Below are 43,611 nucleotides of genomic sequence, written 5' to 3' on the forward strand. Positions count from 1 at the left end.
TATCTGTGCAAGCCTTTTGCCCTGGCGGAGGTGGCGGCGCGGCTGCAGGCGTTGATCCGCCGTCGCCATGGCCAACTGATGCCACAATTGGTGCATGGCAATGTGGTGTTTGATACCGCCACCCGCAGCGTGAGCTGCAACGGCGAGCCGGTCACGCTGACGCCACGCGAACTGGCGGTGCTGGAACTGTTCCTGCATAACAAGGGGCGGGTGCTGGCGCGGCCGCTGATCCAGGAAAAACTGTACAACTGGGACGATGACGTCAGCAGCAACGCCGTGGAGGTCCATATCCATCATCTGCGGCGCAAGCTGGGTAACGGGTTCATCCGCACTCTTCACGGCGTGGGTTACACGTTGGGGGATGACGCGTGAAACATCTTAGTCTGCGGCTACGGCTGATCCTGATTTTCAGCCTGCTGGCGCTGTTGACCTGGTGCTCTGCCAGCCTGGTGGCGTGGATGATGACGCGTAACACCATCAACGAAGTGTTTGATACTCAACAGATGCTGTTTGCCAAACGGCTGGCGACCGTCAACCTGGGCGATCTGCTGGCTGATGAGAGCGTACGCAGCCTGCCGAAAACCAAAAAGCTGGTGCATCACGGCAAGCGTGGCGAGCAGGATGATGACGCGCTGGCGTTCGCCATCTTCGATCGCGATGGCAAGATGCTGCTCAACGACGGGGAAAATGGCGCGGATTTCCGCTTTGACGGCGATCGTGAAGGTTTCACCGATGGTGAACGCAAAGGCGATGACGACAGTTGGCGCTTACTGTGGCTGACCAGCCCGGATGGCCGCTATCGTATCGTGGTAGGGCAAGAGTGGGACTATCGCCGGGATATGGCATTGGGCATGGTGACCGGGCAACTGGTGCCGTGGTTGGTGACGCTGCCGATCCTGATGCTGCTGATTGCGCTGATGGTGGGGCGTGAGCTGCGGCCACTGCGAAGTGTTGCAGCAGGATTGCGCCAGCGCGCACCGGACGATGCCACGCCATTGGACGCGCGTCAGGTACCGACCGAAGTCCGGCCGCTGGTCGATGCGCTTAACGCACTGTTTACTCGTATCAATGCGTTGCTGGTGCGTGAACGGCGCTTTACGTCTGATGCAGCCCATGAGCTGCGCAGTCCGTTGGCGGCGCTGCGGGTACAGACAGAGGTGGTACAGTTGGCCGGTGATGACGAGCCGATGCGTGAGCATGCGTTGGGCAATCTGACGGTGGGTATTGATCGTGCCACCCGGCTGGTGGATCAACTGCTGACGCTATCGCGGCTGGACTCCCTGTCTGACCGGGCTGAGCTGGAAGCGGTCGACTGGGGCCAACTGGTGCCGATGACGCTGGCAGAGCAGGATCGCCATGCTCATGCTGCCGGCGTCACCCTGCGTTACGAACAACAGGGCTCGCCACCGCCCCTACAGGGGCAAACGCTCCTGCTGTCGCTGCTGGTGCGCAATCTGCTGGATAATGCGGTGCGGTATACTCCAGCGGGCGGCATCGTCACTGTGAGGCTGACAGAGCGCCTGCTGACGGTCGAGGATAATGGTCCTGGGGTAACGGTGGAACATCTGGCGCGGTTGGGGGAACGTTTTTATCGTCCGCCAGGCCAGGAACAAACCGGCAGCGGGTTGGGGTTGTCGATTGTGCAGCGTATTGCTGGCTTACACGGATTACGCGTTAGCTTTGCCAACCGGTCAGAAGGGGGATTTGTTGCTCAGGTGATGCTGTAGGGGCGCTGCATATTGCGCCCGACTCAGGTTTTGTGCTTGGGTTTGTGCCAGAGTTCCATGCCATTTTGTGGCACGCGTTTCAGGCAACTGGCCAGTGATTCGCCATCGGGGAAGATTAACTCGGGGGCGATTTCTGCCAACGGGTAGAGCATGAACTCACGCTCTTTCAGGCCGTAGTGCGGCACCGTCAGGCGGTCGGTATGAATGACCTGCTCACCATACAGCATGATATCCAGATCCAGAGTCCGTGGGCCCCAGCGCTCATCTTTGCGCACGCGGCCCTGATTGCGTTCTATCGCTTGGGTGTGATCGAGCAACTGTTCTGCGGGTAGCAATGTATCCAGTGCCACCACCGCATTGAGATAGTCCGGCTGGTTCTGTGGGCCCAGCGGCTTGGTACGGTAAAACGAAGAACAAACGATCAACCGGCTGCGTGGGAGATGCTCCAACGCTTCCAGTGCGGCTTTCATCTGTTGTAGCGGGTGCGCCAGGTTGCTACCCAGCGCGATATAAACGCGGATCATTATTCCCCTTCTTTACGCGGCGTCCGGCGGCGAGGGCGGCGTTGACGCGCGCGGCGCGGTGCCGGATCGTCACCCAAAGTACTCAACATGGTTTTCTGGCGTGCCGGTGTGGCTTCCTGGAACTCGCCCCACCATTCGGCCAGACGCAGCATTTCCTGGTTTTCTTCCACTTCGGCACGCAGCGCCAGCAGATCGTAAGCGGCGCGGAATTTCGGGTGTTCCATCAGCTTGTGCGCGCGCTTGCCCTGACGACGGGACAGGCGAAGCTGCAACTGCCAGATATCGCGAACCAGCGTGGTGATGCGTTTCGGGATGGCCAGCGAACGACACTGCTCGTCCAACACGTCATTCATCGCCAGCGCGAAGGCGTCGTAGTACGCCAGTCCGCTCTCCTGCGCCAGTTTTTGCGCATGTTCCAGCAGCGGGTACCAAAGCATAGCAGCAAACAGGAACGCCGGGTTGACGCGCATGTCGTTCTGCAGGCGGTAGTCGGTGTTCTTCAGCACCTGCGCCAGAATACGCTCCATCGGCGTGTCCTGGGTCGGCGTGAAGTGACGTGAAATCTGTGGGAACAGCGGCTGGAACAACTGATATTCACATAGCTTCAGATAGGTCGGATAACCGTAGCCTGCCTGCAGCAGCTTGAGAGACTCTTCAAACAGACGTGCCGGCGGGATCTCATGCAGCAAGGATGCCAGGCGCGGGATCGGCTCGGCAGTTTCGTCACTGATGGTCATGTCCAGCTTGGCGGCAAAGCGCACTGCGCGCAGCATGCGCACCGGATCTTCACGATAACGGGTTTCCGGATCGCCAATCAGGCGGATCACGCCCTGTTTAAGATCGCGCAGGCCGTTGACGTAATCACGCAGAGTGAAGTCCGCCACGCCGTAATACAGGCTGTTGATGGTGAAGTCGCGGCGCTGGGCATCTTCTTCGATCGAACCGAAGATGTTGTCGCGCAGCAGCATGCCGTTTTGGGCCTGCTGGGAAGAATTTTTGTCAGATTCCGGCGTTTGCTGCTCGTGGTGACCACGGAAGGTGGCAACCTCGATAATTTCCGGCCCGAACATCACGTGTGCCAGGCGGAAGCGGCGGCCAACCAAACGGCAGTTGCGGAACAGCTTGCGTACTTGCTCCGGTGTTGCGTTGGTGGTGATGTCGAAATCTTTCGGTTTTTTGCCCAGCAACAGGTCACGTACGCCGCCACCGACCAGATAGGCCTCGAAGCCGGATTTATTCAGGCGATACAGTACCTTCAGCGCATTCTCACTGATGTCTTTACGTGAGATGGAATGCTGGTCGCGTGGGATCACGGTCATTGAACCGTTGCTCTCTGCGGCGGGAAAAGGTGAGCGTTTACGCGGTGCAGGCCGGCGGGCAGGGCTTTCTCTGCCGCGATCGGCGGAACGTTGCTGCGGCGCGGCCGGCGGAGCCGCCACCACGCTTTCTTCGCGGACTACGTTTTTATCGCTGACCGGCGCATCATCGCGCGGCTGCTTGTCATCGCGGATTAGCACCTTACGGCAGAAATTGGCTACTCGGGTAAAAATGGTACACCTCGATAGTGTCTGATAAAAATGGCGCTAACAAAAAATAGCGGCTAATCATAGCTCACCATGGCTCTTTTGAGAATGCCGATGTGTTTTCGTCCAGGGAAATAGCCTCCCGGCGCGGTACATCATCCAGCTTCCAGTGTGCGATTGCCCAGCTCAATAATAACGACAGGTCAAGATCTTGCCAGCTTTCCGGCAGCGGTTGGCGCAGAAATTTTAGCGCGGCCACCAGTATTGGGCGTGGATCGCCGTCGGGCAGAGCGGGTGCATGGTTTTGCTTCGACAGTTTGATACCGTTGGCGCCCAGCGCCAGCGGCAGATGCACATAGGCGGGCACCGGCGCCTGTAACTGATGGTACAGCGCTATCTGGCGCACCGTCGGTTCGATCAGGTCGGCACCACGAACGATTTCGGTAATGCCCTGGAAATGGTCGTCCACCACCACCGCCAGGTTATAGGCGAACAGCCCATCACGTCGGCGAATGATAAAGTCTTCCTGTGCCAGCGCCCGGTCGGCCTGCAACTCGCCCTGCAGGCGGTCATGAAAGGCGTAAACCGGGGAGGACTGGCGCAAGCGAATGGCGGCACCTTGCGGGTCAAGATTCAAAGGGCGACAGTGGCCGTCATACAGGCCGCCTATCTGCTGAATACGGCTGCGGGTACAGTTGCAGAAATAGCTGAGCCCCTGCTGATGCAGCAGATCCAGAGCGGCGCGGTAGGCTTCATGACGTTGGGATTGATAGATGACCTGGCCGTCCCAGAGGAGACCATAGTGTTCCAGAGCGGATAAGATACGAGCGGCCGCACCGGCGACTTCGCGCGGGGGATCGATATCTTCAATGCGAACCAGCCATTGCCCGCGTTGAGCACGAGCCTGGAGGTAGCTTCCCAGAGCGGCAATCAGCGAGCCGAAATGCAGATCCCCGGAAGGCGATGGGGCAAAGCGCCCCACATAATGTCTTTCTTGCATATCAGAGGGGAAACTTTCCCTTTTCTCTGTGCGGCGCACGCAGAACGCACGCCGCAGCGGTAACAACTGTATTAGCCGGCCATCTGCTTTTCGCGGATTTCGGCCAGAGTCTTGCAGTCGATGCACAAATCGGCAGTCGGACGCGCTTCAAGGCGACGAATGCCAATCTCCACGCCACAAGAGTCGCAGTAGCCGAAATCTTCGTCTTCTACTTTCTTCAGCGTTTTCTCGATCTTTTTGATCAGTTTGCGTTCACGATCGCGGTTACGCAGTTCAAGACTGAACTCTTCTTCCTGAGTGGCACGGTCGGCCGGATCAGGGAAGTTAGCAGCCTCTTCCTGCATATGAGTTACCGTACGATCAACTTCATCCCTGAGCTGGTTACGCCATGCTTCAAGAATGCGCTTGAAATGCGACAACTGGGCGTCGTTCATGTACTCTTCGCCCGGCTTCTCTTGGTACGGCTCCACCCCAGCGATGGCGAGAATGCTCAAGGACGAGGTTTTACGGGTTTGCCCTTCTTGCATGTTGCTTCTCCTACATACACACGCACTATCGAATCCCCAATGTGGGGGAAAAACAGGCCGCTATAAATAACAGATGGGAGGTAGGTTGGCAATTATTCCTGTCGCCTGCTTGACAATGGTGTGAAGGAAGGCGTATTTGGCGACGCGTTAACCGGTTGTCGAATTATTTGTACCCGGTCAGCGCTAATCGATAAAAAACGGTAACTTATCGCAGAGATATATACCGTCAGGTGATAATTTAGCCCCATAACAAACCACTTCTACACCCAACTGCTGAACCTGTGCCAACAGTGTCGCATAACGCTCATCTATATGATGTGCCGGTGCGACCTGCTCAATACCGCTATGTAACACAGCAAAGAACAATACCGCCCGTTGCCCGCTTTCAACCACGCTTAGCAACTCACGTAAGTGCTTCTGTCCTCTGAGCGTTACTGCATCAGGGAAGTAACCACGTTGTTGTTGCAATAATGTGACTGACTTAACTTCAATATAGCAGTTAGCTCGGTTTTCTGCCTGTAATAACAAATCGATACGACTGTTCTCACTGCCGTATTTTACTTCGCTGCTGATTTTACTGTAACCGGATAATTCATTGATTAGATTCTGTTCGATTGCCTCGCGTACCAACCCATTGGCGCGCAGGGTGTTCACGCAGATCCAGTCCCCCTGTTGGGTATGGGTCAGTTCCCAACTGTGGGCGTATTTGCGCTTGGAATTATCCGAAGTGGAGTACCAAAGGGTATCGCCGGGCGTGGCACAGCCGGTCATGGCACCGGTATTGGCGCAGTGCAGGGTGAAGGTTTCCCCTTCCGGGGTGACGACGTCCGCCAGAAAGCGTTTGTAACGTTTAATCAGCGTGGCGTGGCGCAGCGGTGGCGTAAAAATCATCGGGTGTCCTGATGGGTTAAAGACCATTGATCAAGCATTTGATAACGCGTACGGCCGTTTTCAAACACTGACTGGTACAGGGCGAATTCGTCGGCGCTGAAATTCCAGCCCGGGGTGGCGGGCGGCACGGCGACCGGTTGCGTCGCCGATCGCAGCAGAGTGATATGCGGATGAAACGGCATCGGGCTCTGATAACAGCCGCTGCGAGCCGCCTGCGATCGTAACAGCTCCGCCAACTGCAACAGCCCACGCGGGGCACGTCGGGTGCCGAGCCAAACCACGCCGGGACGCGGCCAGTGCCCCAGGTCATCCAGCACCATGCTGAAACCGGGCTGGCTAATACGGCCCGCCAACTTTTTCTTCAGCGCGCTCTCTTTTTGCGCCGAGACGTCGCCGAGAAAGGCCAGCGTCAGGTGCAAATTGGCTGCCGCGACCGGCCGACCGACTTCCGGCGCAAAGGCTTCGGCACGCCAGCGGATCACCTGTTGCTGCAGTGCATCAGGCAAGGTCAGGGCGAAAAACAGGCGGCGCGAACTGGACATGGGGCCCCGGCAAGTGGCAAGTGAAGGAAACGCAGACTCTAATGCTACAATGTGCGCCGTCCAATGTTAACCACTACGGAGAGTTCTGTGTCTTCACTGCCCGTCAGCGCGGTTCTTGATGAATTGCTCACTGCGCTGCAATCCGCCCCGCAGGTGCTGCTGCATGCGCCGACCGGTGCCGGTAAATCGACCTGGCTGCCGCTGCAGATCCTGGCTAAAGCCGGGCTGCCGGGCCGCATCATTATGCTCGAACCGCGGCGGCTGGCGGCGAAAAACGTGGCGTACCGGCTGGCGCAGCAGTTAGGCGAAGAACCTGGCCAGACCGTGGGTTACCGCATGCGCGCCGAAAGCAAAACGGGGCCAAATACCCGGCTGGAAGTGGTGACCGAAGGCATTCTCACCCGCATGCTGCAGCAGGACGCCGAGTTACAGGGCGTCTCGTTGGTGATCCTCGATGAATTCCATGAGCGTAGCCTGCAGGCAGATCTGGCATTGGCGCTGCTGCTGGATGTGCAGCAGGGGCTGCGTGACGATCTAAAACTGTTGATCATGTCGGCGACGCTGGATAACGCCCGCCTGTCGCAGTTGCTGCCACAGGCACCGGCGGTGGTGTCCGCCGGGCGCAGCTTCCCTGTCGATCGCCAGTATCAACCCCTGGCCAGCCATCAGCGGCTGGAGGACGGCGTGGCCGCGGCGGTTAAGCGCCTGCTGTCGGAACAGACGGGATCGCTGCTGCTGTTCCTGCCGGGCGTTGCAGAAATCAATCGGGTGCTGGAGCGCTTGAACGGCGAAGTGGCTGCCGATACCGAGCTGTGCCCGCTGTACGGAGCCTTGCCGTTGGTGCAGCAGCAGAAAGCGATTCAACCGGCTCCGGCCGGGCGGCGTAAAGTAGTGCTGGCGACCAACATCGCCGAAACCAGTTTGACCATCGAAGGCATCCGGCTGGTGGTCGACAGCGGCCTGGAGCGGGTGGCGCGTTATGACGTGCGTAATGGCCTGACGCGGCTGGTAACACAACGTATCAGCCAGGCGTCAATGATCCAGCGCGCCGGTCGTGCCGGACGTCTGGAGCCGGGTATCTGCTGGCATCTGTTTGCCAAAGAGCAGGCAGAGCGGGCGGCAGATCACGCCGAACCGGAAATTCTGCAAAGCGATCTCGCCGGTTTCTGGCTGGAGTTGCTGCAATGGGGCTGCCATGATGTCGGGCAACTGACCTGGATCGATCGGCCACCGGAAACGGCGTTGGCGGCAGCCCGGCGGCTGTTGCAACGGCTGGGTGCCACCGATGACGGCGATAAACTCACCTCGCGCGGTCGGCAGATGGCCAAATTGGGCTGTGAGCCACGGCTGGCAGCGATGCTGACCCACGGCGCAGAGCACGGGGCTGATGGGCTGGCGACGGCCGCCGCATTGGCGGCGTTACTGGAAGAGCCACCGCGCAGCGGACAAATGGATATCGGCTACTGGCTGAGCCGCCCACAGCCGAACTGGCAACGCCGGGCGACTCAGCTTGCCCGCCGCCTGCAGGTGAAAAGCGGGCAGGTTGATGTTGAGATGGCACCGCACCTGCTGGCGTTGGCATTTACTGACCGTATCGCCCAACGGCGTGGGCAGGATGGCCGTTACCTGCTGGCTAACGGCATGGGGGCGGCGATGAATCAGGATGAGGCGTTATCGCGAGCGCCCTGGCTGATTGTCCCCAGCCTGCTGCAGGGGCATAACAGCCCCGATGCCCGTATTCTGCTGGCACTGCCGGTGGAGATTGAAGCGCTGGCAGCGCAGTTACCGGCGATCGTTTCCCAGCAAACCGCCGTGGAATGGGATGAAGAAAAAGGCACGCTGCGCGCCTGGAAGCGCCAGCAGATTGGTCGTTTGACGCTGCGTGCCCAGCCGCTGGCCAAGCCGGGGGCCGAAGAGCTGCAACAGGCGCTGCTTAACTGGGTGCGTACCCAGGGTGTGGCGGTGCTTAACTGGGATACCGCCGCCGAACAGTTGCGCCTGCGTTTGCAGTGCGCGCAGAACTGGTTGCCGGAGGCTGACTGGCCACCGGTCGACGATGACTCGTTACTGGTATCGCTGGAGCAATGGCTGTTGCCGTCGCTGAGTGGCGTGCGTGACATGCGTGGGCTGAAACAGGTGAATATCGCCGATGCCCTGGCGCGGTTGTTGAACTGGCAGCAAAAGCAGCGGCTGGATAATGCGCTACCCACTCATTACACTGTGCCGACCGGCAGCCGATTGCCGATTCGCTATGATGCCGGCAAACCGCCGGCGCTGGCGGTGCGTTTACAGGAAGTGTTCGGTGAACAGCGCAGCCCGATGCTGGCCGAGGGTCGCATCCCGGTGGTGCTTGAGTTACTCTCACCGGCGCACCGGCCGTTGCAAATCACTGGCGATCTGGCAGCGTTCTGGCAGGGCGCTTATCGGGAAGTGCAAAAAGAGATGAAAGGGCGTTACCCGAAGCACGTGTGGCCGGACGACCCGGCGAATACTGCCCCCACGCGGCGCACGAAAAAATATCAGTAAACGAATTCAGATGTTTCTTCTGTTCAGCGGCCTGACGGCGCGACAGATTAAGCGACTTATAATGGCCGGCAGTGCCGCCAAGTCTGGAGAGCAACAGCAATGGCTGGGGATGACCGCGAGCCCATAGGGCGCAAAGGGAAACAACCAAAACGCACCGCGTCGCGCAAGCCGCCGCGCCGTCGTCGAGATGACGATTATGATGATTACGAAGAAGACGAGTACCAGGATGACGATGATGATTATGAAGACGAGGAAGAACGCATGCCACGTAAGGTAAAAGCGACTCCGCCGCGTAAAAAACGCCGCTGGCTCGGCCTGCTGATCAAATTGATTCTGGTGGTTGCCGTCCTGTTGGCGATCTACGGCGTGTACCTGGATTCGCAGATCCGCAGCCGCATTGACGGCAAGGTCTGGCAGTTGCCGGCGGCGGTTTATGGCCGTATGGTCAATCTGGAACCGGGCATGCCGTACAGCAAAAAGGAAATGGTCGATCTGCTGGAGGGCATGCAATATCGCCAGGTCAGCCGCATGACGCGCCCGGGCGAATTTACCGTGCAGGCCAACAGCATTGAGATGCTGCGCCGTCCGTTTGATTTCCCGGACGGTAAAGAAGGGCAGATCCACGCCCGTCTGGATTTCCAGAACAACCGTCTGGCGAAAATCGAGAACATGGAGAACCAGCGCAGTTTCGGCTTCTTCCGCCTCGATCCGCGCCTGATCACCATGTTGCAGTCACCGAATGGCGAACAGCGTCTGTTCGTACCGCGTGCCGGCTTCCCGGATCTGCTGGTGGATACACTGATCGCCACCGAAGACCGTCACTTCTATGAACATGATGGTATCAGCCCCTATTCCATCGGCCGTGCAGTACTGGCTAACCTGACCGCCGGCCGTGCGGTACAGGGCGGCAGTACCCTGACGCAGCAGTTGGTGAAAAACCTGTTCCTGACCAATGAACGCTCGCTGTGGCGTAAGGCCAACGAAGCTTACATGGCGTTGCTGGTAGATTACCGTTACAGCAAGGATCGCATCCTTGAGCTGTACCTGAACGAGGTGTATCTCGGCCAGAGCGGCAACGATCAGATCCGTGGTTTCCCGCTGGCCAGCCTGTATTACTTCGGCCGCCCGGTGGATGAACTGAGTCTGGATCAGCAGGCGCTGCTGGTAGGCATGGTCAAAGGGGCGTCGCTGTATAACCCTTGGCGTAACCCGAAACTGGCGCTGGAGCGCCGTAACCTGGTGCTCAAACTGTTGCAGAACCAGGGTGTTATCGATGCCGAACTGTATAACATGCTCAGCGCACGACCGCTGGGTGTACAGCCGAAAGGCGGGGTGATCACCCCGCAGCCGGCGTTTATGCAGATGGTGCGTCAGGAGCTGCAAGCCAAGCTGGGCGACAAGGTTAACGATCTGTCCGGGGTGAAAATCTTCACCACGCTGGATCCGGTTTCGCAAGACGCAGCGGAAAAAGCGGTTGAAGACGGTATTCCGGCACTGAAGGCGGCTCGCCACGTTCAGGATCTGGAAGCGGCGATGGTGATTGTCGATCGCTTCAGTGGTGAAGTCCGCGCCATGGTTGGCGGTGCCAACCCACAATTCGCCGGGTTTAACCGCGCGATGCAGGCGCGCCGTTTGGTCGGTTCATTGGCCAAGCCACCAACCTATCTGACTGCACTGTCCGAACCGGATAAATACCGCCTGAATACCTGGCTGGCAGACCAACCATTAACGCTGAAACTGCAAAACGGCACTGTCTGGCAGCCAAACAACTATGACCGTAAGTTCCGTGGGCAGGTGATGTTGGTGGACGGGCTGGCCTTCTCGCTCAACGTTCCTACGGTGAACCTGGGCATGGCGGTGGGGCTGGACCAAATCAGCGCCACACTGCAACGCCTGGGCATTCCGAAAGCGGAAATCAATCCGGTACCTTCTATGCTGCTCGGCGCAATTGGCCTGACGCCGATGGAAGTGGCGCAGGAATACCAGACTATCGCCGGTGGCGGTAACCGTGCGACGTTGTCAGCGGTGCGCTCAGTGATCGCCGAAGACGGTTCGGTGCTGTACCAGAGCTTCCCACAGGCGGAGCGCGTGGTGCCGGCACAGGCCGCCTACCTGACGCTGTACGCCATGCAGCAGGGCGTAGCACGCGGGACCTCCCGTTCGCTGTCGGTGAAATTCCCCAACTACAACCTGGCGGCGAAAACCGGGACCACCAACGATCTGCGCGACAGCTGGTTTGCCGGCATCGATGGTAAAGAAGTGGCTATCGCCTGGGTTGGCCGTGACAACAACGGCCCGGCCAAGCTGACCGGTGCCAACGGTGCGCTGACCCTGTATCGCCGCTATCTGGAAAACCAGACGCCGCTGCCGCTGATGTTGCAGCCGCCGGAAGGGATCAACCAGATAGCTATCGATTCTGGCGGTAACTTTGTCTGTGGCGGTGGTGGGCGCACCATCCCGGTGTGGACCGACAATCCGCAAGGTCTGTGTCAGGCAAGCCAGGCAGCTCAGCAACAGCAACAACAGCAGGCTGAGGGTGAGCAGAAAGATGCTGACGGCGTCGCCGGTTGGATCAAGGACATGTTCGGCAAGTAAGCGGCTAATCATGTAAAGCGCTTAGGTGAAAAGTTTTTCTTTGTTATTAAGCCCGTAACTTTCTGTTGCGGGCTTTTTTGTTTCTCTGCGCAGTTTATTTCCATCTGGTTAATGGGCCTAACCGATTAATCGCACACCAATTTACCTGCTGAATTCGACTTGCAGTTTAATTTAGCTTCTGCATAAAATGCCGCGATTATAATAATTATTATCGTTTACATTCGTTATCAAATAATTCATCAGAGAAACCACCTATGTCGACCAAGCGTCTTTCATCTTCTGCGGCCAAGCAGGGCCGCATTCACGTCAGTGGGGTGGCGATGACTATCGCTGCCGCACTTGGCACGCTGGCAACGCCGGCATTCTCCGCCGACGTCAAGGAAGACACGATTACCGTGGTGGGTAGCAGCCAATCACAGCAGGAAAGCGCCTGGGGGCCGGTCGGCACCTATGTGGCCAAGCACAGCGCCACCGGTACCAAAACAGATACGCCTTTGGTAAAAACGCCGCAGTCGGTGTCCGTGGTTACTCGCGAAGAAATGGATATGCGCCAGTCGGAGACGGTGAAAAGTGCGCTGGCTTATACACCGGGCGTGATGGTGGGTAACCGTGGGGCCTCTACCGCTTACGATGCCGTGAACATTCGCGGATTCAGTTCGGTCGGTACCAATATGTACCTCGACGGCCTGAAGCTGCAGGACGACAACTACTCCATTTACCAGATTGACCCTTACTTCCTGGAGCGCGCCGAAGTGCTGCGCGGTCCTTCTTCGGTGCTCTATGGCAAGAGCAACCCGGGGGGAGTTGTCGCCCTGGTCAGCAAACGTCCCACGACCGAAAGCCTGCGTGAAGTTCAGTTCAAAATGGGCACCGACAATCTATTCCAGACTGGCTTCGACTTTGGCGGCGCTCTGGATGATGACGGTGTTTATTCTTACCGTTTGACCGGCCTGGCGCGTGATGAAGACCAGCAGCAGGTGGGCGAAAAGAGCAAGCGTTACGCTATCGCACCCTCTTTCAGTTGGCGGCCGGATGATCGTACCTCCCTGACTTTCCTCAGCAGTTTCCAGGATGACCCAAGCGTGGGCTTCTATGGCTGGCTACCGAAAGAGGGCACGGTGCAAAATGGCATCAACGGCAAGCTACCGACCAGTTTTAACGACGGTGAGCCGGGCTATAACAACATCTCGCGCAAGCAACAGATGGTCGGTTATGCCTTCGAGCATGGTTTTGACGACGTGTGGACGGTGCGCCAAAACCTGCGTTACTCCAAGATGGATGTCGATTACCGCTCGATCTATGGTCAGGGCATCAGTCCGACGAATCCCGCTGAGTTAACGCGTGGGGTGATGAACTCGAAAGAGCATTTGTCGAGCTTTGCGGTGGACACCCAGGCCCAGGCAAAATTTGCCACCGGGCTGGTTGATCACACCTTGCTGATGGGCGTGGACTACATGCGCATGCGTAATGACGTGGTTTATCAGTATGGCACTGCTTCCCCGCTGAATGTGGTGGCACCGGAGTACGGCAATCAAAGCTATACCATTACCGGCGGCGCCAGCCAGGTTAATCGTCAGGAGCAAACCGGGCTTTACGTACAGGATCAGGCCGAGTGGAATCAATGGGTGCTGACCATGGGGGGACGCTATGACTGGAGCGATACCAACAGCACCAATCGCTTGACCGAGAACTCGGTATCCCGGCAGAAGGACAATGAATTCACCGGCCGGGCTGGCTTGAATTATGTCTTTGAAAACGGTATTGCGCCTTATGTCAGCTACAGTGAGTCCTTTGAGCCAACGTCAGGCACGGATGTCAGCGGCAACACCTTCGCTGCCTCTAAAGGGAAGCAGTATGAAGCCGGCGTGAAGTATGCACCGAAGGATCGCCCTATTACTGCCAGCATGGCGATCTACCAGTTGACCAAAACCAACAACAAGGTGGCGGACCCGAATAATAAATTCGCCAGCATCCAGGGGGGCGAGATCCGTTCCCGTGGTGTTGAATTTGAAGCCAAAGCTGCGCTGTCGGCCAACCTTAACCTGCTGGGCTCTTATACCTACACGGATGCCGAGTACTCCAAGGACACCACACAGCAGGGCAATACCCCGGCCGCCATTCCAAAACACATGGCCTCACTGTGGGCGGATTACACCTTCCATGAAACCGCCATCAGCGGTTTGACTCTGGGGTCTGGCGTTCGCTATGTCGGCTCCAGCTATGGGGATGAGGCCAATACCTTTAAAGTGAAGGATTACACGGTGGTTGATGCCGCGATAAAATATGATCTGGCGCGTTTCAATCTGCCGGGCTCCTCGATTGGCATCAATGTGAACAACCTGTTTGATAAAGAATACGTCTCCAGCTGCTTTGCCACCTATGGCTGCTATTGGGGCGCAGAACGTCAGGTGGTCGCCACCGCAACCTTCCGCTTCTAATCGGATAACCGGGGCGGCGTCATGTCGCCCCGGACAAAGTAGGACCTATGCCGGATAAACATCTCAATCACGACGCCACCTTTACCCTGAATAACGCCAGCTTTGCCGTTCCCGGCCGTGTCCTGCTGCAGCCCTTGTCGCTGACCTTTCCTGTCGGCAAAGTTTGTGGGCTGATCGGCCATAACGGCTCCGGCAAATCCACGCTGCTAAAGATCCTTGGCCGTCATCAAAGCCCTACCAGCGGCAGTGTATTGCTCAACCAGCAACCGCTGAGCCAGTGGGACAGCAAAGCCTTTGCGCGTCAGGTTGCCTATCTGCCGCAGCAACTGCCGGCCGCAGAAGGCATGACGGTGCGTGAACTGGTGGCGATTGGCCGCTACCCGTGGCACGGTGCGCTGGGCCGTTTTGGCGTTAACGATCGCCAGCAGGTGGAAGAGGCGATTGCGCTGGTGGGCCTGAAGCCCTTCGCCAACCGCCTGGTGGACAGTTTGTCCGGTGGTGAACGTCAACGCGCCTGGCTGGCGATGATGGTGGCGCAGGACAGCCGCTGTCTGCTGTTGGACGAACCCACTTCGGCGCTGGATATCGCCCATCAGGTTGAGGTGCTGGCGTTGATCCAGCAACTTAGCCATCAACGCGGCCTGACGGTGATTGCCGTGCTGCACGACATCAATATGGCGGCGCGCTACTGCGATCATCTGGTGGCGTTGCGCGGCGGTGAGATGATTTCACAGGGCACGCCACTGGATCTGATGCAGGGCGAAGTACTGGAACAAATTTACGGTATTCCTATGGGAACGCTGCCACATCCAAGCGGCGGTGCGCCGGTGAGTTTTGTCTACTGATGTCTGACTCCTCTGATCTTCATCATGATGCCGTACGCCGTCGCCTGTTAGCGGCCATGGCACTTTCGCCCTTGCTGTTTTCCCTGCCGGGACAAGCCGCCGCAACGCCTCCGGACCTTTCGCGCATCGTGGCGTTGGAATGGTTGCCGATTGAGCTGCTGCTGGCGCTGGGAGTTACGCCGTTAGCGGTTGCTGATACCCATAATTACAACCTGTGGGTGGAAGAGCCGAAACTGCCTGCTTCAGTGATTGATGTCGGCCAGCGTACCGAACCTAACCTTGAGCTGTTGCAACAGCTTCAGCCCTCGCTGATGCTGCTGTCGAAGGGTTATGGCCCGACGCCGCAAAAGCTGGCACCGATTGCTCCCAGCATGAGTTTTAGCTTCAACGACGGCAGTGGCAAGCCGCTGACGGTCGCCAGGCAGTCACTGCAGGCATTGGCGCAGCGGCTGGGGCTGGAAACCCGAGCGGTACAACATCTGGCGCAGTTTGATCGCTTTATTCAGGATGCGCGTCAGCGTCTGCATTCCTATACCCGGCAACCGCTACTGATGTTTTCGCTGATGGATACCCGCCATGCGCTGATCATTGGTCAGAACAGCCTGTTCCAGGAAGTGATGGATCAGCTTGGAATAAAAAATGCCTGGGAAGGGGAAACCAACTTCTGGGGCACGGCGGTAGTCGGCATAGAGCGTCTGACGGCGGTGAAAAGCGCACGGGCGATTTATCTCGACCACGGTAATCAAGAGATGTTGAAAAAAGTCAGCTCCACCCCGCTATGGCAGGCATTGCCGTTCGTCCGGCAGGATCAATTGCGCCAGGTACCGGCGGTGTGGTTCTACGGGGCGACGCTGTCTTCGATGCGATTTTGTCATCTGCTGGAGCAGGCGCAGGAGAGTTATTCATGAGCGCGCGCATCCGTGCATTCCCGCTGACTCTGGTACTGCTGCTGTTGACGGCGGCGGGTGGCCTGACGAGCTACAACCTGCTGCAACAGCTGCCGTGGGCAGGGTGGGGGCAGGCGTTGACTACGCCGAATATCGACGATGTACGCCAAATGCTGTTCCATTACAGCCTGTTGCCAAGGCTGTCGGTCTCCCTGTTGGCCGGAGCCGGGTTAGGGCTGGTCGGCGTGCTGTTCCAGCAGGTCTTGCGCAATCCGCTGGCGGAACCGGCGACGCTCGGGGTTTCTGCCGGGGCACAGCTTGGGCTGACGATCGCCACGTTGTGGATGCTGCCGGGCGGTGAGCTGACCCGCCAGTTGGCCGCCATGGTGGGGGCGGTGGTGGTCGGCGGGCTGGTGTTCGGCGTGGCCTGGGGCAAACGTATGTCGCCGGTGACGCTGATCCTGGCCGGATTGGTGCTGGGGCTATACTGCGGTGCGGTCAACAGCCTGCTGGCGTTGTTCAATTACGATCAACTGCAGGGCGTGTTCCTGTGGAGTACCGGCGCACTGAATCAGCAAGACTGGAGCACGGTGCAGTTTATCCTGCCGCGCCTGCTGGTGGCCGGGGTGTTGGCGGTGTTGCTGCTTCGCCCACTGACGCTGCTGGGGTTGGATGACGGCGTAGCACGTAATTTGGGGCTGGGCCTGTCGATGGCGCGTTTCTGCGCATTGGCGCTGGCGATTATCTTCAGTGCCATGCTGGTGAATGCCGTTGGCGTAATTGGTTTTATCGGCCTGTTTGCCCCCCTGATGGCGAAAATGCTGGGCGCACGCCGATTGGCGCACCGCATGATGTTAGCCCCGTTGCTGGGGGCGCTGCTGTTGTGGTTAACCGATCAGGTGATGATCTGGCTGACGCAGGTATGGCGCGAAGTCCCGACCGGTGCGGCCACCGCGCTGTTTGGTGCACCGCTGCTGCTATGGCTGTTGCCGCGGCTGCGCAGTGCCTCTACGCCACCGCCGATGAATTTGGGCGATAGGGTGCCGGCTGAACGTGGTCATCTGTTGGTGTGGGTGGCGTTGGCGGGTGCCGTGTTATTCGCTGGTCTGACTGTGGCGCTGATGTTGGGGCAAAACGCTGTCGGTTGGCACTGGAGTCATGGTGCCGAGCTGGAGTCGCTGATGCCGTGGCGCTGGCCACGGGTGTTGTCGGCGCTGGCTGCGGGGATGATGCTGGCGGTGGCAGGCACCTTAATCCAGAAGCTGACCGGTAACCCGATGGCCAGCCCGGAAGTACTGGGTATCAGCTCCGGGGCCGCCTTCGGTGTGGTGATGATGCTGTTGATAGTCCCGGGCGATGCTTTTGTCTGGCTACTGCCGGCCGGGAGCCTGGGGGCTGCCGGTACCCTGCTGGTGATTATGGTTGCCGCCGGGCGCGGGGGGTTCTCTACCGAGCGCATGCTGTTGGCTGGTATTGCGCTCAGCACGGCGTTTACCACCACCATTTTCTTGTTGTTAGCCAGTGGCGACCCGCGCACCGGTGGGCTGCTGACCTGGATTTCCGGCTCTACCTATGCAGTGACGCCGGAGCAGGCGGTGCGAACGGCGATCATTGCGTTAGCGCTAATTGTGCTGGCTCCGCTGTGTCGCCGTTGGCTCAGTATCCTGCCGCTCGGCAGTGCCACTGCCCGTTCGGTGGGCATCGCCCTGACGCCGGTGCGCTTGAGCATTCTGTTGCTGGCCGCCACGCTGACCGCCATGGCAACGCTGACCGTGGGGCCGCTGAGCTTTATTGGTCTGATGGCACCGCACATGGCGCGTATGTTGGGCTTCCGCCGCGCGTTACCGCAGATGGTGATAGCCGCGCTGTTGGGCGGGTTGCTGATGGTGTTTGCCGACTGGTGTGGACGAATGGTGATGTTCCCGTACCAAATCCCCGCAGGGCTGCTGGCGACCTTTATCGGCGCGCCGTATTTCGTTTACCTGCTGCGTAAGCAAACCTCGTAAACGACCTGGCGACTCCGGTTTTTGCTCTCAAAGGCTCAGCATTGCTGGGCCTTATTTTTTTGTATTTACAGACTGTTGCAGCGCTTTGCGCAACGCTGCGCAGAAACGGAATTTAGTGCGGAAAGGGACGCCGAAACCAAGGTAGGGGTGAATATACTGCGTGCGGGTGCTCTGGATCTTTCGTCCTGAGCATACGCAAGGGATAGAAAGAGAAAAGCCCCGTGTCGATATACATCAACCCGAGGCCAACTCTAACGCCACACAACGTTAGGTTAGCTTCTTACCTGCCGAGAGGCAAGGAAAAGGAGGTCAAAAATGCAGCAGGGACGGATCGTTCCAAGGCTGATGATTATCTGCATGACGCTTATTGCGCTTATGTGGATCACCCGCGGTTCGCTGTGCGACACGGAAGTTGCAGCCATTCTGGCTTACGGATCCAAAGGGTAAGGCAACCCAACGGCGGGGGCGTTGCTCCCGCCTGTTGGTTGTTTGTGCGTTGATCCATGAGCACCCATCCGATAAAAACAAAACGGCAGGCCTCGGCTTGCCGTTTTCACTTTGGCAATCAATATTGTCGAGAGGCAAGGAAAGGTGCATCCATACACTCAGATTACCTTGGTGTACGTAGTACATCTCATAGTGTATTGTGTACCTCAACATGGAGAGGGCACCAGTGAGTCATGCGCTAGTATTTATTGAGACCCCGATGTTCACGCGGCAGGTAAAGCAAATAGCCACGGACGATGAGCTAAAAGAACTCCAGAAAGAACTCATCGAATCGCCAGGCAAAGGCGATCTGATTCAGAAAACCGGAGGCCTGCGAAAAATCAGGATGGCAACAGGCTCGCAGGGGAAAAGCGGCAGTGCCAGAATGATTTACTTTCTGGCGACCGAAGAGGTTATCTATTTGGTGATGGCCTACCCGAAAAGCATTAAAGACAGTCTGACTGATACGGAAAAGTCACAGCTGAAGAAATTGACGAAATTACTGAAAGATGAGGTATGACATGAGCTTTTTTGACGATATGAAAACGTCTCTTGAAGAAGCTGTCGCCATTAAGAAAGGGGTTAAGACGGCTGCCAATGTCACTCGTTATGATATCGCAGATGTGAAAGCGATCAGGGCGCAGCTTAATGTTTCTCAGAGTGAAATGGCCAAGGCACTGGGTACCAGCGTTGATACCATCAAAAGCTGGGAAACCAAAAGACGTAACCCAACAGGTCTGGCGGCAAAGGTGTTGGCAGCCATCCAGGCTAACCCTGAATTCTTCCGTGAGCTTGCCGCACACTAGTGGGTCTCTGCACGGATTGTTTCTGAAAGTGCCAGACAGGATTTACAACGTTTAAACATCCAATAAAAACAAAAACGGCGAGCACCTGGCTCGCCGTTTTCACATTCGATACGCAGGCTTATTTCAGGCCGGCAGCATCGCGCAGCAGAGCTGCCTTATCGGTCGCTTCCCAAGGGAAGTGCTCACGGCCGAAGTGGCCGTAGGCGGCAGTTTCGCGGTAGATCGGTTGCAGCAGATCCATCATTTGGATCAGGCCGTATGGGCGCAGATCGAAGAACTCGCGCACCAGCAGCGTCAGCTGTTCGGTAGGGATTTTTTCGGTACCGAAGGTTTCCACCATGATCGAGGTTGGCTCTGCCACGCCGATAGCGTAGGAAACCTGGATCTCACAGCGGTCAGCCAGGCCGGCAGCAACGATGTTTTTCGCTACATAGCGCGCTGCGTAGGCTGCTGAACGGTCAACCTTGGACGGATCCTTACCGGAGAATGCACCGCCGCCGTGACGAGCCATGCCGCCGTAGGTATCAACGATGATTTTACGCCCGGTCAGACCGCAGTCGCCCATTGGGCCACCGATAACAAAACGGCCGGTTGGGTTGATGTGGTATTTGGTGCTGGCGCTCAGCCATTCGGTAGGCAGAACCGGCTTGATGATCTCTTCCATCACCGCTTCTTGCAGGTCTTTCAGCGAGATATCTTCTGAGTGCTGAGTGGACAGTACCACTGCGTCGATGCCGACGATTTTGCCGTCGTCATACTGGAAGGTAACCTGGCTTTTCGCATCCGGACGCAACCACGGCAGAGTGCCGTTCTTACGCACTTCGGCCTGGCGCTGTACCAGACGGTGGGCGTAGGTCACCGGTGCAGGCATCAGCACTTCGGTTTCGTTGGTGGCATAGCCAAACATCAGGCCCTGGTCGCCGGCACCCTGTTCCAGCGGATCGGTACGGTCAACACCCTGATTGATATCCGGGGATTGCTTACCGATGGCGCTCAGTACGGCACAAGAGTTGGCGTCAAAACCCATATCCGAGTGCACATAACCGATTTCGCGCACGGTTTTACGGGTGATCTCTTCGATATCTACCCAGGCGCTGGTGGTGATTTCACCGCCGACCAGTACCATGCCGGTTTTCACGTAGGTTTCACAAGCTACGCGTGCTTTAGGATCCTGTTCCAGGATGGCGTCGAGAACGGCATCGGAGATCTGGTCGGCGATTTTGTCAGGATGTCCTTCGGAGACGGACTCGGACGTGAAAAGGTGTTTAGCCATTGTATTCTGTACCTTGCATAAGACGGGTTAGAAATTACTGCACAGCGCTGGAGATCCGGCATCAAAGCGAAGGGTCTTCCGCTGATGGCGCGAGATGCATCCTGCAACGCCCCTCAGGCAAAGCCGTTAAGCAGTTTCTCTGTTAATCAGTATAGATGGATTAACATCTGGACGTCTATTTTAGGTCAGGCCTTAGCCGGATTGCCAGTATTTTTTTGCCATTTCGCTCTTTTGCGCAAAGCCGCTGACGCCATTTTCATCGCTTGAAACAGTTCCCGGCAAATTTTCATTTTGCATTTTCCCCGTGTTATCGGTATAAACTGCGCGCGCGGCTCATTTGGTGCACAGTGTGGGGCAAGAAGTTGTAAATTTCTGTGACTCCCCCGTGAGAGGCCGAATACCCAGCCGCAGACGCCGATCTTTGGCGTCGCCGCTTCATAGAACGGTCATGTTCTTACACTATTAATAGAGGCTCGGTCGTTCATTGAGGACGGCGTGCGTGGAGGTGGTTGGATTAATGATCCGTTGTCTACCGGTTGTTGGTTCTCAACAGCAGTGCCATTCTGGCGCACATTCTTCTGCTATCTCCTGTCCTGTCTCTACACCACCTTTCAGGTGTGATAAACACCTGGGCGCTACTCAGGATCCTCGGGCCGGTTAACGGTCGTCTGAAGAACTGAACAAGGGTAGCCTGCAGCCTTCCTGTGGGATGTTTCTTGACCCGATTCACGAGGTTTGAACAGGGTGTCTTACAATTATATGAGTAATAAACCGATCGCTGACCGCGAACGGCAGTTTTATTCGCTGCCGCAAGGGCGGTTTGTTGGGTTGTTCTCGCGGGTTGTAGCTGCGATAGTGGCTGACTGTATCGTCAGTACGGGATGTGAGGCGAGTAATGTCTGATGATCTTTTGATTCACCGTCCGTCAGCAACGGGCGAATCTAAATCTTTGCGCTCCATGCAGGAGGTTGCCATGAATGATCGTGATGCCAGCAAGATGCTGCGCACTTATAACGTCGCCTACTGGGGCAACAATTATTATGACGTCAATGAACTGGGCCACATCAGCGTGTGCCCGGATCCGGACGTCCCGCAGGCACGTGTCGATCTGGCTGATTTGGTGAAGCAACGCCAAAAAGACGGTCTGCGTTTACCGGCACTGTTCTGCTTCCCGCAGATCCTGCAGCATCGCCTGCGTTCGATCAATGCCGCGTTCAAACGCGCGCGTGAGTCGTTCGGCTACGAAGGCGGCTATTTCCTGGTTTACCCAATCAAAGTAAACCAGCATCGTCGCGTGATCGAATCGCTGGTCAACTCCGGGGAACCGCTGGGGCTGGAAGCCGGCTCCAAAGCCGAACTGATGGCGGTACTGGCGCATGCCGGTATGACCCGCTCGGTGATCGTGTGTAACGGCTATAAAGACCGTGAATACATCCGCCTGGCGTTGATCGGCGAAAAGCTGGGGCACAAGGTGTACCTGGTGATCGAGAAGATGTCCGAGATCAACATGGTGCTGGAAGAGGCCGAACGTCTGAACGTGGTCCCGCGCCTCGGTGTGCGTGCGCGTCTGGCGTCACAAGGTTCCGGTAAATGGCAGTCGAGCGGCGGCGAAAAGTCCAAGTTCGGTCTGGCAGCCATTCAGGTGCTGAAGCTGGTGGAAACCCTGCGTGAAGCGGGGCGTCTCGACAGCCTGCAACTGCTGCACTTCCACCTTGGCTCGCAACTGGCCAACATTCGCGATATCGCCACCGGCGTGCGCGAATCTGCACGTTTCTACGTTGAACTGCACAAGCTGGGCGTTAACATCCAGTGCTTCGACGTGGGCGGCGGTCTGGGCGTGGATTATGAAGGCACCCGTTCGCAGTCCGACTGTTCGGTGAACTATGGCCTGAATGAATACGCCAACAACGTGATTTGGGGTATCGGCGACGCTTGTAATGAGCACGGTCTGCCGCACCCGACGGTGATCACCGAATCCGGCCGTGCGGTTACCGCACACCATACGGTGCTGGTGTCCAACGTGATCGGCGTTGAGCGCAACGAATTCAGTGAACCATTACCTCCGGCAGAAGACGCGCCGCGCGCGTTGGAAAGCATGTGGGAAACCTGGCAGGAATTGAACGAGCCGGAGAACCGCCGTTCACTGCGCGAATGGTTGCACGACAGCCAGATGGACCTGCACGATGTTCACACCCAGTACGCTCACGGCATGCTGGATCTGACTAAGCGCGCCTGGGCCGAGCAGCTGTACCTGAACATCTGCAACAAGATCCAACAGCAGCTGGATCCGAGCAACCGTGCACACCGTCCGATCATTGACGAACTGCAAGAGCGTATGGCGGACAAGTTCTACGTCAACTTCTCGCTGTTCCAGTCGATGCCGGATGCCTGGGGTATTGATCAACTGTTCCCTGTATTGCCGCTGGAAGGGCTGGATAAGCCGCCGGAAGGCCGCGCGGTGCTGCTGGACATTACCTGTGACTCCGATGGCACTATCGATCACTATATCGACGGTGACGGCGTAGCGACCACCATGCCAATGCCGCCGTACGATCCGGAAAACCCGCCGGCGCTGGGCTTCTTTATGGTAGGTGCCTATCAGGAAATCCTGGGCAACATGCACAACCTGTTCGGTGATACCGCCTCGGTTGACGTGTTTGTCTTCCCTGACGGCACGGTAGAAAGCGAAGTGTCCGATGAAGGCGATACCGTTGCCGACATGCTGGAGTACGTGCAGCTCGATCCTACCGCGCTGCTGGCCAAATTCCGCGATCAGGTGAAAGAAACCGATCTGGACAGCGAGCTGCAGGCGCAGTTCCTGGAAGAGTTTGAGGCCGGTTTATACGGTTATACTTATTTAGAAGATGAATAAGTAGAGCCGAACTGAAAGGCCGGGCATCTCCCTGATATCCGGCCTTTTTTAATGGTTCTCCCCCGCAATGCCCTTCGATATTTTTTTCCCCCATATCAGATATCACAAATTTGTTAACTCTCCGTGAGGATTTGGACAGGGTTTTCTCTGTAGGTTGTCACTATTGGTTTGATCGGTTTTGGGGGGCAATGATGATCAACAGACGGCGGTTTATTCTATAACCTAGTCGTCACTTTTTAATTTTAACACATGCTTTTTCCACCATGTGCTGGTGAGAAATAAGTACGCTAAAGCAATCAGCAGAGCGTAGCTTATTGCTTTGAGAACGATAGGGCCGGTAATGGTTATTCCTTTGAAGAGGTAAGCAATAAAATAGCAGATAAAAAATAGTGCAAAAATTTTGAGGGTTTTTTCATGCACATATCCACATCAAGGCCGGGAAGTGCCCGGCCTTATCGAAATTACCAACGACACTGACCATTAACACTGTTACGACTAGAATTTCCACCTAATGGGTCATTTCTATTGTTATTATCTCCACAGTTACGAGAGTATGAACGAATACCTTCGATAGCAGCACCACGAATAGAGCCATATGCGAAACCTGAAATAGCACCAGCTGCAATCCCTGTTGGCCCACCAGGCAATCCTCTTAGTCCTCCTACTATTGCACCTGCATATCCCCCTGCCAAAGCTCCTCTTTTGGCATTGCTGGTAACCTGCGAAGCACATCCTCGGCCCTCATAGCCAGAATCTGCATTTCCACCAGAAATAGTGAGTATTTCCTTTGTTGTTAGTTCTCTCATAACGCTTATTTATTTTCAAAACGTTGATAAAGATAATCCACTGTGATCATAGATACAGGGACATAGATGAGAATGATTTCTAAGGTAATATCATTCAGTGAGTCAATTTGAGAACAAAGATAGCCTAGAGGAATACTTAATAGGAACGTCATAACCTCTAGTGTTATATAAAGTTTTTTATTTTTAATTGTCTGTTTGTGACGTGTTGGCATGATATTAAACATCTGGTTTATTTTTCTCTATTTTATCTTTATATGTTAGATCTAGCTGTTATGCGTGCTATTAACTTGTGTTGTTTAAATGAGTTTTGAATGTGATTTTCTTTCCGTGCTTAATGTCTTCGCACTATGAGTTTGTTTCATTAATAGTATGCCGGAAATTAACTTATATATTTTCACCTTCAGATAAAGGGGTCGAAATCACAAAGCTAATCATCGGGAGCTTAATGGATGTCAGCTCCAAAGCTCGTGAAGGCGGCCACGTTCACATGCCTGAAGGATGCAGGGTCTATACTGGGTAACGACGAGCAGTCGGGATGATGATGCGCGCTCTTGAAGCGCGAACCAAATACGGCGATAATCTGCCGTATCAGCAGTACTAAACAGATTTCGAATGGATCCCTTTCTCGTCGGGCTAACGACGCGGGAGGGATTTTTTTTTGCCAGCGCCTGTGTGATTTTTCAACAGGCGAAATGTTGACATATGAGGGTTTACTATGAGTACCTTAGGCCACCAGCCCGATAATTCTTTAGTGTCCAATGCCTTTGGTTTCCTGCGCTTTCCGCTGAACTTTATGCCTTACGACAGCGATGCAGAGTGGGTCATCACCGGCATTCCATTTGATATGGCAACCTCCGGCCGTGCCGGTGGCCGTCATGGCCCCGCGGCGATCCGTCAGGTTTCCACCAACCTGGCCTGGGAAGGCAACCGCTGGCCGTGGAACTTTGACCTGCGCGATCGTCTGAACGTGGTCGACTGCGGTGACATTGTGTTCAACTTTGGCGACGCTCAGAGCATGAGCGACAACCTGCAGGCTCACGCGGAAAAACTGCTGGCGGCCGGCAAGCGCATGCTCTCATTCGGCGGTGACCACTTTGTTACCTTGCCACTGTTGCGCGCGCACGCCAAACATTTCGGCAAACTGGCGCTGGTGCATTTCGATGCCCATACCGACACCTACGCCAACGGCAGCCAATACGACCACGGCACCATGTTCTTCCATGCGCCGAACGAAGGCCTGATCGATCCAACACACTCGGTGCAGATCGGCATTCGTACCGAATACGATCACGACAACGGCTTTACCGTATTGGATGCTGCGCAGGTTAACGATCGCAGCGCGGACGACCTGTTGGCCCAGATCAAACAGATCGTCGGCGATATGCCGGTGTATCTGACCTTTGATATCGACTGCCTGGATCCGGCATTCGCACCGGGCACCGGCACACCGGTGATCGGCGGCCTGACCTCCGATCGTGCACTGAAACTGGTACGCGGCATGCAGTCACTGAACATCGTCGGTATGGACGTGGTGGAAGTGGCACCGGCCTACGATCAGTCCGAGATCACCGCGCTGGCCGCGGCGACCCTGGGCCTGGAAATGCTGTATCTGCAGGCTGCCAAAAAGCAATCTTAAACAGTAACAGCTTAAACTCTGGCCTTTCAGAGGCCAGAGTCCATGGAGAAAGCATGCTGACCAAACCTTCCACACGTCTTAACAAATATATAAGCGAGAGCGGTATCTGTTCGCGCCGTGATGCCGATCGTTACATCGAACAAGGCAATGTTTTTATCAATGGCAAGCGCGTGACGCTTGGCGATCAGGTGTTTCCGGGAGACGTCGTCAAGGTCAACGGTCAGCTGATTGAACCGCGTAATGAAGACAATCTGATCTTTATCGCGTTGAACAAGCCAGTCGGTATCGTCAGCACCACGGAAGAAGGCGAGAAAGACAACATTGTCGATTTCGTTAACCACAGTACCCGTATCTTCCCGATCGGTCGGTTGGATAAAGACTCACAGGGCCTGATCTTCCTCACCAACCACGGCGATCTGGTGAACAAAATCCTGCGGGCGGGTAACGACCACGAGAAAGAGTATTTGGTCACGGTCAATAAGCCGGTGACCGATGACTTCATTCGTGGCCTCGGAGCCGGTGTGCCGATGCTGGGTACGGTGACCAAAAAGTGCAAGGTGAAGAAAGAAGCGCCCTTTGTGTTTCGCATCGTGCTGGTTCAGGGGCTTAACCGCCAGATCCGCCGCATGTGTGAGCATTTCGGCTATGAGGTGACCAAGCTGGAGCGTACCCGCATTATGAATGTGGGCATGGCCGGGTTGCCGCCGGGAGAATGGCGCGATTTAACCGACGATGAGCTGGTCGAGCTGTTCAAATCGATCGAAGGCTCTTCCTCGGAAGCCAAGCCGGCGAAGAAAGCCAAACCGGCGGTGAAAAAGCCCGCCACTGCGCCGAAAAGCGCCGAAAAGCCAGCCGGAGGTGCTCCTGCGCGTAAGCGCTTCGCTCAGCCTGGCCGTAAAAAGAAAGGGCGTTAAGCCGCAGTAACATGAATATGAGTCGGGGCGCGTTAGCTGCCCCGACCCTTTTACGCCCGCCTTGCCTCACGCGTCATCAGCATCCGGCTGAACAGCACGCAGCCCGCCAACAGTGTCACTACCTGCGACACAATCAGCACCGCAAACCCCGAAGACACCTTGCCCTGGCTGGCCATCACCATGCCCATAATCATTGGCACAAACGCCGAGAACATATTGCCGATGCCGTTAATCAGCCCATAGGCGCTGCCGACGGCCTGCGGCTGCGCATAATGCTGCAACAGCGTCGGGATCGCGGCTCCCTGGGCGCCCCAACAGGCATTGGCTGCCAGCAGGAAAAAGGCAATCCAGCCGAGCTGATGGCTGTGCATCACGCCATAGATGCACAGTGCCGTGGCCGCACCGCCAAAGGCGAAAATCAGCGGTGCCTGATAAGGGCGAATGCGATCGAGCAGCACGCCGCCAAGGTATTTTGAGCCGATACTGACAATAAACGGCAGCGAGGCCATCCAGCCCATCTGTTTGATGGAAAAACCTTTCTCGTCGGTCAGGTAGGTCGGCAGCCAGGAGCTGGATCCCCACAGGTAGCTGAGGGTGGCGATCTCGATCAGCATGATCCAGCCGAGCATCGGGGTGCGCCAGGCGAGAGTAAAAGTATCCCAGACGCGTTGCAGGATCGGTCTTGGGTCAACGGCGCGCGGCGGCAATGCGGCGGGATGGATAAACAGCCGTACCAACGCCAGCCCCAGCAACAGGTTGATCAGCGCCAGCAGATAGAAAGAAACCGCCCAGCCGAAGTGCACCATCAGGAAGCTCACCAGCGGAAAGCCAATCACCAGCCCCAGCGAGACGCCCAGAGTGCTGACCGCATTGGGCTTGCCGCGCTCATCGGCAGCGAAGTGATCGCCGATATACATGGTTTTCAGCGAGAACAACGGGCCCTCACTGACACCCAACAATGCGCGCACCGCAAATAACAGCAGGAGCGACCCTGCCAGCGGCGAGGCGGCGGTGAGCAACGCCCACAGCACAATGCTCAACGTCAGCGCGCGGCGATACCCCATCAGGGTTTCCAGAAACGGCGTTAGCAGCATGGCGGAAAGCCCGTAACCGAGCAAAAACACCGTCATCAGCATGCCCTGATGTGCGCGACTGTCGCCGAGCTGAAAGTGCTGCAGAAAGTCGGGGTTGACCAGCATCACGGCGATATTGACCCGATCGGCATAGGCGATGACGATCAGAAACAGCAGGGCCACGACCCCGAACCAGCGTTGACGTTGTTGCACTATGGGCTCCATGTGCCCTCCTTTAGCGTGCGAAGAAAGAATTCAGGCAGCAGAAAACTAACCCGCTGATTTCACAGAACTGAAAAGCGGGATTGAGCGGGCTGAATGTAAATTTATTGTTATTTAAAAGGGTGTTTTAATCAGTGAGAGGGAACTTGTACTCTCATTAAGCGAGCCAGATCAACGTGTTTTTACCCATGATTTCGTGATGCAACGCACAAGTTTCATAGGCTTTTCATCTCGGTGCATTTTTTCGTGATCCTTCCCGCATTTGTCATGTTTAAACAACTTTCCATTAACAATTGCCGCTTTGCTCTCTTGACGAAAGTTTCGCCATACTTATAGTGGCTGTATTAAATAAGAAACTGAGTTTCATATATGAAACAATCAGATAGAGGACAGAAGCAATGAGCTGGAAGAAAGTGTGTGAAGTGTCTCAGGTGAAAGAAGATTTTCCTTTCTCCGCCAACGTGGAAGGGAAAGAAGTCGGGGTGTATCTGATCGACGGCAACTATTACGCGCTGGAAGATGTCTGCCCACATGCCTATGCCTTGCTCAGCCAGGGGTTTGTTGATGACGGTAAGGTCGAGTGTCCGTTGCACGAAGCATTGTTCGACGTACGTACCGGCCAGTGCCTGCGTGAGCCAGGCGGCCGCGATCTGCAAACCTATGCCACCCGGGTGATCGACAATCAAATCCAAATCACCTTTATTGCGGAGGAGTAATCATGCAGCACATCACCGATTTCAATCCCTGGCTGCCGGACACCCAACAGGTGATCCCGGCGCGCGAAGGCGGCAACGGTCAGATCCATCAACCCGGTCAATTTCAAAATGTGATCTGGCAGAACCGTGCCCGGGTACCGGACGGTTTTGAGACCGCGCTGGTGACGGCGTTGGAAGAGATCTTCGATCAGGGCGCGGAAGAGCTGGAGCAGATCGTCAGTGCGCTAAATCAGCGCCGCCTGTTTGATCGCAACGGCCAACCGTGGAATGAGACGGCGTTCCGCGAGTACCTTCACGTTAACGGTTTCTGATCCACACCCGGGAGAAGACAATGACAGCAAACACAACATCCTCCGCACAGGCCTTACAGGATTATCTCGATCAGGGGCTGCGTGGCATGTGGTATCCGGTGCTGGCCAGTTGGGAAATTGGCAATAACCCGGTCGGCATTACGCGTCTTGAGCAGCAGATCGTGGTGTGGCGTGATGGCGAAGGCGCGATCCACGCGCTGGAAGATCGCTGCCCGCACCGCGGGGCACGGCTTTCCATGGGCTGGAACCTGGGCGATCGCATCGCCTGCTGGTATCACGGCGTGGAAGTGGGCGGTGACGGTACGGTTAAAGACGTACCGGCGGTTGATCGTTGCCCGCTGGTGGGGCAGAAATGCCTGCGTTCCTATCCGGCCAAAGAGGCCTACGGCGCGGTGTTTCTCTATTTCGGCGTGACCGCAGATGAAGAACCGGCCGAGCTGACCTTCCCACCGGAGCTGGCGGACGAAACGTCCTACAGCAACTTCCTGTGCACCGCCAGTTGGGACTGCAATTATCAGTACGCGTTGGAAAACGTAATGGACCCGATGCACGGCACCTACCTGCATTCTTCTTCGCACTCAATGGCGGAAGGGGATCGCAAGGCAGACATGGCGCTGGAGCCGACCGACAGCGGTTTCATCTTTAAGAAGAATGGCCAGATCGGCGTTAACTTTGACTGGGTAGAATTTGGCAGCAGCGGCGCCTACTGGATGCGTCTGTCGATCCCGTACAAAAAACGTTTCGGGCCGGGCGGCCACTTCTGGATCATCGGCATGGTGGTACCGGAAGACAAGGATCACTGCCGGGTGTTCTTCTGGCGTATCCGCCAGGTAAAAGACTGGCAGCGCGACATGTGGCGCTTTATGTACCGCAATCGTCTGGAGTCGCTGCACTGGGATGTTCTGGAGCAGGATCGCATCGTGCTGGAAAACATGGCACCGAACGCACGTGGCCGTGAATATTTGTATCAGCATGACGTCGGGCTATCCCGCCTGCGCCGCATGATGCAAAAAGAAGCACAGAAACAGCTGGCACAGCTCAGTGAACAGGAGGCGGCACAGTGAATGGCCTGCTGACAGGGAAACGGATTGTGGTGACCGGCGCGGCGCGTGGGCTGGGGCGTAGTTTCGCCGCCGCCATTGCTGCTGCCGGTGCCAGCGTGGTGATGTGCGATATTCTGGCGGATGAACTGGCGGACGGCGCCGCCAGCCTGCGTGAGCAGGGGGCACAGGTTGAAAGCCAGGTGATCGATCTGGCCGATCCGGCCTCGATCAGCGCTGCGTTTAACGCCATCGCCGCAGGCGGAGCGATCGACGGGTTGGTGAATAACGCGGCCTTGGCCACCGGCGTGGGCGGCAAAACCATGATGGAATACGATATCGATCTGTGGGATCGAGTAATGCAGGTCAACGTGCGGGGCACCTGGCTGGTGAGCCAAGCGGCGGTACCGCTGCTGGCACAAAACCCACATGCCAAGATCGTTAACGTAGCTTCGGATACCGCGCTGTGGGGCGCACCGCGCTTAATGGCCTATGTGGCCAGCAAAGGGGCGATTATCTCGATGACCCGTTCGATGGCGCGGGAACTGGGCCCGCAGGGGATCTGCGTGAACGCTATTGCTCCGGGCCTGACGAGGGTGGAGGCCACCGAATATGTGCCCGCCGAGCGTCATCAGCTGTACGAGCAGGGCCGGGCCTTGGCTGGGGCGCAGCATCCTGACGACGTCAACGGCACGGTGCTCTATCTGCTATCACCGTTGGCAAACTTCGTGACCGGTCAACTGTTGCCGGTTAACGGCGGCTTCGTCTTTAACTAATCAATATTCAATTAGCCAGGAGCAGCACATGGCAGACGACCAAGGGTGTAAATATCTGATCCCAGGACTGGATCGCGGATTGCAACTGTTGCTGGCGTTTGGCGAGCAGCACAAGGAAATGACCTTTGCCCAATTGCATCGCCTGGTCGACATGCCAAAAGCTACCGCCTATCGCGTGGTGCAGACGCTGGAGCATCTGGGTTTTCTGGAGCGTAACCCACGCACCAACACCTTCTCGCTGGGCATCAAGGTGCTGCGTCTCGGCTTCGAATATATTGCCTCGCTGGACGTGGCACAGGCGGGTCAGCCGGTAATAGAACAACTGCGCGATCGCAGCCAATGCAGCAGTCATCTGGCGATCCGTGATGGGCGCGATGTGATCTACATCGCCCGCGTCAGCGCCGCCGGTTCGCAAATCAACCAGGTCAGCGTCGGCACCCGCTTGCCGGTACACCAAACTTCGCTCGGTCGCATGTTATTGACCAGCGCCACTCGCGAAGAGTTCGAACTGCTGTATCCGCAGGAACAACTGCCGGGCAGCGGACCGGGCACCCCGGCAGATCGCGAAACGCTGTGGCAGATGGTGCAGCAGGACAAGGCGCGCGGCTATGTGATCGGCGAGTCGTTTTTCCGCCACGGTATCTCTTCCATCGTCTACCCAATCTTCAACCGCGAGCAGCGGGTTGAGGCAGTGATCAGCATTATGGTGCCGTCCGATGAGATCCCGAAAGCGGATCGCGAGCGGTTACGCATGGAGGTGCGGGACGCCGCGGTGAAAATCTCCGGCTTCCTGGGTGCACCGCCGCAGGCTAACGCCGGTTAACTGATTTCCCAGGGGCGCGACAGGTGGCCCCCGCATTAATCGGGACGAATAGAGTCGTCCCTTACCAATGACTCAGGCAGGGATAAGGCCCATGGCAAACAGGGGCCCGGGTTTGTCATGCCTGAAAAACGCATTCAGCGAGAACGTGAGGCACAATTAATGAGCGTAATCGGAATCGAAAAACTGGAATTTGGCGTCGAAGATCTGCCAACCTGCGAAAAGTTTATGCAGGACTTTGGCTTGCTGGCGGCGCAACAGCACTGGGGCGAAACCCAGCGCGAATTCACTACCCTGAGCGGGGCTCGCGTGGTGCTGCATCCATTGCAGAGCGAAGCTTTACCCGCGGCATTTGAGGGCGGCTCGACGTTGCGTCGCATGACCTGGGGCGTTGGCAGCCCGGCCGAATTGGCGGCGTTGCAGCCATTGCTGGCGCAGATGCCGGGTTTCCGCCTGGTCGGGGAAGAACTTGAGTGCCTTGACCCGAACGGCATGACGGTGCGCTTTAGCGTGAGCCAGCAGCGTGAAGTCGATTTACCGGTGTCGCCGATCAACCAGTGGGGCGACGTGCGTCGCATCGATCAACCGAGCCCGGTATATGCGCAGGCGCAGCCGATCAATATCGGCCACGTGGTGTTCTTCGTCGAAGATCTGGCCGCGACCGAGCGCTTCTACTGTGAAGTTCTGGGGTTCCAGGTATCGGACCGCTATATCGACCGTGCGGTATTCCTGCGTACTCAGGCTCGCGGCGGCCATCACAACCTGTTCCTGCTGAAATTACCTAATCGCCCACGGGGCCTGAATCACGTGGCCTTTACCGTACGCGACATCCACGAGGTGATCGGCGGTGGCATCGCCATGAACAAAGAGCACTGGAGCACCTTTATCGGCCCCGGTCGCCACCCAATCTCCTCGGCCTATTTCTGGTACGTCAACAGCCCGACCGGCGGGGCGTTTGAGTACTACACCAACGACGATTATCTGACCGAAAACTGGCAGCCACGCGAGCTGGAGCACTCACTGGTGTCGTTCACCGAGTGGGCAGTGGAAGGCGGTATTGACCACGATACACGTCGCCAGCATAAAAAGCCGGAGGCGTTATGAGCCAGCCACAACCGGCAGGCATCCTGATTATCGGCGGCGGTCAGGCCGGCGGTTGGGCGGCGAAAACGCTGCGTGACCGGGGCTATACCGGCAAGCTGACGGTGGTCAGTGACGAGCCCTATGACTTTTATGAACGTCCACCGCTTTCCAAGGCGGCGTTACTCGACGGCAATGCCCCCCTCAGCCGGCTGTTCAGTGAACAGGTGGTGGCCGAGCTGAACATCGACTGGTGTCGCCCACTGCGTGCCGAAGCCATTGATGCACAGCAACAAATTGTCAGTCTTAGCGATGGCCGACAGTTGCAGTTTGATCAACTGCTGATCGCCACCGGCGGGCGGCCGCGTTTGCCGGATGCCCGCTGGGCCAGTCACCCACGGGTGATGACGCTGCGCTCCTGGGACGATGCGACTCGCCTGCGCCAGGCGCTGCAGGGTTGCCATAAGCTGGCCATCGTCGGTGGCGGCTGGATCGGCCTGGAGATCGCCGCCTCGGCACGGCGCATTGGCGCTGAGGTCACGGTATTCGAACGCCAGCCCGCACTGTGCATGCGCAGCGTCGGCGCGGACGTTTCCCAGGCGTTGTTCGAACTTCATCAGCAGCAGGGCGTGACGGTGCATTGCGGCTGCGGTGACATTCAACTGGAAGATCGTGACGGCAGCGCTTGGATCGGCAGCGACAGCAGCGATCCTCAGTCGTTTGATCTGGTGGTGGTGGGGATCGGCGTGGAGTTGAATCTGGAGCTGGCGCACGGTGCCGGGCTGAAGGTGGACGCCGGTATCGTGGTTGACGGTCAGGGGCGCACCAGCCACCCGGCGATCTTCGCCGCCGGTGACGTTGCGCGCCATCCGACACTGGGCCTTTGCCTGCAATCCTGGGCCTATGCGCAGAATCAGGCGATCAGCACAGCCTGCGCGATGCTGGATGCCTTTGCCTCTCCTTACGATGACGTGGCCTGGCTGTGGTCGGATCAATACGACGCCAATATCCAGATCCTCGGCGTACCGACCGGCGGTGTGCATCACATAGTGCGGCGTACACCGCAGTCACAGGTGTTCTTTACGCTGAATGCCGATCGTCAGTTGGTGCAGATGGTGGCGTTTAACGACGCGCGCACCATCAAGCTGGGCAAACGCTGGCTGGCCAGCGGACGAGTGTTGGAACCGCAGCAGTTGGCGGACGCAGAGTTTTCTTTGATGGCGTTGAAATAACGCCCGTAACCTCGGGAGCGTTTCATGACTACGCAAGAGATTGACGCCCGCGCTGGACGGGTGGGGGACGCCGTTGCCGAAAATCCGCAGCAGCGGGTGCGCTGGTCGGTGCCGATTGCGCTATTTGCCTGCGTGCTGCTGGCGTTTTTCGACAAGATCAGCATCGCGGCACTGTTTTCAGATAGCGAATTCCAGCAGGCGCTGGGCATCAGTTTTGATCCGGCGCGACTGGGCTTGCTGATGAGCGCGTTTTTATTCTCATACGGCATTTCTTCGATGCTGCTCAGCGGCATTGGCGACCGGCTGAACCCGGTAAAAGTCTTGATCGGCATGATGGTGGTGTGGGGCGTGTTGATGGTGCTGATGGGCCTGGCCCGTTCGTATCACACCATGATGACGCTGCGCATTTTACTCGGTATTGCCGAAGGCCCGCTGTTACCGATGGCCTACGCCATTATCCGCCAGGCCTTCCCACAGCGGTTGCAGGCGCGTGCCACCATGCTGTGGCTGCTCGGCACCCCGCTGGGTGCGGCGCTCGGCTTCCCGGTCACGCTGTATATCCTCAACACCTTTGACTGGCAAACCACCTTCTTCTTTATGGCGTTCCTGACGCTGCCGGTGATGCTGCTGGTGCTGTTCGGCATGCGTCATCTGAATGTGTCACGCCCGGCCGCCGCTACCGTTTCAAAACCGGCAATTGCCGAACGCAAACAGCATCGCCTTGAGCTGCTGCGCAACCCGCATTTCTGGATGATTTGCCTGTTTAACATCGCCTTCCTGACCTACCTGTGGGGCATGAACGGCTGGCTGCCCAGCTACCTGATCAAGGGCAAAGGCATTCACCTGGAACACGCCGGGTACCTGTCATCGCTGCCGTTTATCGCCATGCTGCTGGGGGAAGTGCTCGGGGCCTGGCTGTCGGACAAACTGGATCGTCGTGCGCTGGCCTGCTTTATCTCGCTGTGCGGTGCCGGGCTGGGGTTGGCCGCGGTGCTGCATATGCAGGGCACCTACAGCGTGATCGCCGCCATGGCCTTCAGCACCTTTATGTGGGGGGCCGGTGCGCCGAACATTTTTGCCCTGCTGGCGAAGGCCACCAGTAGCAAGGTTAGCGCCACCGCCGGCGGTATTTTTAACGGATTGGGTAATTTTGCCGGTGCGCTGGCGCCGGTGCTGATGGGGGCGCTGATCGCCGCCACCGGCAACATGGATAACGGCTTGCTGTTCCTGGTGGTAATGGCCTTTATCGGCTGCATCATTCTGCTGCCGTTGCTGAAGAAATATTGATATCCCATTGATTGAAAAGAGGAGTACCAACATGTCCCAGGTTGAGAAACAAGCCGGCGTCAAGCCGCAGGATCAGTCGATAGAGCATTGGGTGGAATCCCGTATCGCCCGCTTTGAAGGCCGTAAATATGACTGGAATGCGTTGAAGTTCCAGGCTGACTACGACCCGAAATACCGCCGTGCGCAGATGCGCTACATCGGCACCGGGGCCACCGGGGTGGTTAACGATACCAACACCATTCCGGCGGGCAATTTCACCTTCTCCACCATGGTGCTGCCGTCAAAATGCGAAGGTCCGCTGCACCTGCACGACGATGTGGAAGAGGTGTTCTTTATGCTGAAGGGCAGCATCACGCTGATGATCCAGGACGGCACGGAGTACTACGAAACCAAGCTGAAAGAGCGCGATCTGATTTCGGTTCCGGCCGGTGTTTACCGTGGGTTGTTTAACCACGGTGAGGAAGAGGCGCTGATGTGCGTGATGCTCGGCACCGCCAAACCGGAAACGCCGACCTACCCGGCGGATCATCCCTTGTCCAAAGTGAAGCGTAATTGATGAACGGCCTGGTTCAACGTCAGCAGGCGCGCTGCGGGGGTTACACCCTGAGCTGGCGCGAAGCGGGGCACGGCCGCCCGGTGGTGTTGCTGCACGGCATCAGCTCCGGTTCGGCCTCGTGGATCAAGCAGTTTAACGATCGCGGGTTGGCCGACGGTCACCGCCTGCTGGCCTGGGATGCCCCGGGCTACGGCGGCAGCCTGCCGCTGACGGTGAGCCGGCCGGACGCCGCCGCTTATGCTGCTGCTCTGGCGGCGCTGGTGGCCGAATTGCAGCTGGAGCAACCGCTGATTGTCGGCCATTCGCTCGGCGCGTTGATCGGCAGTGCCTATGCTGCCGCGCATCCTGATGGGCTATGTGGGCTGGTGCTGGCGGATCCGGCTCAGGGTTATGCCACTGCGTCGGAAGAAAAACGCCAGCAGGTTTATGGCCAGCGCAAACAGATGATTGAAAAGTTGGGGCCGCAAGGCTATGGCGAACAGCGGGCGGCTGCGCTGTTGCGTGATGGCGCGGACCCGCAGGATATCGCCTGGGTACGCAACGGTATGCAGCAGCTGGATCCAGAAGGTTTTCTCAGCGCGGCGTGGATGCTGGCCAATGACGATATCGGCCGCCATCTGGCGCAGTACCGTGGCCCGCTACAGGTGTGGTGTGGCGACTGCGACCGGATCACGCCGCCTGAGGCGGCGGCAATATTGGCGCAACAGCAGGACGCGCCCCTGCGGCTGATTGAGCAGGCAGGGCACGCCAGTTATCTCGACGCGCCGGTACAATTTAACCGTTATCTGCAGGATTTTACGGGAGCAATCCAATCATGAATTTTCAGCTTGAGCAACGGGTCGCGGTAGTCACCGGCGGTTCGTCGGGCATCGGTTTTGAAACCTTGCGCCTGCTGTTGGCGGAAGGGGCAAAGGTCGCTTTTTGCGGCCGTGATCCGGACAAACTGGCGGGAGCCGAAGCCAGCCTGCGTAAGGAGTTTCCGCAGGCGGAGATCCTGGCGCTGTGCTGTGACGTGCTGGACGAGGCACAGGTGACACAGTTTGCCGCTCAGGTGACGGCACACTTCGGCGGGGTGGATCTGTTGATCAACAACGCCGGTCAGGGGTTCGTCGCGCATTTTGAGCATACGCCACGTGCGGCCTGGCTGCATGAGGCGGAGCTAAAACTGTTCGGCGTGATTAACCCGGTGCAGGCGTTTTTGCCGGCGCTGGAGCGTTCGGATATTGCTTCAATTACCTGCGTGAACTCGCTGCTGGCCTTGCAGCCGGAAGAACACATGATCGCCACCTCGGCGGCGCGCGCCGCACTGCTCAACATGACGCTGACATTGTCGAAAGAGCTGGTGGACAAAGGGATCCGTGTCAATTCGATCCTGCTGGGCATGGTGGAGTCCGGCCAGTGGCGACGCCGTTTCGACGAGCGCAGCGATAAGGATCAAAGCTGGGATCAGTGGACGACGGCGATTGCCGAACGTCGCGGCATCCCGATGAAACGCCTCGGTAAACCGCAGGAGCCGGCGCAGGCGCTGTTGTTCCTGGCTTCTCCCCTGGCGTCCTTTACTACCGGTGCGGCGCTCGACGTCTCCGGTGGCTTTAACCGCCATCTTTAACCGCAGGGGCTGAAAAGATGAAGAAGATCATGATGATTGGCTACGGTGCAATGGCCAGAGAAGTGCTTTCCCGCCTGCCGGACGGGGTGAGCGTGGGCTGGATCGTGGCGCGTGCGGCTCATCATGCGGCGATTGTCAGCGCCTTCGGTGGTCAGGTGCAGGCGTTAACCCATCCGGATCAGTGTGCTGAGCAGCCGGATCTGGTGCTGGAGTGTGCCAGCCAGCAGGCGGTGGTGGAATTTGGTGAGGCGGTGGTGACACGTGGCTGGCCGTTGGCGGTGATCTCCACCGGCGCGCTGGCGGATGCGGCACTGCAACAGCGGTTGCAGCAGGCCTGTCGGCAGCACCGGGGCCAGTTGATCATTTTGTCCGGTGCGGTGGCGGGGATGGATGGGCTGGCGTCGGCGCGCGAAGGCGGGCTGGACAGCGTCACCTATCAGGCCTGTAAAAGTCCGGCAAGCTGGCGCGGCAGCATGGCAGAGCAATTGATTGATCTCGATGCCGTGAACGAGGCGCAGGTATTTTTTGAAGGGTCGGCGCGCGAGGCGGCACGCTTGTTCCCCGCCAACGCCAACGTGGCGGCAACCATTGCGCTCAACGGTTTGGGAATGGACGCCACTCAGGTGCGATTGCTGGTCGATCCCGCCACCCGACGTAATACCCACCGGCTGCAGGTGTGCGGCAATTTCGGTGAATTTCAGATTGAGCTGAGCGGTAATCCGCTGGCGAGCAATCCCAAGACATCAACCCTGGCGGCGCTGAGCGCGGTACAAGCCTGCCGCCGTCTGATCGACGGTGGTTTTATTGCCTGAACGGCAGGAGCGAGCATGGAAAGGTTAAAGATTTTTGTGGCTGGGCGCTGGTGTGAAGGGCGCGGCGATGAGATGACCTCGGTGTTTCCGGCCGATGGCAGCGTCAATGCGCGGCTGCGTGCCGCCAGCGTTGAAGACGTCAATGATGCGGTTGCCGCGGCGGAACGCGCCTGGCGAGCACCTGAGTGGCGTGGGCTGGTGCCGCATCAGCGCGCCAATATTCTGTACCGCGTCAGTAATCTGATTATGGCGCAGCAGGAAGAGTTGGCGCAGTTGCAGACCCGCGACAACGGCAAACCGCTGGCGGAAACCCGTGGACTGGTGGCCAGTGCGGCGGCGACCGCCCGTTACTTTGCTGCCGCCTGCGAAGTGCTGGAGGGCGAACTGCCGACCCAGCGCAGCGCCGAGGTGATGACGCTGAGCCAGTATCAACCGCTGGGGGTGATCGCAGCGATTACGCCGTGGAACTCGCCGATTGCCAGTGAAATGCAAAAGGTGGCTCCGGCACTGGCGGCGGGCAACGCGGTGATCCTCAAACCGGCCGAAGCCACACCGCTGATGGCGCTCAAACTGGCGGAGTTGTTTGAACAGGCGGGTTTGCCTGCCGGGCTGCTCAGCGTGTTGCCGGGCAAAGGCTCGGTGATTGGTGAAGCACTGGCTCGTCACCCGTTGGTGAAAAAGATTTCCTTTACCGGTGGCACCAATACCGGCCGTCACCTGGCGCACATTGCCGCCGAGAAGCTGATCCCCACTTCGCTGGAACTGGGCGGCAAGTCGCCGACCATCGTGCTGGAGGACGCGGATTTGGAACAGGCTGCACGCGGTATCTGTTACGGCATTTTCAGCTCTGCCGGTCAGGCCTGTATCGCCGGTTCTAGGCTGTTTGTCCACCGTACTCTGTACCAGCCGTTGCTGGCGCGCCTGAGTGAACTGGCGGCCGGGTTGCGGGTCGGTAATCCACTGACGCCGGGAGTCCACCTGGGTCCGCTGATTAACCAAAAACATCGCCAAAGCGTGGCGGATTACGTGGCGCTGGCGCAGCAGGAAGGCGGGCGGATAGTGATTGGCGGTGAAGCCCCGGCCGATCCGCTGCTGGCGGAGGGCTGCTATTACCTGCCGACGATAATTGAAGGGTTGAGCAACAGCGCCCGTGCCTGTCAGGAAGAGATTTTTGGCCCGGTGCTGGTGGTGCTGCCGTTCGACGACGAGCAGCAGTTGATCGACCAGGCCAATGACTCGGTATACGGGCTGGCGGCCGGTATCTGGAGCCGTGATTTCCCACGGGCCATGGCGCTGGCGGAGCAATTGGAAACCGGCACGGTGTGGATCAACACCTACAAAACATTCTCGATTTCTACGCCTTTCGGCGGTTTCAAAGAAAGCGGTCTGGGCCGCGAAAAGGGCCTGCACGGCATCAAAGCCTACATGCAGCAAAAAAGCCTGTACCTGGCGCTTAGCCATCAGGTGAATCGCTGGAGCGATTAGCTTTGGTCGACGGTGCGTACCCCTACAACGAACACAATAAGAAGGCAGATGATGAGCGATAAAATAACGGTTGGCGAGGCGATAGCCCGGACTCTGGAACAGTACGAGGTGTCGGCGATGTACGGCATCATTTCGATTCATAATCTGCCGATTGCCGATGCGGTGGGGCAACGTGGCAACATTCGCTTCGTGCCGGCGCGCGGCGAAGCGGGCGCAGTGACCATGGCCGATGCCCACGGCCGTTTCTCCGGTCTGGGCGTGGCCTTGACCAGTACCGGCGCGGGAGCCGGCAATGCGGTCGGAGCGATGATCGAGGCGCTGAACGCCAACACGCCGCTGCTGCACATTACCGGCCAGGTAGAAAAAGCCTACCTGGATGCCGACGCCGGATTCATTCATGAAACCCGCGATCAGTTGGGCTTCCTGCGCGCCTGCTCCAAACGCGCTTATCGGGTTAACTCTGCGGAACAGGCCGTGGCGGTGATCCAGCGGGCCATTCTCGACGCGCAGACGGTGCCTTGCGGCCCGGTGGCGGTAGAGATCCCGATCGATATTCAAAGCAGCCTGGTCTCCAGCGCGGTGCTGAGCCAACCGGTGGCCCCTGCGCCGCTGCCGCCGGCCCGTGACGACGCGGTTGAGCGGTTGTATCAGCGACTGAAACAGGCCAAACGCCCACTGCTGTGGTTGGGCGGCGGTGCGCTGGCCTGCGGTGAGGCGGTGCGCAAACTGGCGGATGCCGGTGTGGCGGTGATCTCCAGCACCCACGGGCGCGGCATTCTGCCTGATAGCCATCCGCGCAGCCTGCGTGCGTTTCATAATTCGCCGAGCATTGAGGCGATCCTGACGCAGTGCGATCTGACGCTGGTGGCCGGTTCACGCCTGCGCAGCAATGAAACCCGCACCTGGACGCTGCCGCTGCCGCGCCCATTGGTGCAGATTGATATTGATCCAGCGGCGGCCAATCGCAACTATCTGGCCGACGAACAAATCAACGGCGACTGTGGTGCCTTGCTTAACGCATTGGCTGCCCGAGTTAGCCCAGGTGAAAAGGTCAATGCCGAGTGGGATAGCGAAATCGTTCACGCGGTGCAGCAGGCGGAAAGCGCGCTGCGCCAACAGTCGGGGGAATATGCCAAATTGAACGACGCCATTGCCGCCGCGCTGCCGCAGGATGGGTTGTTGGTGCGTGATATCACCGTCTCCGGCAGCGTCTGGGGCAGTCGTTTGTTCCGCGCGATTTCGCCGCTGTGTAACATTCACTCGCTGGCCGGGGCGATTGGCATGGGCTTGCCGATGGCGATTGGTACCGCGATCGCTAACCCGCAGCGCAAGGTGGTCGGGCTGGTGGGCGACGGCGGGTTGGCGTTAGGCCTGGGCGAACTGGCGACGATGGCGCAGGAGCAGGCCAATATCACCTTGTTGATCATGAACGACGGCGGCTACGGCGTGATGCGCGGCATTCAGGATAAATACTTTGCCGGTCGTCAGTACTATAACGAACTGCACACCCCGTCCTTTACGCTGGTGGCCGAAGCTATGGGGCTGAAAGCCTGGAAGGTCGACAGCGCGGCGCAGTTCAGCGGCGTCTTGGCGGAGGCGATTAACTATCCGGGGCCGTCGGTGGTGGAGGTGGACATGAACAGCATCGGGCCGTTGACCTTTGCCGGACCACCGCAAAAGACCCTGTACTGAGCCGTGATAGATTGAACGACACCTTGATCAATAAGGTGTCGTTCAAATGAAGTTAATTTTTATTAAATATTCCCAGGGCGTCGACTATCAGTGAAATGGATACTCGTAGCCCAATAATAGCAAGAACCAGTGTGGTCAAGTCCACATAGCTGGTCGCCGGTTGTAATATTTTCAATGATGATTTAATGCCAATAAAGTAACAGCCTGGCATCCAGATAATGGAAATTAACGAGTATCTTGCTTTATTCATAAATTGTCGCCTTAACCCCCCCACTGAGTGGGGGGGATATATAGAAGAATATTACCAGCGGCATTGACCATTTACGCTATTTGGGGAGCGGTTACCCGCTAGTGCATCTCTGTTATTATTGTTGTTATTTCTATATGGGCTTTTATCAGGGCAGCTTAGGCTTGCCGTCGCAGCCCCCGCAACGGCAAAACCAACCATTGTCCACGGCCCACCAGCCATGCCTGTTAGCGCGCCAGTGATGATGCCAACGCCAACATCATTTGCGCATGTTTTTGGGGCTCCGCCTCTGTTTTGGCCATTATTTCGGCTTCTTCCGCCATTATCGCTACGGTCACCTCCATTATTTCCACGACCACCAGCGATTTGATCGAGTAAAGATGAGTCAATAGTTTTCATAAATAACTCCATTCCATAGTGTTGTTTTATGTCTATAAGGAAACTTAGTATTATATTGTTTCCAGACAACGTTCAATGCCATGTAGGTGAATTTTCGTTAAAGATCACAAAAAATAAATGGTTATTATGTGTTGTTGTAAGTTGTTTTATTTATATAAATATATAAGCGTTTTTAGAGGTTTTTTTAAAAATGGATTTAATAGAAGTGCGCTTTTTTATTTTTTTGAAAACGGCACCTTAATCAGTGGGAAACCCACTTTTGGGTGCCGTTGCTCTGTAGGATAATGAAGGTTACTTGCCTGCTGCGATGCGATCGCGAATGTGCTGCGCACGCGCTTCCGAGGCCGGGTGGTCGTCGAACATGCTGCTTTGACGGCCGGCTTCCATTTTCGCCAGTTTTTCAAAGCTGGTGACCAGACCGTTCGGATCGATCCCGCGTTGTTTCAGCAGGTCGAACGAGTAGTCATCCGCTTCGCTTTCCTGTTTCTGCGAGAACTGGGCATTCACCAGTTTCTCGCCCATGTCCGCCAGTTGTGACTGTGACAGCGAACCTATGATGCCGCCGGTTGAGGCCGCTGCGGTACGCAGCGCCACGGTGCCGTAAGCCACCTGCATCGCCTTGCGAGTATGGCCCAGCGCCACGTGGCCCATTTCATGGCCCAGTACGCCTTCCACTTCATTATCGGTCATCATGTCCATCAGGCCGCTGTAAACGCGGATACAGCCGTTGGCCATCGCCCAGGCATTCACGTCTTTAGTGACGTAAACCTTGTAGTTGGCCGGCGTGCCGTTGATATTATCGCCCAGCGCCGCGGCGATTTTGTTCAGACGCTTGGCATAGGTACTGTCAGCCGGCGCGATTTGTGCCTTGCTGTCCATCTCTGCGCAGGATTTATCACTCAGGGTTTTTACGTCGTTATTGCTCAACGTCGCCGCCTGAAACGCCTGTGCGCCAGACTGCATCAGGGTATCGGTATTCAGGTTTTGACAGCCGCTTACCAAAGTGGCAATGCTTAATGCAATCAAAGAGGTACGGATCTTCATAAAGCCATCTTCCTGTGATAGTAACAAGGGGGGAGTGCCATTTTAGTTTAGGGAAATCTTGCCGTCTGAGACTAGTGTACGCTGACAATCAGGAAAATAGTGTTATTCCGAAAAACCGACCAATTGTGCTAATAAGTTGTGAACTCGCTCTCATTTGGCATTAGGGATTGCCGTTTTAATGCTGAGTCTGAGAAAATAGAAAACTTGACTGATTTTTTAATCCGACCTGGAGTAAAACATGTCCTCTCGTAAAGAGCTTGCCAACGCCATCCGCGCACTCAGCATGGACGCCGTACAAAAAGCAAATTCCGGCCACCCGGGTGCACCTATGGGCATGGCGGACATCGCCGAAGTCCTGTGGCGTGACTACCTGAACCACAACCCGA

Annotated in this window: 42 protein-coding genes (1 of these 42 cut by a window edge); 31 read left to right on the forward strand and 11 right to left on the reverse strand. The window is 57.2% G+C overall.

What is annotated here, in order from left to right:
* Together qseB and qseC are read left to right on the forward strand one after the other, a co-directional pair.
* On the forward strand, positions 1 to 372 hold the 3' portion of the coding sequence (gene qseB / locus F8R23_RS22900; protein ID WP_112347353.1) for a quorum sensing response regulator transcription factor QseB. It extends 291 nt beyond the left edge of the window; the window shows 372 of its 663 coding nt (coding positions 292-663); its start codon lies beyond the left edge, outside the window; the stop codon is at positions 370 to 372.
* The gene (qseC, locus tag F8R23_RS22905) at positions 369 to 1,727 is read left to right on the forward strand and encodes a quorum sensing histidine kinase QseC (RefSeq protein ID WP_129936151.1); all 1,359 of its coding nucleotides are present in this window, start codon (positions 369 to 371) and stop codon (positions 1,725 to 1,727) included. The genes qseB and qseC overlap by 4 nt, the downstream gene beginning before the upstream one ends.
* 23 nt (positions 1,728 to 1,750) lie before the next feature.
* Here qseC and folK read toward each other — a convergent pair whose 3' ends face one another.
* The 6 genes from folK to thpR all read right to left on the reverse strand — a co-directional run bounded on the left by folK (position 1,751) and on the right by thpR (position 6,734).
* The gene (gene folK / locus F8R23_RS22910) at positions 1,751 to 2,251 is read right to left on the reverse strand and encodes a 2-amino-4-hydroxy-6-hydroxymethyldihydropteridine diphosphokinase (RefSeq protein WP_151416056.1); all 501 of its coding nucleotides are present in this window, start codon (positions 2,249 to 2,251) and stop codon (positions 1,751 to 1,753) included.
* Positions 2,251 to 3,801, reverse strand: a complete 1,551-nt coding sequence (pcnB, locus tag F8R23_RS22915) for a polynucleotide adenylyltransferase PcnB (protein WP_151416057.1) — start codon at positions 3,799 to 3,801, stop codon at positions 2,251 to 2,253. Before pcnB ends, folK begins: the two co-directional genes overlap by 1 nt.
* Positions 3,802 to 3,862: 61 nt before the next feature.
* Positions 3,863 to 4,774: a tRNA glutamyl-Q(34) synthetase GluQRS gene (gluQRS, locus tag F8R23_RS22920; protein ID WP_129938808.1), complete on the reverse strand. Its 912-nt coding sequence runs from the start codon at positions 4,772 to 4,774 to the stop codon at positions 3,863 to 3,865.
* 71 nt (positions 4,775 to 4,845) lie between these two features.
* Positions 4,846 to 5,301: an RNA polymerase-binding protein DksA gene (gene dksA, locus F8R23_RS22925; protein WP_085119044.1), complete on the reverse strand. Its 456-nt coding sequence runs from the start codon at positions 5,299 to 5,301 to the stop codon at positions 4,846 to 4,848.
* 183 nt (positions 5,302 to 5,484) lie between these two features.
* Positions 5,485 to 6,192, reverse strand: a complete 708-nt coding sequence (sfsA, locus tag F8R23_RS22930; protein ID WP_129936153.1) for a DNA/RNA nuclease SfsA — start codon at positions 6,190 to 6,192, stop codon at positions 5,485 to 5,487.
* Positions 6,189 to 6,734, reverse strand: a complete 546-nt coding sequence (gene thpR / locus F8R23_RS22935; protein WP_151416058.1) for an RNA 2',3'-cyclic phosphodiesterase — start codon at positions 6,732 to 6,734, stop codon at positions 6,189 to 6,191. The genes sfsA and thpR overlap by 4 nt, the downstream gene beginning before the upstream one ends.
* 63 nt (positions 6,735 to 6,797) lie before the next feature.
* On the opposite strand from thpR, the gene hrpB reads away from it, so the two are divergent.
* The 9 genes from hrpB to nadS all read left to right on the forward strand — a co-directional run bounded on the left by hrpB (position 6,798) and on the right by nadS (position 19,323).
* Complete coding sequence (gene hrpB, locus F8R23_RS22940) at positions 6,798 to 9,260, forward strand: ATP-dependent helicase HrpB (RefSeq protein ID WP_232811048.1); 2,463 nt, start codon at positions 6,798 to 6,800, stop codon at positions 9,258 to 9,260.
* Positions 9,261 to 9,359: 99 nt separating this feature from the next.
* Positions 9,360 to 11,855 carry a bifunctional glycosyl transferase/transpeptidase gene (mrcB, locus tag F8R23_RS22945; RefSeq protein WP_129936155.1) on the forward strand — a complete coding sequence of 832 codons (2,496 nt, stop codon included), beginning with the start codon at positions 9,360 to 9,362 and terminating at the stop codon, positions 11,853 to 11,855.
* A gap of 254 nt (positions 11,856 to 12,109) precedes the next feature.
* Positions 12,110 to 14,293, forward strand: coding sequence for a ferrichrome porin FhuA (gene fhuA / locus F8R23_RS22950; RefSeq protein ID WP_129936156.1), 2,184 nt, complete (start codon positions 12,110 to 12,112; stop codon positions 14,291 to 14,293).
* Between the two features lie 47 nt (positions 14,294 to 14,340).
* A complete protein-coding gene (fhuC, locus tag F8R23_RS22955; RefSeq protein ID WP_129936157.1) occupies positions 14,341 to 15,138 on the forward strand; it encodes a Fe3+-hydroxamate ABC transporter ATP-binding protein FhuC in 798 nt (265 codons plus the stop codon).
* Positions 15,138 to 16,046 carry a Fe(3+)-hydroxamate ABC transporter substrate-binding protein FhuD gene (gene fhuD / locus F8R23_RS22960; RefSeq protein ID WP_129936158.1) on the forward strand — a complete coding sequence of 303 codons (909 nt, stop codon included), beginning with the start codon at positions 15,138 to 15,140 and terminating at the stop codon, positions 16,044 to 16,046. The genes fhuC and fhuD overlap by 1 nt, the downstream gene beginning before the upstream one ends.
* Positions 16,043 to 18,031 (forward strand): Fe(3+)-hydroxamate ABC transporter permease FhuB, encoded by a 1,989-nt coding sequence (gene fhuB, locus F8R23_RS22965; RefSeq protein WP_129938807.1) that lies wholly within the window; start codon positions 16,043 to 16,045, stop codon positions 18,029 to 18,031. Before fhuD ends, fhuB begins: the two co-directional genes overlap by 4 nt.
* Before the next feature lie 315 nt (positions 18,032 to 18,346).
* The gene (locus F8R23_RS22970; protein WP_151416059.1) at positions 18,347 to 18,478 is read left to right on the forward strand and encodes a Hok/Gef family protein; all 132 of its coding nucleotides are present in this window, start codon (positions 18,347 to 18,349) and stop codon (positions 18,476 to 18,478) included.
* A gap of 226 nt (positions 18,479 to 18,704) precedes the next feature.
* Complete coding sequence (locus F8R23_RS22975; RefSeq protein ID WP_151416060.1) at positions 18,705 to 19,037, forward strand: type II toxin-antitoxin system RelE/ParE family toxin; 333 nt, start codon at positions 18,705 to 18,707, stop codon at positions 19,035 to 19,037.
* Between the two features lies 1 nt (position 19,038).
* Entirely contained in the window at positions 19,039 to 19,323 is a 285-nt protein-coding gene (gene nadS / locus F8R23_RS22980; RefSeq protein ID WP_099065271.1) for a NadS family protein, read from the forward strand.
* A gap of 118 nt (positions 19,324 to 19,441) precedes the next feature.
* Here the strand turns inward: nadS and metK are convergent, their stop codons facing one another.
* Complete coding sequence (gene metK / locus F8R23_RS22985; protein WP_085119028.1) at positions 19,442 to 20,596, reverse strand: methionine adenosyltransferase; 1,155 nt, start codon at positions 20,594 to 20,596, stop codon at positions 19,442 to 19,444.
* Between the two features lie 517 nt (positions 20,597 to 21,113).
* Between metK and F8R23_RS24460 the strand changes: the two genes are divergently transcribed.
* The 3 genes from F8R23_RS24460 (at position 21,114) to speA (ending at position 23,468) form a co-directional block, all read left to right on the forward strand.
* The gene (locus F8R23_RS24460) at positions 21,114 to 21,257 is read left to right on the forward strand and encodes a hypothetical protein (RefSeq protein ID WP_472925671.1); all 144 of its coding nucleotides are present in this window, start codon (positions 21,114 to 21,116) and stop codon (positions 21,255 to 21,257) included.
* A 98-nt stretch (positions 21,258 to 21,355) separates the two neighbouring features.
* Complete coding sequence (locus tag F8R23_RS24445; protein ID WP_112347340.1) at positions 21,356 to 21,499, forward strand: virulence promoting factor; 144 nt, start codon at positions 21,356 to 21,358, stop codon at positions 21,497 to 21,499.
* Positions 21,492 to 23,468 (forward strand): biosynthetic arginine decarboxylase, encoded by a 1,977-nt coding sequence (gene speA / locus F8R23_RS22995; protein ID WP_129938806.1) that lies wholly within the window; start codon positions 21,492 to 21,494, stop codon positions 23,466 to 23,468. Before F8R23_RS24445 ends, speA begins: the two co-directional genes overlap by 8 nt.
* Before the next feature lie 461 nt (positions 23,469 to 23,929).
* Here the strand turns inward: speA and F8R23_RS23000 are convergent, their stop codons facing one another.
* Positions 23,930 to 24,274 carry a hypothetical protein gene (locus F8R23_RS23000; protein WP_151416061.1) on the reverse strand — a complete coding sequence of 115 codons (345 nt, stop codon included), beginning with the start codon at positions 24,272 to 24,274 and terminating at the stop codon, positions 23,930 to 23,932.
* Between the two features lie 715 nt (positions 24,275 to 24,989).
* Between F8R23_RS23000 and speB the strand changes: the two genes are divergently transcribed.
* Both speB and rluF read left to right on the forward strand, forming a co-directional pair.
* Positions 24,990 to 25,910 (forward strand): agmatinase, encoded by a 921-nt coding sequence (gene speB, locus F8R23_RS23010; protein WP_129936165.1) that lies wholly within the window; start codon positions 24,990 to 24,992, stop codon positions 25,908 to 25,910.
* Positions 25,911 to 25,963: 53 nt separating this feature from the next.
* The gene (rluF, locus tag F8R23_RS23015) at positions 25,964 to 26,824 is read left to right on the forward strand and encodes a 23S rRNA pseudouridine(2604) synthase RluF (RefSeq protein ID WP_129938804.1); all 861 of its coding nucleotides are present in this window, start codon (positions 25,964 to 25,966) and stop codon (positions 26,822 to 26,824) included.
* A 50-nt stretch (positions 26,825 to 26,874) separates the two neighbouring features.
* On the opposite strand, the gene F8R23_RS23020 is transcribed toward rluF, so the two are convergent.
* On the reverse strand, positions 26,875 to 28,122 hold the full coding sequence (locus F8R23_RS23020; protein ID WP_151416063.1) for an MFS transporter: 1,248 nt from the start codon (positions 28,120 to 28,122) through the stop codon (positions 26,875 to 26,877).
* Between the two features lie 395 nt (positions 28,123 to 28,517).
* On the opposite strand from F8R23_RS23020, the gene F8R23_RS23025 reads away from it, so the two are divergent.
* From F8R23_RS23025 to F8R23_RS23090, 14 genes are all read left to right on the forward strand, one after another.
* Positions 28,518 to 28,835 (forward strand): non-heme iron oxygenase ferredoxin subunit, encoded by a 318-nt coding sequence (locus F8R23_RS23025; protein ID WP_012146671.1) that lies wholly within the window; start codon positions 28,518 to 28,520, stop codon positions 28,833 to 28,835.
* A 2-nt stretch (positions 28,836 to 28,837) separates the two neighbouring features.
* On the forward strand, positions 28,838 to 29,146 hold the full coding sequence (locus tag F8R23_RS23030) for a recombinase-like helix-turn-helix domain-containing protein (RefSeq protein WP_112347335.1): 309 nt from the start codon (positions 28,838 to 28,840) through the stop codon (positions 29,144 to 29,146).
* 20 nt (positions 29,147 to 29,166) lie between these two features.
* Positions 29,167 to 30,210 (forward strand): aromatic ring-hydroxylating oxygenase subunit alpha, encoded by a 1,044-nt coding sequence (locus tag F8R23_RS23035; RefSeq protein ID WP_112347334.1) that lies wholly within the window; start codon positions 29,167 to 29,169, stop codon positions 30,208 to 30,210.
* On the forward strand, positions 30,207 to 30,962 hold the full coding sequence (locus tag F8R23_RS23040) for an SDR family oxidoreductase (RefSeq protein ID WP_151416064.1): 756 nt from the start codon (positions 30,207 to 30,209) through the stop codon (positions 30,960 to 30,962). The genes F8R23_RS23035 and F8R23_RS23040 overlap by 4 nt, the downstream gene beginning before the upstream one ends.
* 28 nt (positions 30,963 to 30,990) lie before the next feature.
* The gene (locus tag F8R23_RS23045) at positions 30,991 to 31,785 is read left to right on the forward strand and encodes an IclR family transcriptional regulator (protein WP_012146667.1); all 795 of its coding nucleotides are present in this window, start codon (positions 30,991 to 30,993) and stop codon (positions 31,783 to 31,785) included.
* 159 nt (positions 31,786 to 31,944) lie between these two features.
* A complete protein-coding gene (locus tag F8R23_RS23050; protein ID WP_129936169.1) occupies positions 31,945 to 32,886 on the forward strand; it encodes a VOC family protein in 942 nt (313 codons plus the stop codon).
* The gene (locus F8R23_RS23055) at positions 32,883 to 34,094 is read left to right on the forward strand and encodes an NAD(P)/FAD-dependent oxidoreductase (RefSeq protein ID WP_129936170.1); all 1,212 of its coding nucleotides are present in this window, start codon (positions 32,883 to 32,885) and stop codon (positions 34,092 to 34,094) included. The genes F8R23_RS23050 and F8R23_RS23055 overlap by 4 nt, the downstream gene beginning before the upstream one ends.
* A gap of 24 nt (positions 34,095 to 34,118) precedes the next feature.
* The gene (locus F8R23_RS23060; RefSeq protein ID WP_151416065.1) at positions 34,119 to 35,381 is read left to right on the forward strand and encodes an MFS transporter; all 1,263 of its coding nucleotides are present in this window, start codon (positions 34,119 to 34,121) and stop codon (positions 35,379 to 35,381) included.
* 31 nt (positions 35,382 to 35,412) lie between these two features.
* The gene (locus F8R23_RS23065; protein ID WP_012146663.1) at positions 35,413 to 35,937 is read left to right on the forward strand and encodes a cupin domain-containing protein; all 525 of its coding nucleotides are present in this window, start codon (positions 35,413 to 35,415) and stop codon (positions 35,935 to 35,937) included.
* Positions 35,937 to 36,755: an alpha/beta fold hydrolase gene (locus F8R23_RS23070; RefSeq protein WP_099065256.1), complete on the forward strand. Its 819-nt coding sequence runs from the start codon at positions 35,937 to 35,939 to the stop codon at positions 36,753 to 36,755. Before F8R23_RS23065 ends, F8R23_RS23070 begins: the two co-directional genes overlap by 1 nt.
* The gene (locus F8R23_RS23075) at positions 36,752 to 37,546 is read left to right on the forward strand and encodes an SDR family oxidoreductase (protein WP_129936172.1); all 795 of its coding nucleotides are present in this window, start codon (positions 36,752 to 36,754) and stop codon (positions 37,544 to 37,546) included. Before F8R23_RS23070 ends, F8R23_RS23075 begins: the two co-directional genes overlap by 4 nt.
* A 17-nt stretch (positions 37,547 to 37,563) precedes the next feature.
* Positions 37,564 to 38,358 carry an aspartate dehydrogenase gene (locus F8R23_RS23080; RefSeq protein WP_129936173.1) on the forward strand — a complete coding sequence of 265 codons (795 nt, stop codon included), beginning with the start codon at positions 37,564 to 37,566 and terminating at the stop codon, positions 38,356 to 38,358.
* A 15-nt stretch (positions 38,359 to 38,373) separates the two neighbouring features.
* Positions 38,374 to 39,843: an aldehyde dehydrogenase gene (locus F8R23_RS23085; RefSeq protein WP_129936174.1), complete on the forward strand. Its 1,470-nt coding sequence runs from the start codon at positions 38,374 to 38,376 to the stop codon at positions 39,841 to 39,843.
* A gap of 51 nt (positions 39,844 to 39,894) precedes the next feature.
* The gene (locus F8R23_RS23090) at positions 39,895 to 41,535 is read left to right on the forward strand and encodes a thiamine pyrophosphate-binding protein (RefSeq protein ID WP_151416066.1); all 1,641 of its coding nucleotides are present in this window, start codon (positions 39,895 to 39,897) and stop codon (positions 41,533 to 41,535) included.
* 301 nt (positions 41,536 to 41,836) lie between these two features.
* Here the strand turns inward: F8R23_RS23090 and F8R23_RS23095 are convergent, their stop codons facing one another.
* Both F8R23_RS23095 and loiP read right to left on the reverse strand, forming a co-directional pair.
* Positions 41,837 to 42,181 carry a hypothetical protein gene (locus F8R23_RS23095; RefSeq protein WP_129936175.1) on the reverse strand — a complete coding sequence of 115 codons (345 nt, stop codon included), beginning with the start codon at positions 42,179 to 42,181 and terminating at the stop codon, positions 41,837 to 41,839.
* A 291-nt stretch (positions 42,182 to 42,472) separates the two neighbouring features.
* Positions 42,473 to 43,225, reverse strand: a complete 753-nt coding sequence (gene loiP / locus F8R23_RS23100) for a metalloprotease LoiP (protein WP_012146657.1) — start codon at positions 43,223 to 43,225, stop codon at positions 42,473 to 42,475.
* Positions 43,226 to 43,463: 238 nt separating this feature from the next.
* On the opposite strand from loiP, the gene F8R23_RS23105 reads away from it, so the two are divergent.
* The coding region (locus F8R23_RS23105) for a ribulose-phosphate 3-epimerase (protein ID WP_037426739.1) at positions 43,464 to 43,611 on the forward strand (148 nt) is incomplete at its 3' end.

The organism is Serratia proteamaculans, from assembly GCF_008830365.1.
In the GTDB taxonomy this organism is placed as follows: domain Bacteria; phylum Pseudomonadota; class Gammaproteobacteria; order Enterobacterales; family Enterobacteriaceae; genus Serratia; species Serratia proteamaculans.

What these genes read in the sequence shown, in the direction of transcription:
- folK (WP_151416056.1), bottom strand. Translation starts at nt 2,251, where the DNA reads ATGATCCGCGTTTATATCGCGCTGGGTAGCAACCTGGCGCACCCGCTA.
- gluQRS (WP_129938808.1), bottom strand. Translation starts at nt 4,774, where the DNA reads ATGCAAGAAAGACATTATGTGGGGCGCTTTGCCCCATCGCCTTCCGGG.
- dksA (WP_085119044.1), bottom strand. Translation starts at nt 5,301, where the DNA reads ATGCAAGAAGGGCAAACCCGTAAAACCTCGTCCTTGAGCATTCTCGCC.
- sfsA (WP_129936153.1), bottom strand. Translation starts at nt 6,192, where the DNA reads ATGATTTTTACGCCACCGCTGCGCCACGCCACGCTGATTAAACGTTAC.
- thpR (WP_151416058.1), bottom strand. Translation starts at nt 6,734, where the DNA reads ATGTCCAGTTCGCGCCGCCTGTTTTTCGCCCTGACCTTGCCTGATGCA.
- hrpB (WP_232811048.1), top strand. Translation starts at nt 6,798, where the DNA reads ATGTTAACCACTACGGAGAGTTCTGTGTCTTCACTGCCCGTCAGCGCG.
- mrcB (WP_129936155.1), top strand. Translation starts at nt 9,360, where the DNA reads ATGGCTGGGGATGACCGCGAGCCCATAGGGCGCAAAGGGAAACAACCA.
- fhuA (WP_129936156.1), top strand. Translation starts at nt 12,110, where the DNA reads ATGTCGACCAAGCGTCTTTCATCTTCTGCGGCCAAGCAGGGCCGCATT.
- fhuC (WP_129936157.1), top strand. Translation starts at nt 14,341, where the DNA reads ATGCCGGATAAACATCTCAATCACGACGCCACCTTTACCCTGAATAAC.
- fhuD (WP_129936158.1), top strand. Translation starts at nt 15,138, where the DNA reads ATGTCTGACTCCTCTGATCTTCATCATGATGCCGTACGCCGTCGCCTG.
- fhuB (WP_129938807.1), top strand. Translation starts at nt 16,043, where the DNA reads ATGAGCGCGCGCATCCGTGCATTCCCGCTGACTCTGGTACTGCTGCTG.
- F8R23_RS22970 (WP_151416059.1), top strand. Translation starts at nt 18,347, where the DNA reads ATGCAGCAGGGACGGATCGTTCCAAGGCTGATGATTATCTGCATGACG.
- nadS (WP_099065271.1), top strand. Translation starts at nt 19,039, where the DNA reads ATGAGCTTTTTTGACGATATGAAAACGTCTCTTGAAGAAGCTGTCGCC.
- metK (WP_085119028.1), bottom strand. Translation starts at nt 20,596, where the DNA reads ATGGCTAAACACCTTTTCACGTCCGAGTCCGTCTCCGAAGGACATCCT.
- F8R23_RS24460 (WP_472925671.1), top strand. Translation starts at nt 21,114, where the DNA reads ATGATCCGTTGTCTACCGGTTGTTGGTTCTCAACAGCAGTGCCATTCT.
- F8R23_RS24445 (WP_112347340.1), top strand. Translation starts at nt 21,356, where the DNA reads ATGAGTAATAAACCGATCGCTGACCGCGAACGGCAGTTTTATTCGCTG.
- speA (WP_129938806.1), top strand. Translation starts at nt 21,492, where the DNA reads ATGTCTGATGATCTTTTGATTCACCGTCCGTCAGCAACGGGCGAATCT.
- F8R23_RS23000 (WP_151416061.1), bottom strand. Translation starts at nt 24,274, where the DNA reads ATGAGAGAACTAACAACAAAGGAAATACTCACTATTTCTGGTGGAAAT.
- speB (WP_129936165.1), top strand. Translation starts at nt 24,990, where the DNA reads ATGAGTACCTTAGGCCACCAGCCCGATAATTCTTTAGTGTCCAATGCC.
- rluF (WP_129938804.1), top strand. Translation starts at nt 25,964, where the DNA reads ATGCTGACCAAACCTTCCACACGTCTTAACAAATATATAAGCGAGAGC.
- F8R23_RS23020 (WP_151416063.1), bottom strand. Translation starts at nt 28,122, where the DNA reads ATGGAGCCCATAGTGCAACAACGTCAACGCTGGTTCGGGGTCGTGGCC.
- F8R23_RS23025 (WP_012146671.1), top strand. Translation starts at nt 28,518, where the DNA reads ATGAGCTGGAAGAAAGTGTGTGAAGTGTCTCAGGTGAAAGAAGATTTT.
- F8R23_RS23030 (WP_112347335.1), top strand. Translation starts at nt 28,838, where the DNA reads ATGCAGCACATCACCGATTTCAATCCCTGGCTGCCGGACACCCAACAG.
- F8R23_RS23035 (WP_112347334.1), top strand. Translation starts at nt 29,167, where the DNA reads ATGACAGCAAACACAACATCCTCCGCACAGGCCTTACAGGATTATCTC.
- F8R23_RS23045 (WP_012146667.1), top strand. Translation starts at nt 30,991, where the DNA reads ATGGCAGACGACCAAGGGTGTAAATATCTGATCCCAGGACTGGATCGC.
- F8R23_RS23050 (WP_129936169.1), top strand. Translation starts at nt 31,945, where the DNA reads ATGAGCGTAATCGGAATCGAAAAACTGGAATTTGGCGTCGAAGATCTG.
- F8R23_RS23055 (WP_129936170.1), top strand. Translation starts at nt 32,883, where the DNA reads ATGAGCCAGCCACAACCGGCAGGCATCCTGATTATCGGCGGCGGTCAG.
- F8R23_RS23060 (WP_151416065.1), top strand. Translation starts at nt 34,119, where the DNA reads ATGACTACGCAAGAGATTGACGCCCGCGCTGGACGGGTGGGGGACGCC.
- F8R23_RS23065 (WP_012146663.1), top strand. Translation starts at nt 35,413, where the DNA reads ATGTCCCAGGTTGAGAAACAAGCCGGCGTCAAGCCGCAGGATCAGTCG.
- F8R23_RS23070 (WP_099065256.1), top strand. Translation starts at nt 35,937, where the DNA reads ATGAACGGCCTGGTTCAACGTCAGCAGGCGCGCTGCGGGGGTTACACC.
- F8R23_RS23075 (WP_129936172.1), top strand. Translation starts at nt 36,752, where the DNA reads ATGAATTTTCAGCTTGAGCAACGGGTCGCGGTAGTCACCGGCGGTTCG.
- F8R23_RS23080 (WP_129936173.1), top strand. Translation starts at nt 37,564, where the DNA reads ATGAAGAAGATCATGATGATTGGCTACGGTGCAATGGCCAGAGAAGTG.
- F8R23_RS23085 (WP_129936174.1), top strand. Translation starts at nt 38,374, where the DNA reads ATGGAAAGGTTAAAGATTTTTGTGGCTGGGCGCTGGTGTGAAGGGCGC.
- F8R23_RS23090 (WP_151416066.1), top strand. Translation starts at nt 39,895, where the DNA reads ATGAGCGATAAAATAACGGTTGGCGAGGCGATAGCCCGGACTCTGGAA.
- F8R23_RS23095 (WP_129936175.1), bottom strand. Translation starts at nt 42,181, where the DNA reads ATGAAAACTATTGACTCATCTTTACTCGATCAAATCGCTGGTGGTCGT.
- loiP (WP_012146657.1), bottom strand. Translation starts at nt 43,225, where the DNA reads ATGAAGATCCGTACCTCTTTGATTGCATTAAGCATTGCCACTTTGGTA.